This window comes from Sphingopyxis sp. TUF1, from assembly GCF_036687315.1.
Classification (GTDB): Bacteria; Pseudomonadota; Alphaproteobacteria; order Sphingomonadales; family Sphingomonadaceae; genus Sphingopyxis; species Sphingopyxis kveilinensis.
On the sequence record NZ_CP144683.1, the window covers coordinates 3,124,566 to 3,181,346 of the forward strand.

At 63.6% G+C, this 56,781-nt stretch carries 53 protein-coding genes (2 of these 53 running past the window's edge); 25 read left to right on the forward strand and 28 right to left on the reverse strand.

All coding sequences use genetic code 11. From position 1 onward, the window contains the following. A protein-coding gene (locus tag VSX77_RS14700; RefSeq protein WP_338425351.1) for a cytochrome c1 crosses the window boundary here: on the forward strand, positions 1-666 show its 3' portion. 144 nt of this gene lie to the left of the window's left edge; only the last 666 of its 810 coding nucleotides appear in the window; its start codon lies beyond the left edge, outside the window; its stop codon occupies positions 664-666. 91 nt (positions 667-757) lie between these two features. Here the strand turns inward: VSX77_RS14700 and VSX77_RS14705 are convergent, their stop codons facing one another. After that, a complete protein-coding gene (locus tag VSX77_RS14705) occupies positions 758-1,834 on the reverse strand; it encodes an MBL fold metallo-hydrolase (RefSeq protein WP_338425352.1) in 1,077 nt (358 codons plus the stop codon). A 159-nt stretch (positions 1,835-1,993) separates the two neighbouring features. On the opposite strand from VSX77_RS14705, the gene VSX77_RS14710 reads away from it, so the two are divergent. Then, entirely contained in the window at positions 1,994-3,187 is a 1,194-nt protein-coding gene (locus VSX77_RS14710) for an acyl-CoA dehydrogenase family protein (protein ID WP_338425353.1), read from the forward strand. 106 nt (positions 3,188-3,293) lie between these two features. Then, the gene (locus tag VSX77_RS14715; protein WP_338425354.1) at positions 3,294-4,433 is read left to right on the forward strand and encodes an acyl-CoA dehydrogenase family protein; all 1,140 of its coding nucleotides are present in this window, start codon (positions 3,294-3,296) and stop codon (positions 4,431-4,433) included. A 109-nt stretch (positions 4,434-4,542) separates the two neighbouring features. On the opposite strand, the gene VSX77_RS14720 is transcribed toward VSX77_RS14715, so the two are convergent. The 4 genes from VSX77_RS14720 to VSX77_RS14735 form a co-directional block, all read right to left on the reverse strand. After that, positions 4,543-7,032 (reverse strand): TonB-dependent receptor domain-containing protein, encoded by a 2,490-nt coding sequence (locus tag VSX77_RS14720; protein ID WP_338425355.1) that lies wholly within the window; start codon positions 7,030-7,032, stop codon positions 4,543-4,545. Positions 7,033-7,034: 2 nt separating this feature from the next. Further along, the gene (locus VSX77_RS14725; protein ID WP_338425356.1) at positions 7,035-7,970 is read right to left on the reverse strand and encodes a FecR family protein; all 936 of its coding nucleotides are present in this window, start codon (positions 7,968-7,970) and stop codon (positions 7,035-7,037) included. Further along, a complete protein-coding gene (locus tag VSX77_RS14730) occupies positions 7,960-8,628 on the reverse strand; it encodes an RNA polymerase sigma factor (protein ID WP_338425357.1) in 669 nt (222 codons plus the stop codon). Before VSX77_RS14730 ends, VSX77_RS14725 begins: the two co-directional genes overlap by 11 nt. 92 nt (positions 8,629-8,720) lie before the next feature. Then, positions 8,721-11,936, reverse strand: a complete 3,216-nt coding sequence (locus VSX77_RS14735) for an autotransporter outer membrane beta-barrel domain-containing protein (protein WP_338425358.1) — start codon at positions 11,934-11,936, stop codon at positions 8,721-8,723. Between the two features lie 195 nt (positions 11,937-12,131). Here VSX77_RS14735 and VSX77_RS14740 point away from each other — a divergent pair, with 195 nt between their 5' ends. The 4 genes from VSX77_RS14740 to VSX77_RS14755 all read left to right on the forward strand — a co-directional run bounded on the left by VSX77_RS14740 (position 12,132) and on the right by VSX77_RS14755 (position 16,969). Further along, the gene (locus VSX77_RS14740; RefSeq protein ID WP_338425359.1) at positions 12,132-13,106 is read left to right on the forward strand and encodes a glucokinase; all 975 of its coding nucleotides are present in this window, start codon (positions 12,132-12,134) and stop codon (positions 13,104-13,106) included. Between the two features lie 482 nt (positions 13,107-13,588). Further along, a complete protein-coding gene (locus tag VSX77_RS14745; protein WP_338425360.1) occupies positions 13,589-14,329 on the forward strand; it encodes a gamma-glutamyl-gamma-aminobutyrate hydrolase family protein in 741 nt (246 codons plus the stop codon). Positions 14,330-14,511: 182 nt separating this feature from the next. Continuing rightward, on the forward strand, positions 14,512-15,885 hold the full coding sequence (locus VSX77_RS14750) for an aspartate aminotransferase family protein (protein WP_338425361.1): 1,374 nt from the start codon (positions 14,512-14,514) through the stop codon (positions 15,883-15,885). Between the two features lie 142 nt (positions 15,886-16,027). Next, positions 16,028-16,969 (forward strand): DUF808 domain-containing protein, encoded by a 942-nt coding sequence (locus tag VSX77_RS14755; RefSeq protein WP_338425362.1) that lies wholly within the window; start codon positions 16,028-16,030, stop codon positions 16,967-16,969. A 95-nt stretch (positions 16,970-17,064) separates the two neighbouring features. On the opposite strand, the gene VSX77_RS14760 is transcribed toward VSX77_RS14755, so the two are convergent. From VSX77_RS14760 to VSX77_RS14790, 7 genes are all read right to left on the reverse strand, one after another. Further along, complete coding sequence (locus tag VSX77_RS14760) at positions 17,065-18,195, reverse strand: ABC transporter ATP-binding protein (RefSeq protein WP_338425363.1); 1,131 nt, start codon at positions 18,193-18,195, stop codon at positions 17,065-17,067. 2 nt (positions 18,196-18,197) lie between these two features. Then, a complete protein-coding gene (locus VSX77_RS14765; protein WP_338425364.1) occupies positions 18,198-19,040 on the reverse strand; it encodes an ABC transporter permease in 843 nt (280 codons plus the stop codon). Beyond that, the gene (locus VSX77_RS14770) at positions 19,040-19,945 is read right to left on the reverse strand and encodes an ABC transporter permease (protein WP_338425365.1); all 906 of its coding nucleotides are present in this window, start codon (positions 19,943-19,945) and stop codon (positions 19,040-19,042) included. Before VSX77_RS14770 ends, VSX77_RS14765 begins: the two co-directional genes overlap by 1 nt. A gap of 21 nt (positions 19,946-19,966) precedes the next feature. Next, complete coding sequence (locus tag VSX77_RS14775; protein ID WP_338425366.1) at positions 19,967-21,073, reverse strand: ABC transporter substrate-binding protein; 1,107 nt, start codon at positions 21,071-21,073, stop codon at positions 19,967-19,969. Positions 21,074-21,165: 92 nt separating this feature from the next. Further along, on the reverse strand, positions 21,166-22,557 hold the full coding sequence (locus VSX77_RS14780) for a glutamine synthetase family protein (protein ID WP_338425367.1): 1,392 nt from the start codon (positions 22,555-22,557) through the stop codon (positions 21,166-21,168). Between the two features lie 13 nt (positions 22,558-22,570). Beyond that, positions 22,571-23,842: an NAD(P)/FAD-dependent oxidoreductase gene (locus VSX77_RS14785; RefSeq protein ID WP_338425368.1), complete on the reverse strand. Its 1,272-nt coding sequence runs from the start codon at positions 23,840-23,842 to the stop codon at positions 22,571-22,573. A gap of 13 nt (positions 23,843-23,855) precedes the next feature. Beyond that, positions 23,856-25,202 carry a glutamine synthetase family protein gene (locus tag VSX77_RS14790; protein WP_338425369.1) on the reverse strand — a complete coding sequence of 449 codons (1,347 nt, stop codon included), beginning with the start codon at positions 25,200-25,202 and terminating at the stop codon, positions 23,856-23,858. A gap of 265 nt (positions 25,203-25,467) precedes the next feature. Between VSX77_RS14790 and VSX77_RS14795 the strand changes: the two genes are divergently transcribed. After that, the gene (locus VSX77_RS14795; protein WP_338425370.1) at positions 25,468-26,784 is read left to right on the forward strand and encodes an aspartate aminotransferase family protein; all 1,317 of its coding nucleotides are present in this window, start codon (positions 25,468-25,470) and stop codon (positions 26,782-26,784) included. Here the strand turns inward: VSX77_RS14795 and VSX77_RS14800 are convergent. Further along, entirely contained in the window at positions 26,781-28,013 is a 1,233-nt protein-coding gene (locus VSX77_RS14800; protein WP_338425371.1) for an ATP-binding protein, read from the reverse strand. The two genes, VSX77_RS14795 and VSX77_RS14800, sit on opposite strands and share 4 nt — an antisense overlap. Positions 28,014-28,163: 150 nt before the next feature. Between VSX77_RS14800 and VSX77_RS14805 the strand changes: the two genes are divergently transcribed. Together VSX77_RS14805 and VSX77_RS14810 are read left to right on the forward strand one after the other, a co-directional pair. Beyond that, positions 28,164-28,574, forward strand: a complete 411-nt coding sequence (locus tag VSX77_RS14805; protein WP_338425372.1) for a hypothetical protein — start codon at positions 28,164-28,166, stop codon at positions 28,572-28,574. A 57-nt stretch (positions 28,575-28,631) separates the two neighbouring features. Continuing rightward, positions 28,632-29,636 carry a fumarylacetoacetate hydrolase family protein gene (locus tag VSX77_RS14810; protein WP_338425373.1) on the forward strand — a complete coding sequence of 335 codons (1,005 nt, stop codon included), beginning with the start codon at positions 28,632-28,634 and terminating at the stop codon, positions 29,634-29,636. Between the two features lie 59 nt (positions 29,637-29,695). Here the strand turns inward: VSX77_RS14810 and VSX77_RS14815 are convergent, their stop codons facing one another. The 7 genes from VSX77_RS14815 to VSX77_RS14845 are packed head-to-tail and all read right to left on the reverse strand — an operon-like array spanning position 29,696 to position 36,765. Beyond that, positions 29,696-30,739, reverse strand: coding sequence for a type II secretion system F family protein (locus VSX77_RS14815; RefSeq protein WP_338425374.1), 1,044 nt, complete (start codon positions 30,737-30,739; stop codon positions 29,696-29,698). 11 nt (positions 30,740-30,750) lie between these two features. Beyond that, positions 30,751-31,722, reverse strand: coding sequence for a type II secretion system F family protein (locus VSX77_RS14820; protein WP_338425375.1), 972 nt, complete (start codon positions 31,720-31,722; stop codon positions 30,751-30,753). A gap of 57 nt (positions 31,723-31,779) precedes the next feature. Continuing rightward, positions 31,780-33,051 (reverse strand): pilus assembly protein CpaE, encoded by a 1,272-nt coding sequence (locus VSX77_RS14825; RefSeq protein WP_338425376.1) that lies wholly within the window; start codon positions 33,049-33,051, stop codon positions 31,780-31,782. Continuing rightward, positions 33,048-33,689 (reverse strand): CpaD family pilus assembly protein, encoded by a 642-nt coding sequence (locus VSX77_RS14830; protein WP_338425377.1) that lies wholly within the window; start codon positions 33,687-33,689, stop codon positions 33,048-33,050. The genes VSX77_RS14825 and VSX77_RS14830 overlap by 4 nt, the downstream gene beginning before the upstream one ends. A 25-nt stretch (positions 33,690-33,714) precedes the next feature. After that, the gene (locus VSX77_RS14835) at positions 33,715-35,190 is read right to left on the reverse strand and encodes a type II and III secretion system protein family protein (RefSeq protein WP_338425378.1); all 1,476 of its coding nucleotides are present in this window, start codon (positions 35,188-35,190) and stop codon (positions 33,715-33,717) included. Between the two features lies 1 nt (position 35,191). After that, complete coding sequence (gene cpaB / locus VSX77_RS14840; protein WP_338425379.1) at positions 35,192-36,229, reverse strand: Flp pilus assembly protein CpaB; 1,038 nt, start codon at positions 36,227-36,229, stop codon at positions 35,192-35,194. 47 nt (positions 36,230-36,276) lie between these two features. Next, the gene (locus VSX77_RS14845; protein WP_338425380.1) at positions 36,277-36,765 is read right to left on the reverse strand and encodes an A24 family peptidase; all 489 of its coding nucleotides are present in this window, start codon (positions 36,763-36,765) and stop codon (positions 36,277-36,279) included. A 93-nt stretch (positions 36,766-36,858) separates the two neighbouring features. Here VSX77_RS14845 and VSX77_RS14850 point away from each other — a divergent pair, with 93 nt between their 5' ends. Together VSX77_RS14850 and VSX77_RS14855 are read left to right on the forward strand one after the other, a co-directional pair. Then, on the forward strand, positions 36,859-37,989 hold the full coding sequence (locus tag VSX77_RS14850; RefSeq protein WP_338425381.1) for an NAD(P)/FAD-dependent oxidoreductase: 1,131 nt from the start codon (positions 36,859-36,861) through the stop codon (positions 37,987-37,989). A gap of 87 nt (positions 37,990-38,076) precedes the next feature. Next, a complete protein-coding gene (locus VSX77_RS14855) occupies positions 38,077-38,253 on the forward strand; it encodes a YegP family protein (protein WP_338425382.1) in 177 nt (58 codons plus the stop codon). Positions 38,254-38,272: 19 nt separating this feature from the next. On the opposite strand, the gene rnhA is transcribed toward VSX77_RS14855, so the two are convergent. From rnhA to ispH, 3 genes are read right to left on the reverse strand one after another with little or no spacing between them, the layout of a single operon-like run. Continuing rightward, positions 38,273-38,725, reverse strand: a complete 453-nt coding sequence (gene rnhA / locus VSX77_RS14860; RefSeq protein WP_338425383.1) for a ribonuclease HI — start codon at positions 38,723-38,725, stop codon at positions 38,273-38,275. After that, entirely contained in the window at positions 38,722-39,684 is a 963-nt protein-coding gene (thrB, locus tag VSX77_RS14865) for a homoserine kinase (protein WP_338425384.1), read from the reverse strand. The genes rnhA and thrB overlap by 4 nt, the downstream gene beginning before the upstream one ends. Beyond that, positions 39,684-40,664: a 4-hydroxy-3-methylbut-2-enyl diphosphate reductase gene (ispH, locus tag VSX77_RS14870; RefSeq protein ID WP_338425386.1), complete on the reverse strand. Its 981-nt coding sequence runs from the start codon at positions 40,662-40,664 to the stop codon at positions 39,684-39,686. The genes thrB and ispH overlap by 1 nt, the downstream gene beginning before the upstream one ends. Positions 40,665-40,884: 220 nt before the next feature. Here ispH and VSX77_RS14875 point away from each other — a divergent pair, with 220 nt between their 5' ends. The 9 genes from VSX77_RS14875 (at position 40,885) to tatC (ending at position 48,075) form a co-directional block, all read left to right on the forward strand. Beyond that, entirely contained in the window at positions 40,885-41,496 is a 612-nt protein-coding gene (locus VSX77_RS14875; protein WP_338425387.1) for a hypothetical protein, read from the forward strand. Between the two features lie 132 nt (positions 41,497-41,628). Continuing rightward, a complete protein-coding gene (argS, locus tag VSX77_RS14880; RefSeq protein WP_338425388.1) occupies positions 41,629-43,356 on the forward strand; it encodes an arginine--tRNA ligase in 1,728 nt (575 codons plus the stop codon). Then, entirely contained in the window at positions 43,356-44,072 is a 717-nt protein-coding gene (locus VSX77_RS14885) for an SPOR domain-containing protein (RefSeq protein ID WP_338425389.1), read from the forward strand. Before argS ends, VSX77_RS14885 begins: the two co-directional genes overlap by 1 nt. Before the next feature lie 107 nt (positions 44,073-44,179). After that, a complete protein-coding gene (nagZ, locus tag VSX77_RS14890; protein ID WP_338425390.1) occupies positions 44,180-45,187 on the forward strand; it encodes a beta-N-acetylhexosaminidase in 1,008 nt (335 codons plus the stop codon). A 7-nt stretch (positions 45,188-45,194) separates the two neighbouring features. Next, the gene (locus VSX77_RS14895) at positions 45,195-45,980 is read left to right on the forward strand and encodes a segregation and condensation protein A (protein WP_338425391.1); all 786 of its coding nucleotides are present in this window, start codon (positions 45,195-45,197) and stop codon (positions 45,978-45,980) included. Then, complete coding sequence (gene scpB / locus VSX77_RS14900; RefSeq protein ID WP_338425392.1) at positions 45,977-46,570, forward strand: SMC-Scp complex subunit ScpB; 594 nt, start codon at positions 45,977-45,979, stop codon at positions 46,568-46,570. Before VSX77_RS14895 ends, scpB begins: the two co-directional genes overlap by 4 nt. A gap of 25 nt (positions 46,571-46,595) precedes the next feature. Next, entirely contained in the window at positions 46,596-46,829 is a 234-nt protein-coding gene (locus VSX77_RS14905) for a twin-arginine translocase TatA/TatE family subunit (RefSeq protein WP_422397233.1), read from the forward strand. A 32-nt stretch (positions 46,830-46,861) separates the two neighbouring features. After that, positions 46,862-47,269 (forward strand): Sec-independent protein translocase protein TatB, encoded by a 408-nt coding sequence (tatB, locus tag VSX77_RS14910; protein WP_338425393.1) that lies wholly within the window; start codon positions 46,862-46,864, stop codon positions 47,267-47,269. Beyond that, on the forward strand, positions 47,266-48,075 hold the full coding sequence (gene tatC / locus VSX77_RS14915; RefSeq protein ID WP_338425394.1) for a twin-arginine translocase subunit TatC: 810 nt from the start codon (positions 47,266-47,268) through the stop codon (positions 48,073-48,075). The genes tatB and tatC overlap by 4 nt, the downstream gene beginning before the upstream one ends. Before the next feature lie 18 nt (positions 48,076-48,093). Here tatC and VSX77_RS14920 read toward each other — a convergent pair whose 3' ends face one another. Continuing rightward, entirely contained in the window at positions 48,094-48,219 is a 126-nt protein-coding gene (locus tag VSX77_RS14920; RefSeq protein WP_041383123.1) for an entericidin A/B family lipoprotein, read from the reverse strand. A 224-nt stretch (positions 48,220-48,443) separates the two neighbouring features. Continuing rightward, positions 48,444-49,877 (reverse strand): magnesium transporter, encoded by a 1,434-nt coding sequence (gene mgtE, locus VSX77_RS14925; RefSeq protein ID WP_338427285.1) that lies wholly within the window; start codon positions 49,875-49,877, stop codon positions 48,444-48,446. Between the two features lie 157 nt (positions 49,878-50,034). Here mgtE and VSX77_RS14930 point away from each other — a divergent pair, with 157 nt between their 5' ends. Then, on the forward strand, positions 50,035-50,481 hold the full coding sequence (locus tag VSX77_RS14930; RefSeq protein WP_338425395.1) for a peptidylprolyl isomerase: 447 nt from the start codon (positions 50,035-50,037) through the stop codon (positions 50,479-50,481). A 159-nt stretch (positions 50,482-50,640) separates the two neighbouring features. Here VSX77_RS14930 and VSX77_RS14935 read toward each other — a convergent pair whose 3' ends face one another. Then, positions 50,641-51,777 (reverse strand): NAD(P)H-dependent flavin oxidoreductase, encoded by a 1,137-nt coding sequence (locus tag VSX77_RS14935; RefSeq protein WP_338425396.1) that lies wholly within the window; start codon positions 51,775-51,777, stop codon positions 50,641-50,643. Positions 51,778-51,870: 93 nt separating this feature from the next. On the opposite strand from VSX77_RS14935, the gene nadC reads away from it, so the two are divergent. From nadC to VSX77_RS14950, 3 genes are all read left to right on the forward strand, one after another. Next, positions 51,871-52,719 (forward strand): carboxylating nicotinate-nucleotide diphosphorylase, encoded by an 849-nt coding sequence (gene nadC, locus VSX77_RS14940; protein ID WP_338425397.1) that lies wholly within the window; start codon positions 51,871-51,873, stop codon positions 52,717-52,719. Beyond that, positions 52,706-53,422 (forward strand): ribonuclease T2 family protein, encoded by a 717-nt coding sequence (locus VSX77_RS14945; RefSeq protein WP_338425398.1) that lies wholly within the window; start codon positions 52,706-52,708, stop codon positions 53,420-53,422. Before nadC ends, VSX77_RS14945 begins: the two co-directional genes overlap by 14 nt. A gap of 87 nt (positions 53,423-53,509) precedes the next feature. After that, positions 53,510-53,734 (forward strand): hypothetical protein, encoded by a 225-nt coding sequence (locus VSX77_RS14950; protein ID WP_338425399.1) that lies wholly within the window; start codon positions 53,510-53,512, stop codon positions 53,732-53,734. Positions 53,735-54,055: 321 nt separating this feature from the next. On the opposite strand, the gene VSX77_RS14955 is transcribed toward VSX77_RS14950, so the two are convergent. Beyond that, positions 54,056-54,367 carry a DUF952 domain-containing protein gene (locus VSX77_RS14955; RefSeq protein WP_338425400.1) on the reverse strand — a complete coding sequence of 104 codons (312 nt, stop codon included), beginning with the start codon at positions 54,365-54,367 and terminating at the stop codon, positions 54,056-54,058. Beyond that, positions 54,364-56,781, reverse strand: partial view of a DNA gyrase subunit A gene (gene gyrA / locus VSX77_RS14960; RefSeq protein WP_422397234.1) — the 3' portion only. 315 nt of this gene lie beyond the right edge of the window; only the last 2,418 of its 2,733 coding nucleotides appear in the window; its start codon lies beyond the right edge, outside the window — the gene reads right to left on this strand; it ends in the stop codon at positions 54,364-54,366. The genes VSX77_RS14955 and gyrA overlap by 4 nt, the downstream gene beginning before the upstream one ends.

Sequence of the window (56,781 nt, forward strand, 5' to 3'; positions counted from 1 at the left end):
GGCCTGATGCCGCATTGGGATCAGGCGCAGTTGCAGCGCGGGATGCAGGTGTACAAGGAGGTCTGCTCGGCCTGTCACAGCCTGAACCTCGTCGCGTTCCGCAACATTCAGGACCTGGGTTATACCGAAGGCCAGGTGAAGAGCTTCGCCAAGGGCTTCCAGGTGCCGTCGATCAACCCCGACACCGGCGAAGCCGCGACGCGCGACGGCCTGCCGTCGGATCATTTCCCGGCTCCCTATGCCAATGACGTTGCCGCGCGTGCAGCGAACAACAATGCGATCCCGCCCGACCTGTCGCTGATCACCAAGGCGCGCGAAGGCGGCAAGGATTATGTCTATTCGCTGCTGACCGGCTATCAGAACCCGCCGGCGAACCTTCCGGCGGAGCTGAAGCCGGGGACGGGGCTGCATTACAACCCCTATTTCCCCAACCTGAACCTGGCGATGGCGAAACCGCTGTCGGACGGACAGGTGACCTATGCCGACGGCACCAAGGCCACGGTCGATCAGATGGCGAAGGACGTCGCTGCCTTCCTCGTCTGGACCGCCGAGCCCAAGCTGGTGAAGCGCGTGCAGGTGGGCTGGGCCGTGTTCGGCTTCCTGCTGATCTTCACCGTGCTGACCTATCTGTCGTACCGCAACATCTGGGCCGACAAGAAGCATTGAGGACAGGGGAGGGCGACCGATCGATCGCCCTCCTTCCGTTCATCCGAACGCGGTCGACTTTTCAGGTCGGGCGTCCAGTTTTTCGGGCGGCCTAGAACCAGCTGCCGCGTTCGATCTCTTCGCTGTTTGCAGGCAGCGAGAAATATTGCCCGTCTTCGCCGACGATGACCGGCCCGTCGAAGCGATCCTCGGCTCCATCGAGAAACGCCGCATTCAGGTAAGGCGAGGGCATCGACGGCACCACATGACTGAGCACCAGCATCCTGACCCCCGCGGCGCGCGCACTGTCGGCCGCCTGCGCGGGGCTGGTATGGTAATCGAGGATGTCGCGCATGATCTGGGCGGTCTGTTTCCGTCCGGCCTTGTCGAGCTTGGCCGCGAGCGTGCGGACCATTGCTGGGTTCAGCGCCTCGTGGATCAGCAGATCAGCGCCTTTCGACGCCGCCTCGAGCGACTTTGACGGCGCGGTGTCTCCGCTGATGACAAGGCTGCGTCCCTTGTAATCAAAGCGATAGCCGACCGAAGGCTGCACCGGACGATGATCGACGGCGAAGGCGGTCACGCGCAGGCCATCCGCGTCATAGACGATAGTCGGTGCCGCCGGCATCGCAAAAGGCATGGCGGTGGCGCCAGCGGCCGCAGGCGGCGTAATATCGGGGCCATGATGCGCCGTGCGATAGCTGTTATCGCGCGCATAGGCGGCATTGAACCCCGATATGACACCCTCGACACCCGTCGGGCCATAGACGGGCAGCGGCGCCCTATTGCCGCTCGCGGTCCAGCGCAGCAGCATCATCGGTCCCATCCCGTCGATATGATCGGAGTGAAAATGCGTCAGGAACATCGCCTTGATGCGGCCGTTGGGCAAGCCCATCAAGGCGATGTTGCGCGCCGCGCCTTCGCCCGCATCGACGACGAACATCGCCTTGCCCGCTATCACGATGGTGCAGGCCGCGGCGCGTTCGCGGTTGGGGAGGGGGGAGCCGGTGCCGCACAGACCCGCGTGCAGGCCGTCGGGCAGGTCGGCGAGCGTGTCGCGGCTGATATTGTGTTCGGCTGCGCGTTCGAACAGCCACATGCCGATCGGGCGCTGAAATAGCCACGCGGCAATCGCCGCGATGCTGACGATTACCGCTGCCCATAGCGCGGCACGGCTTGCCTTGGTCATAGCTTATCCCCCATCCCGTCCCAGGCACCCGCGCCTGCTGGACAACGCGCTTTCATACGCGCAATCTCGGCAGCGCGGAAAGTTGCCAAATGAAACTTGCCGTTTACGTAAAGGTGAGCGGACAGTATAAGCGCGCCATTACCCGATGGGAGATTCGTGATGGACATGGAATTCAGCCCCGAAGATCTGGCCTTCCAACAGGAAGTGCGCGACTTCATTGCCGAAAATTATCCCGCCGAGCTTCGCGGCAAGCAGGAAGAGGGGGAAGAACTGTCCAAGGAGGATTTCCTCGCCTGGCACAAGATCTTGTACAAAAAGGGCTGGATCGCCCCCGCGTGGCCGGTCGAATATGGTGGCACCGGCTGGACCCCGACGCAGCGCTTCATCTGGTCCGAAGAGACGGCGCGCGCCGACTGCATCCGCCTGATGCCCTTCGGCCTCGCGATGGTCGGTCCCGTCATTTACACCTTTGGCACGCCCGAGCAGAAGGCCCATTTCCTTCCCCGCATCCTGTCGGGCGAGGATTGGTGGTGCCAGGGCTATTCGGAGCCCGGTTCGGGGTCCGACCTCGCTTCGCTGCGCACGACGGCGGTGCGCGACGGCGACGATTATATCGTCAACGGGCAGAAAACCTGGACGACGCTTGCGCAGCATGCCGACTGGGGCTTTTTCCTCGTCCGCACCGACAAGGACGCCAAGCAGCAGGAAGGCATCAGCTTCCTCCTCATCGACATGAAGTCGCCCGGCATCACCGTGCGCCCGATCATCACCTTGGGCGGCGAGCATGAAGTCAACGAGGTGTGGCTGGAGGATGTCCGTGTCCCCGTCGCCAACCGTGTTTACGAGGAGAATAAGGGCTGGACCTGCGCCAAGTTCCTGCTTGCGCACGAGCGCACCGGCATCGCCGGCGTCGCCGCGTCGAAACGCGGGATCGAGAAGGTGAAGGCGATCGCACGCACCGAGCTCGACGGTGACAAGCCGCTGCTCGCCAACCCCTTCTTCAAGCGCAAGGTCGCCGAGCTTGAGGTCGATCTGACCGCGCTCGAATTTACCGAGCTGCGCAGCCTGGCTGGCGCCAATGCGGGCAAGGGGCCGGGGCCCGAATCGAGCTTGCTCAAGATCAAGGGCAGCGAGATCCAGCAGCGGCTGACCGAGCTGACGCTGGAAGCTGTCGGCCATTATGGCGCGCCCTATTTCCGCGGTTTCGGCGAAGGCGACAACGAGCATCCGATCGGGCCCGATTATGCCCACCGCGCCGCGCCGACCTATTTCAACATGCGCAAGACGACGATCTATGGCGGGTCGAACGAGATTCAGCGCAACATCATCGCGAAGATGGTCTTGGGTCTTTGAGTAACGCGTCGCCCCCGCGAAGGCGGGGGCCGCAACCGGCCGGACTCAGCGCCGCAGTATAAACCTATAGCGGCCTCCGCCTTCGCGGGGGCGACGGGGATGTAAAATGGATTTCACCTACACCGAAACGCAGGACATGATCCGCGAAACACTGTCGCGCTTTCTGGCCGACACCTATGATTTCGAAACGCGTCAGAAGTTCATCAATTCGGACAGCGGGCGCGACCCGGCGATCTGGACTGCGCTGGCGCAGGAACTGGGGATGCTCGGCGCGGCCTTTGCCGAGGAGCATGGCGGCCTTGGCGGCGGCGCGCTCGAAAATGCGATCGTGATGGAGGAACTGGGCAAGGTCATCGGGATCGAGCCGTATCTGCCGACCGTCGTCATCGCGGGTGGCGCCCTCAAAGCCGTCGGCGGCGCGCAGGCGGATGCAATGATTCCCGAGATCATCGCCGGCAATGCGATTATCGCCTTTGCCTATGCCGAGCCGCAGGGTCGTTACGATCTCGCCAACCTCAAGACGAACGCGAAGAAGGACGGCAGCGGTTATGTCCTGAACGGTCACAAGAGCGTAGTCTATGCCGCGCCCTGGGCGACGCACCTGCTCGTCACCGCCCGGACCGGCGGCGGACAGCGCGACAAGGATGGCGTTTCACTGTTCCTGATCGACGCCAAGCTGCCGGGCATCATCCGCCGCGATTATCCGACGGTCGACGGTAGCCGCGCGTCGGAAATCTATTTCGAAAATGTCGCGATCCCCGGCGATGCGCTGCTCGGCGGCGAGGGAGCGGCGCTGCCGCTGATCGAACAGATTGTCGACGAGGCCACCGTAGCAACCTGCGCCGAAGCGACCGGCGTGATGCAGAAACTGCACGAAGGCACGCTCGAATATACGCAGCAGCGCAAGCAGTTCGGGGTGCCGATCGCCAAGTTCCAGGTGCTTCAGCATCGCATGGTCGACATGTTTATGGAGGTCGAACAGGCGCGCTCGATGACGATCATGGCGACGCTGAAGCTGGGCTTGCCGGCGAACGAACGCATGGCGGCGGTTTCGGCGGCGAAGAACAAGGTCGCGCGCGGCGCCAAGTTCGTCGGGCAGAATGCGATCCAGACGCATGGCGGCATCGGCATTACGCAGGAATTGGCCATCGGCCATTATTTCAAGCGTGCGACGATGATCGAGGGGCAGTTCGGCAGCGCCGACTATCATATGGACCGCTACGAGCAGCTCGCGCTGGCGGATTGACCGGGTCGACTGGACGCCCGAAGCTGACCATTATTTCAATCGTCATCCCGGCCTTCGCCGGGATGACGAATAAGGTGCGGGCGGCTTTTCACCCCGAAACGGACATTCGCTAATAAGCGACGTCGACCGCGATCCGTAAGGTACGGGGACGAAGCGGCGTCATAAACCCTTCGTTTCCTTCGACATAGGGCGTGCCGAGTGCGAAGCGGTTGCCGCGCGTATCGAACAGGTTGGTAAGCGTCAGCGACAGGCCGCGGCGCTCGTTGCCAATCCGCATTGCCAGGCCGGTATCGACATAATCGCCCTGGCTTTCTCCCAAAACCGGACCGATGCCAAGCCGCGACGGGCCGACATAGTTTGCCCAGCCATTGATTCGAAAATCCTCGTCACCGATAAAGGTCGCGTAATTGACCGATCCGCGGACGGCATGGCTGGCGACGTTGGGAATGCGTCCGAGCCGTTCGGGGGCGGCGACGAAAATGGGCAGGATCTGCGGCGACAGGTCGTCGACGCGGCTGTGGTTATAGATGGCGCCAAGCTCGAACGTCAGCGTATCGCTCGGCCGCATCGCGATGGCGCCCGACAGGCTGGTAATGCGGCCGTCGCCGATATTGGCCGTCGTCGGAAAGCCGTTGCTGTCGATGAAATCGGCCTGAATGTTTCGCCAGCGGCTGTAAGAGAGCGCCAGCGTCGCGTCGAGAAGCGTCCGGCTGCGGTCGCCGAAACGTACGCCCGCTTCCCATGTCTGGACCTGATCGTTCATGAAACGGCGCACGAAATTTCCGTTGATCGCGAGACCGCCGGGCCGGAATCCCTCCTGATAGCGCGCATAGACGCGCAGATTGGCGAGCGGCATTGCGAGCAGCGAGAAAGACGGCAGCAGGTCGGTTTCATTGCGCGATGCGGTCGTCTCGCGCCCGGCCTCCGCTAACGCGAAGGATACGCCTTCCGCCGTGCCGCCGAGGCGCGCGTGCGAGAGACGCAGGCCGCCTGTGGCGATAAGCCCCGGCATCAGTTCCTTCGTCACTTCGGCATAGCCGGTCCATTCGGTGATGCGATTGGTCACGCCCGGCAAGACGGTGGTGAGCGGCCCATAGGCATATTCGCGGTCCTGGCGTGCGCGATTTGCGACGACGCTGGCGCCCACGACCCAGCCGAGCCCATCGTAATAGGGTCGCCACAGACGGTTTTCGCTGGCGAGCATCCGCGTGGCGTTATGCTGGTTCAGCGCGCGTGGCACGCTTCGTGACAATTTGATCTCGATCGGGGCAAAGAGACGTTCGACATCGACGTTGCCGACGGCGATGCCCGACCCTCCGCCGCCGATCACGTCGCCCGCCGGCAGGCTGGCGTCGAAGCGTTCGGACAAGCCGTGGTCGATGAACGCGTTCGACGATTGAAAGCGCAGGTCGCCCCAATCCTTCATCAACACCAGCGTGCCAAGCGCGTAATGCGCCTTGGCCGGCTGTTCGATCATCGAATAGCGCGTCAGCGGCGGCGCATCCTTGTCGGCATATTGCGCGTCGTCGGAAGTGATCGCCTGATAGACGCCGCCGATGTCGATCGTCCAACCTTCGCCAGCCTCGACCCGAAAGGTGCCGCGTCCGCCGCGGATGTGGACGCGATTGATGTCGTTCTGCCCGCGCAGGGGATTGTCGATATAACCGCCGTCGGTAATCATATAGCCGACCAGACGCAGCGCGTGACCATCTTCGCCGACCGGAAGGTTGACGATCCCGGCGATGTCGCCGCCGGGGTCGCCATGCTGGGTCAGCGAAAGCCCCGCGATCGTCTGAACCGTCATGGCGCGCGGATCGGGGGCTTTGGGGATGACGCGGATGATGCCGCCGAGCGCTCCCGCGCCATAGAGCGTGCCCTGCGGTCCTTCGAGGATTTCGACATTGTCGATGTCATAGAGGCGCAGGTCGGGATCGGGTGCATTATAGCTGAGGCGGATGTCGCCCAGATATTGTCCGACGGTCGCCTGCGTCGGTCCGGTGAAGCTGGAATCGGCGATCCCGCGGATGAACAGCTTGTTGCGCCCCGAACCCAGATGGGTCGAGGAAACCGTGGCGGTTCGCGACAGGATTGAATCCATTCCGCGTTCGCCGCCAAACGCCAATTCGCCGCCATCCAATTGGGTGACGACGCCGGCGAAATGCGAATAGGGAAGATCGGTCTTCGACGCGGTGACGATGATCTCGTCATCCGGGGCGGCGACAAGGTCATTTGCCGGCGCGCGCGCGCGCGGTTGCGGCGGATGATCCGGCGCCGGGACGGCGCGCGCGCGCTGAATCGGCGGGCGCCTCTCGATCCGCCAGCTTGTCGCGCTGACGCGGACGGCGCGGGCATCGGTGCCCGCGAGCAGGCGGCGGATCGCCTCGTCGACTTGCATCGTTCCGCGCACCGGGCGGACACGCGCTTTCCACAAACGGGCGTCGGTCACGCTGATGCTGACGCCGCCCTGCTGGCTGATGATCGGTACCACCGCCGAAAGGCTGCCTTTCGGAATGTCGAACGCACGATCCTCGGCTGCCTCGGCGGCGGCAGGCAGGCTCAGCGCAATGGCGGCCGCGGCAAGGACAAGGCGCGCATCCATCGTCAACGGGTCAGTAGCCAGCCTTCGCCCTGTCGCTCGGCGCGGGTTCCCGACAGCGCGGCAAGATCGGCGATTGTGCGGCTTCGATCCTTGTCGATGACCAGCGCGCCGCGGAACGAAAGCGTCGATGCATCGGGGGCGATGCTCAGCTGTATCCCGGCGGTCCGCCGCAGATCCTCTGCGACGATCGACAGCGGGGCGCCGTTGTAGACGAGCAGGCCGCGGCGCCAGCCCCCGATGTTGGCGATCTCAACATCCTTGGCGGCGGGCGGGGCGCTGTCCCCGTCGCGCGCGTCGAGACCCTTGCCCGCCGCCAGCCGGACATTGTCGCGATCGGGATTATAGACGACGAGGCCTTCCGAAACCGCGACCGAGGTCACACGATCGCGCCGCACGACGTTGAATGCGGTGCCAAGATCGACAATTCGCGCATCGCCGGTTTCGACGATAAAGGGGTCGCCGTCGCGATGCACGACGCGGAACATCGCTTCGCCTGTTTCCAGGCGCGCAAAGCGCGGGCGTTCTTCGTCGATCTCGATCACCGACCCGCCGTTGACATCGATCGTCGAGCCGTCGGCCAGCGTGATCGTGCGATGCTCGCCGGCGGCGGTTTCGATACGGCCGTCGCTGCCCCAGAGACCGGGGAGCGAAAGACCGATGGCACCCACCAGCGCAGCGGCGACGGCGCCGCCGAACCAGCGTCGCCGCGAAAGGCGGCGCGGCGCGGGCGTATCGACGACCGTCACGCCCCTCGGCGCGGCAGGCAGTGCGTCGAGATCGCGGTCGAGGCTCGCGATCGCGTCATAAATCGCCGGATGGGCCGCATCTTCCGCCAGCCAATCGGCAAAGCCGTCCCATTCGTCGAAGGCGGGGTCGCGCTGGCGGACGAGCCAGTCGATCGCGCGCGCTTCGGCAGCGTTCCCGGGTTCAACTGGCATCGAACTGCCTCCTCAGAACCGCGAGCGACGCGTAGACTTTGCGCAGATCGGCCTCCACCGTGCTCAGGCTCACGCCCATTTCGCCCGCAATGTCGCGCTGGGTGACCCCATCGACACGAAAGCGACGAAAAATGCGCGCCGCGCGCTCGCCATTGGCGGCAATCGCGGCTTCAACAAGTCCAAGCTGCTCGCGCGAGATTAGCGATGCCTCGGTCGACGGGCTTTGCGTTGCCGCCGTCTCGCCCCACGCTTTGTCACGCAGATCGCGTTGCCGGACCGAGCGATAACGGTCGAGCATCAGATTGTTCGCCGCGCGCATGATATAGGACAGCGGATCGGCAACGGGGCCGATGCGGCGGTCGGTCAGGCGCATCCACAGATCTTGGAACAGGTCCTCGGCGGCATCGCCCGCGCCGCGCACCTCGAGAAAACGCACGATGCGGTCGCGATTGGCGAGCAATACGCCTTCAATGCCTTGGGCGGCGTCGGTCAGATCGCGCGGCTCGGTCATGAATATTTTGCTTTGGAACGCCATCTTTTGCTGGGATAGGCCGTGTCGCCCTGCAGGAAACATCCCGAGGATGACGCCGTCATATAGCGTCCGGATGCGACCGTGCAACTCTGGCGCGGGACATGCGGGGGACAAGGCTTCGAGCATCTGCGTTATAACTTCTTTGAGCCGGGGGGTGGCAAGGGGGAAGCAGGGTAGGGGTTCTGCTTCCCCCTTGCGCGCGGGCCGGCCAAGGGGGGCTAGAGGCCGACCCGCAGACTCGCACGGAACGCCCAGCCAATATGGCTTTGCTGTTCTTCCGCGGACACTTCACCGGCGACCTGAAAGGCCGAATTGCCGGCGATTCCGCGGAGGCGGCCGACCCAGCCGCTCGTGCGATCATCGGGGATCAGGGTAAAAGGCGTACCGTCCTTGAACGACGCGGTCGTCGCGCCGAGCATCCCACTGACGATCTGGCGGCGGCCGCCTTCGAGTTCGAAGCGTGTCCAGCCGTCATATTCGTCGGCACCGCCGAATTCGAGGCCGAGCGTCATCGTGCCGGTGACTGCCAGTTCGTCGCTGTCGCGGCTGAGGACGGTGAGGTCGAGCGCATCGCCGCCGCCCGTTTCCTGATAGCCATCTTCCTTGAGCTTGTAATAGTCGACCGCGACCATCGGGCGCAGCGTCAGGCCCCCGACGCGCGTGTCGTAGGCGACCGAACCCGATGCCGACCACAGGGTCGCGTCCCATTTGCCCTTCATCGTTTCTTCGATGTCTTCGGCGCCCGCTTCGGCACGGAAAATTCGCGTGCCCTTCAGCTTCACCGGCGCACCCGACACGCGGGCGTTCGCCATGAAGCCATTCGAACGCAGGCGCCAGTGCAGCGCGCCTTCGAACTGGCTCGTGCTTACCTCGTTGGCGTTGCTGCCATTGCCGTCCTTGCCGCTGAGAAAAGCAATCGATCCGCCGAAATTGCCGACATCGCTCTCGATTTCGGCGCCGAGCGAAATGCCCCAGCCGCTGACGTCATAGCTTGCGGTGTTGCCGACGCTCTTCGACGTGCCCCAGACGGCCTGGTTGATCCAATACCCCCATTTGCCTTCATCCTGATAAGGCGCATTGGGGTCGAGCAGGTAGCGCGCGAGCGCGCGCGAACCCGAGGTGACGGTTTCAAACACCCCGCCTTCATGCTCGGGCAACATCTGCTGCAACTGGTTGCGGAACTCGTCGCCATCGGTGATGGCGAGGAATGCATCCTCGATCGCTTCCTCGGCGACCACGGCGTCGATGACCGCGTTGAATGCGCCCGCTTCCGACCGGTTGAGGCCAAGCTCGTCGATGCTCTTGCGCTCGACATCAACGATCAGCTGATTGGTCGTGGAGGTGAGTGTGCCCTTGTACAGGAATGGCAGCAGCGTTTCCGAAGCGGTCAGATTGCTCGCACCGGTCAGTGATCCGGCCGTCAGCACGATGTGCTCGCCTTCGGCATTCTCGATGCTCGACAGCTGGAGTGCAAGTGTCGAGTCGGCGCCAAAGCTGGCGTTGCCCGTCACCTGGAGTGCGGTACCCGTGCTGCTGGTATCGAGCATCACGCCCAGCACACCCTCGTCGGTGACCGAAAGCGAAGCGATCGTCGCCGCGCCGCGCACGTCGAACGCGCCGCCGCTGACCGAAACTGCCAGCCCCGACGAATTGGCGAGCGTACCGGAAAAGACCGAGGTGCCGCCGATCGTCAGCGTATCGGCGCCGCCGCCAAAGTCCGCCAGGCCCTGGAACTTGGCTGTGCCGGCCAGCGTCATCGTATCGTTGCCGGCACCGAAACGCGCATCACCCTCATAGGTGGCGTCGCCCGACAGCGCGAGGCGGTTGTTGCCCGCGCCGAAAAAGCTGTCGCCCTTCACCGATCCGTCGGCGATGTCGAACACGTCGTTTCCTCCGCCGAAGCGGACATCGCCGACGATGCTCGGAGCCGTTTTGTCGGACGCGACGGCCGTCTGCTTGACGGTCGCGCCGGTGCCGTTCGCCGACAGGTCGATGGCGATGTTGCGGTCGGAATCGGCAAGCGCGCCGGTTGCGCTGATCGCGCCGCTGTTCTCGACCATATCGACGTTGCCCGACAGGTCGACGATTGCGCGTGCGGTGCCGTTATCGCCCCCGGTCTTGGCGGTAATCGTGCCGCTGTTGCGGATCAGCGGAACATCGGCGCCGGCTTCGACGATCACGGCCGTTGCAATCGCGCCCGCTGCGTTGCCGCCGGTTGTCGCTTCGATCTTGCCCGCGTTGCGCAGTTCGGGGGTCGACGCGCCGCTGCCGAACCGGATCGCGGTTGCCGCCGCATCCTTCGACACCGCGCCGACGCTACCGTTCGTGCCGATACCAATGCCGCCGGCGATCGTCACTGCACCGCCGAGCCCGCCGATCTGCATCGCGTTGCCGTCGATACCGGTATAGAGCCCGCTGCCAAGCACCGCGCCGTCGATGATGAAACCAAGGCCGGTGCCGGTGCCGGCGACGGGACCGATAGTTACCGCGCGATCCGCCGAGCCGATACGGATGGCCGCTGCGGAACCATAGGACCGCACGACCGCGGAGCCTTCCTCGTCGTCGTCGATGCCGTCGTCATCTTCATCGTCGTCGGTTGTGCTCGCATCCTTGGGCGGCACGGCCAGGACGACGCCACCGGACACGTTGCCCTCGATCGACAGAGCGGGGCCGCCGATAAGCAGATCATCGGCATCGAGCTTTGCGGGATCGGACGGCGGCGTCGTGAAGCGATAGCCGGTTGCCGTGAGATTGCCCTGGACGACGAGCGCCCCCGTGATGTCGCCGCCAAGGCGCGCGCCGACCGCACCGACACCCGTCGCGGTGATCGTTCCGGCGATACGGACATTGCCCGTGACGTTCTGAAGCCCCACGCCAAGCGCGCGGTCGCCGAGCACGCTGATCGTGCCGTTGTTGGTGAAATTGCCGGTGAGCGGGCCGCCAAGGCGAATGCCCGCCGAGTCGTTGCCTTCGATCGCGATTGCACCCGCATTGAGGATGTTGCCGTTAAAGGCGCCTGCGGTCGCAATGCCGACGCGGTTGCTGCCGATCGCGAACGGGCCGTCGATGTCGCCGTCATTGTCAATATCGGTCGGTGCGTAGGTTTCGCCGATCGTGATCTTGCCCGATGAACTGACGGTAATTTCGCCAGTCGTCCCCGCGTTTGCCAGGATGCCCGTGGCGCCGTCGATATTGCTGAACTCGATCGTGCCTTCGTTGACGACCTTGTGATTGCTGTCGATCGTCACGGCGGGACCGGCGACGGTCGGCTTGATCGAACCGGCGGACGTGATCTTGATGTCGTCGGGGGTGCCCGACTTGATCGTCGACGTTCGCACCGGCGTAGTCGTCGCGGTCGTGATCGTCGTTTCGGCGTGGGCGACGGTCGAGATAAGGGTGGCCAGGCAGGTGGAGGCCAACAGGGTCTTGCGCATCGGGTTCCTCTTATATTTGGGCCGGGTGTTTCCCCGGCGACAATCACAAGACGGAACCGTGCCCCGCGCGCCTTGGAAAAAAATGCCGCGGACGGTACGGCGGCCGGCGCGCGCATAGCTATGCCCTGTTGCATCGTCCGCGCCGGTCGGACATGCCGCGATCGGGGAACCGGCGAGGATCGGCAAGGGAGAGCGATGAGCGAACAGATTGTCACGGTCGACATCGGCGGCACCCATGCGCGCTTTGCCATGGCCGAGGTCGAGGGCGGCCGCGTCCGCACGCTCGGCGAGGCCACGACGCTCCACACCAGGGACCACGCAAGCTTTCAGACCGCGTGGCAGGATTTTGAACGCCAGCAGGGCGGCACGCTGCCGCGGGCGGTCGCGATCGCGATCGCCGGGCCAACGCGCGGTGAGATCATCCGATTCACCAACAATCCGTGGATCATCCGTCCCGCGCTGATCGGCGAGAAGCTGAATGTCGACGCTCATGTTCTCGTCAATGATTTCGAGGCGGTCGGCCACGCCGTCGCGCAGGCCGACGAAAGCTATTTCGAGCGGCTGACCGGGCCCGCCGAACCCTTGCCGCCTACCGGCACGATCAGCGTCATCGGCCCCGGCACCGGCCTGGGCGTCGCGCATGTCTGGCGTGACGAAAGCGGATACCGCGTGCAGGCGACCGAGGGCGGGCATATCGATTTCGCGCCGCTCGACAGCATCGAGGATGCGATCCTTGCGCGGCTGCGCAAGCGGCATCGGCGCGTGTCGGTCGAGCGCATCGTGTCGGGGCCGGGGATCGTCGACATCTATGAGACGCTGGCGATGCTCGAAGGGCGCGCGGTGACGCCGCTCGACGACAAGGCGATCTGGACGGCGGCGCTTGGCGGCGAGGACGCGCTTGCCGCGGCCGCGGTCGATCGCTTCTGTCTTTCGCTGGGCAGCGTCGCGGGCGACCTCGCACTGGCGCAGGGAGCAAGCGCGGTCGTCATCGCCGGCGGGCTGGGGCTGCGCATCCGCGACAGCCTGGTCCGATCGGGCTTTCCCGAACGCTTTATCGAAAAGGGGCGGTTCGAAGGGTTCATGGCGGCGCTGCCGGTGAAGCTCATCACCCATCCGCAGCCCGGCCTGTTCGGCGCCGCCGCGGCCTTCGCGCGGCAGTTCGCGGGGTAGGTTTGGCGGGGGGTTAGCGACCAAAGTAAGACGTCGCCCCCGCGAAGGCGGGGGCCGCTGTCGGTTTACATGGCGACGTAGGAAAAGGCCGACGGCGGCCCCCGCCTTCGCGGGGGCGACGTTCTAAGGCAACGTCCGCTAACCACCTCATAGCGGATCCAAAAAACGCTGTCCTACATGGTCTGACTGTGCCAGCCTTCATTCCGGCTCTTTCAATATGTGGACAAATGCGATGGCTGCCCCGCCGGTGGGCGCGTTCAGCAACTCGGTGTGGCATGTCCGCCCCGAACAACAGACCGGCCGCCGCACAAGGCTGACTTTTACTGACCTTTGAAGCTATTCTGCGGCCCCTGCGCCGTTTGGGACCGCGGACTCCACCCGCCATCATGGAAATCGACAGATAGCTTTCCGTTCCGGAGCGGCTATCGCACACGCCGTACATTTCGCTGGCACAGCCCGGCAAAAAACGGCAGCTATGGCGCATGTCCGCGCGCCCTGTTCTTGGCATCATTGCCTGCAACCGCACCGTCGGTGTCGAAACCGCGCAGGCGGTGATGAACCGTTATGCGACCGCGGCGATGCGGTACGCCGATTGCGCCGCGCTCATCATTCCCTCGCTCCCTCAATTCATGCGCGCCGACGAAGTCGTCGGGCGGCTCGACGGCGTGTTGCTGACGGGCACACCGTCGAATGTCGAGCCTGCCCATTATGGCGATGCGGATGCGGGCGAGGGGCCGTTCGACCCCGATCGCGACCGGATGATGATCGACCTGGTTAACGCAGTGATCACGGCGCAGCGGCCGCTGTTCGGGATCTGCCGCGGCTTTCAGGAGATCAATGTCGCACTGGGGGGCACGCTGCGCCGCGATACGTCGGCGAGCGCCGAGCTGTTGCATCATCATGCGCCGGAGGGCGTTTCTTTCGATGCGATGTTCGACCATCGGCACAAGGTCGAACTGGTCGAAGGCGGCCTGCTCGCGTCGGCCTATAACGCGCCGTCGCTGGAGGTGAACTCGGTGCATTATCAGGGTCTTTGTGATCTTGCCGACGGACTGGCGGTCGAGGCGCGGGCGCCCGACGGGCTGATCGAGGCCTATAGCGCGCGCCCGAACGGCGCGCCGCTGCTCGCGGTGCAATGGCACCCCGAATGGGCAACCGACACCAATACGCAGAGCCAGACTTACTTCCACCTGCTTGGCCGCGCGTTAAGAGGCGCATTATGAACCGCCGCGTGACCCGCTACGACCGCTATCTGGCACGCATCAGCTTTTCGCCCTGAATTCAAAACCCGGGTCTCGTTCCGCTCGTGTCGAGCGAAATCGAGACACCCATTGTCGCAGCGCAAGGTTGAGAGGCGTCTCGACTTCGCTCGATGCGAACGGTCTATCGGAATCAGGAGTTTTTCATGCCCCGCAATCACGACATCGCCGAACTACGCCGCCTCGACGTCGCGCATCATCTTCCCGCTCAGGCCGACTGGGCTGAAATCGAAACACTCGGCGGCAGCCGCATCATCACCCATGCCCAGGGTTGCTATATCCACGACGGTGACGGCCACCGCATTCTCGACGGGATGGCGGGGCTGTGGTGCGTCAACGTCGGTTATGGCCGCGAGGAGCTGGTCGAGGCAGCGGCGGCGCAGATGCGCGAGCTGCCCTTTTACAACACCTTCTTCAAGACCGCGACGCCGCCGACGGTGACGCTCGCGGCGAAGATCGCGTCGCTGACCGGTAATCGCCTGCCGCACATCTTCTTCAACGCATCGGGCAGTGAAGCGAACGACACTGTGTTCCGCATGGTGCGCCATTATTGGAAGCTGAAGGGCGAGCCGAAGCGCACCGTCTTTATCAGCCGCTGGAACGCCTATCATGGTTCAACCGTCGCGGGGGTTTCGCTCGGCGGGATGAAGGCGATGCATGTGCAGGGCGATCTGCCGATCTCCGGCGTCGAGCATGTTCGCCAGCCCTATTTCTTCGGCGAAGGTCAGGGGATGACCGAGGAAGAGTTCTGCGACGCCTGCGTCCAGGCGATCGAGGACAAGATACTCGAGGTCGGCCCCGAAAACTGCGCGGCGTTTATCGGCGAACCGGTGCAGGGCGCCGGCGGCGTCATCATTCCGCCCAAAGGCTATTGGCCGAAAGTCGAGGCGGTGGTGCGCAAATACGGCCTGCTCCTCGTCGCCGACGAGGTGATCTGCGGTTTCGGTCGCACGGGGAAAATGTGGGGGCATGAAACAATGGGCTTCTCGCCCGATCTGACGCCAATGGCGAAGGGGCTGTCGTCAGGCTATCTGCCGATTTCCGCCACGGCGGTCGCCGCGCATGTCGTCGAGGTGCTGAAGACCGGCGGCGATTTTGTCCATGGTTTTACCTATTCGGGCCATCCGGTCGCGGCGGCGGTCGCGCTCAAGAATATCGAGATCATCGAGCGCGAGGGACTGGTCGAGCGCACGGGCAGCGTGACCGGGCCACATCTGGCAAAGGGGCTTGCGACCTTGAACGATCATCCGCTGGTCGGCGAGACGCGTTCGATCGGGCTACTCGGCGCGGTGGAAATCGTGGCGGACAACGAAACGCGCGCACGCTTTGGCGGCGCTGAAGGCACGGCAGGGCCGATGGCACGCGACGCGTGCATCGCGAACGGCCTGATGGTGCGCGGCATCCGCGACAGCCTGGTCATGTGTCCGCCACTAATCATCACCACCGAACAGATCGACGAGATGGTTTCCATCATCCGCAAATCGCTCGACGAGGTGCTTCCGAAACTGCGCGCGCTCTGACACATCTTTAATCCCGTTCGTGTCGAGCGAAGTCGAGACATATGAAGTGGAGCACGAACTCAACGTGTCTCGACTTCGCTCGACACGAACGGCTAGAGGGATGTTGAACGCGCTCGCCGAATAGAAGAAAGACCAATAGCTTATGCCCTCCGGCCTTTTTGCCCTGCTCGACGATGTCGCCACAATCGCGAAAGTGGCGGCGGCGAGCATCGACGACATTGGCGCCGCGGCGTCGAAGGCGGGGGTGAAGGCGGCGGGCGTGGTGGTTGACGATGCCGCGGTGACGCCGCGCTATGTCACGGGTTTTCAACCGAACCGCGAGCTGCCGATCATCTGGCGGATCGCCAAAGGGTCGATGTTCAACAAGCTGGTGCTGATCTTGCCTGCGCTGCTCCTGCTATCGGCGGTGGCGCAATGGGCGATCACGCCGTTGCTGATGGTGGGCGGCGCCTATCTGTGTTTCGAGGGCGCCGAGAAGGTCTGGCATAGCTTTGCGGCAAAGAAGCACAGCCTGGCCGAAGACGCTGCCGAGGTCGTCGATGCCAACCATGAGGAGGTAATGGTCAAGGGCGCGATCCGTACCGATTTCATCCTGTCGGCCGAAATCATGGTGATTGCGCTCAACGAGGTGCTCGACGAGGCAATGATGATGCGCGCGGCGACGCTGATTGTAGTGGCAATTGTCATTACCATCGCCGTTTACGGCGTTGTCGGGCTGATCGTGAAAATGGACGACATCGGGCTGCATATGGCGAAGGAAGGGCACAACGCCCGGCGCGCGATCGGGCGTGGACTTGTCGCTTTTATGCCCAAGCTGCTGGCGGCGCTTGCAACGATCGGCACCGCCGCGATGCTGTGGGTCGGCGGTCAGATCATCCTTCACGGCCTCGACGAATATCACATCGGCAATCTGGGTCATGGCCTGCATGATTTCGCGCATAAGGTCGCGGGCGGATTGCCGGGCGCCGGGGTGTGGGAATGGCTGATCAACGCCGGCGGCGCGGGTGTTTTCGGGCTGGTTCTGGGCGGCGTTATCGTGGCCGCGTTGCATCTGGTACCGGGCAAGAAGGCAGCTGCCCATTAAGTTCGTCATCCCGGACTTGATCCGGGATCCATTGCGGCGTCGAAGTCATGGGCCCCGGATCAAGTCCGGGGTGACGATGGCGGACAGACGAGCCGTCAGCCCAGCAACACCACCGGGCTGTCGGCGCGCCAGTGCATCGACACCTTGTCGTCCCAGGTAAAATCTTCCTGATCGTGGCGCGACAGGTTGGGACGGGACACGCGGAGCCGCGCGCCTGATTCCAGTTCGATCTCGAACAGGGTGATGTCGCCGAGGTAGGACATGCCCTTGATGCACCCGCGCGCGAAATTGTGACCGTCGGGGGCATCCTGCGCCGCCGCGGTGACCGCCTTGCCCGCGCCGGGGACGTGGAGGTAGATTTTCTCGGGCCGAAGCGCGACCCACACATCGGCGCCGTGCGGGCCGGTGACACCGTGGTTGAGATAGACTTTGCCGAGACCGGGGCAATCGACCGCCGCCTTGTCGGGTTCGTCGAGGGTCAGCTTGCCTTCGAAGATGTTCACCGACCCGACGAAATCGGCGACGAAACGATTGGCGGGATATTCATAGAGGTCAGACGGCGTCGCGAGCTGCGACACGTCACCCTTGTTGATCACTGCGATCCGGCACGCCATTGAAAGCGCTTCGTCCTGATCGTGGGTAACGGTGACGAAGGTGATGCCGACCTTTTCCTGCAATTCGCTGAGCTCGAACTGCATCTGAGCGCGCAGCTTTGCGTCGAGCGCCGACAGCGGTTCATCGAGCAGCAGTACCTTGGGGCGCATGACCAGGCTGCGTGCGAGCGCGACACGCTGGCGTTGCCCGCCGGACATCTGGTCGGGCATCCGGCCTTCGAACCCGCCAAGCTTGACCAGCTCGAGCGCCTCGGCAACACGATCCCTGACCTCGCCGCCCTTCACGCCTGCGATCTTGAGGCCATAGGCAACATTGTCGGCAACGCTCATGTGCGGAAACACGGCATAGCTTTGAAACACCATGTTCACCGGGCGCTTGTTCGGCGGGATGCCGGCCATGTCCTGACCGTCGATCAGGATGCGCCCCTCGCTCGGCAGTTCGAATCCTGCGATCATGCGGAGCAGCGTCGTCTTGCCGCAACCCGATGGGCCGAGCAGAACGAAAAATTCGCCCGCATTGATGTCGAGACTGACATTGTCGACCGCGGTCACCTTCCCGAAGCGTTTGGAGACATTCTGGATTTGGATGATCGGTTTGGCGAGTTCGGTCATGGTCAGTGGGTTTCCGCAATGGCTTTCACGCCCTGCGCTTTCAGCGCGACAAAGGTCAGGACGACGGTGAGAATGATGAGCAGCGTCGACGCCGCGTTGACCTCGGGCGTCACCGAGAAGCGGACCATCGAATAGACCTTCACGGGGAAGGTGATCGTGTCGGGGCCGCTCGTGAAATAGGTGATGACGAAATCGTCGAGGCTCAAGGTGAAGGACAGCAGTGCCCCGGCGACGAGCGCGGGTTTCATGTGCGGGATCAGCACGTCGCGGAATACCTGCCATTCGCTTGCGCCCAAGTCTTTGGCGGCCTCCTCCTGTTCGCGGTTGAAGCTTGCAAGGCGCGAGCGGACGACCATGGTGACGAAGGGGAAGCAGAAGGTGATGTGCGCGATGGTGATCGCGCCGAGATTGAATGGCCAGACGAGATCGGTGGGCCAGCCGATCGCCGCGAAAAACATCAGGAAAGCAACGCCGAGGCAGATTTCGGGAACGATGATCGGCAGCGAGATCGTGCCGTCGACCACGCCTTTCAGCGAGAAACGGAAGCGCCAGAGCATCACCGCCGCAACGGCCCCGAGAACAAGGCTCGCGATCGTGGCTAGCGCGGCGATGGTAAGCGAGTTGACGAGCGCCTCGACCAGCTGGTCGTTGCCGAGCGCCTTTTCATAGTATTTGGTCGTGAAGCCGCGCCATACGACGTTGCGCTTGCTGTCGTTGAAGCTGAAGATCATCAGCACGACGAGCGGCGCGTACAGAAATACCATCACCGCGCCGACCCACAGCCGCATCCACAGCGTCCGGCTGTATTCGAGTGGCGCGCGCGGGGTGCGGGCAAAGAGCGCCATCAATGCGCTTCCGGCACTTTGCGGCGCATCGATTGCAATGCGATGAGGATGAACATCGCGTAGATGAGCAGAAAGGACAGCGCCGCGCCGAACGGCCAGTCATTCGCTTTCTTGAACTGACGTTCGATCACGTTTGCAATCATCTGGCTGTCGGTGCCGCCCATGAGATCGGGGGTGAGATAGGCGCCGAGCGCGGGGATCAGCGTGATCATTACCCCGGCAATGATGCCCGGCGCCGCGAGCGGGACGACGATGCGCATGATCGTGCGGAAATGACCGGCGCCCAGATCGAGGCTCGCCTCGATCAGGCTCCGGTCGAGCCGGTCGAGTGCCGCATAGAGCGGGAGCACCATGAAGGGCAGGTGGACATAGACCAGCCCGAAGACGACCGCGAAATTGTTGAAGAGCAGCTCGACCGGCTCCCACGTCGGGAGCGGCTGGAGCCCGACGAGCGCCTTCATCCAGCTTGCGCCTTCCCAAAGAACGCCGAGGCCCTTGTTGGCGAAGCCCTGCGTGCCGAGCAGCATCATCAGCGCATAGGTGCGGATAAGCAGGTTGGTCCAGAAGGGCAGCATGATGCCGAGCAGCAGCCATGGGCGCCATTTCTCGCTCGCGAAGGTGATTGCCATCGCGACCGGAAAGCCGACGATCAGGCAGACTAGCGTAACGAGCGCGGCGACCGCGAAACTCTTGCCGAAAATGGTGAGGTAGAGCCATTCGGTCGCGCGCTTGTAATTGTCGAGCGTGCCCGAAATGGCGATTTCGGTCAGCCCCCGGTTCTCGCCAAAGCTGTAGAGCCAGACGATCGCCATGGGGATGACGAAGAAGAGCAGTACCCACAGTAGCGTGGGTAGCGACACCGCCGCGAAAACGCGCTTGTTGGTTTTCCAATCCTGTTCGGCCACCCCCGCCGCCCCTTGATTGCGTCAGGCCGCGCGCACGCGCGTGAATGCTTCTTCGAACAGCGGCTGAAGCTCGGGATTGAAGCGCGCATATTCGCATTTGGCGAGCACATCGGCAGGCGGGAAGATCACCGGATTGTTCTTGTAACTGTCGGGCATCAGCGCCTTTGCCGCGCTGTTGGGCGTCGGATACAGAATCGTCTCGGTGATATGCTTGTCGACGTTCGCGTCGAGGATATAGTTGATAAACGCGTGGGCGTTCTTGGGATGCGGCGCGCCCTTCGGAATGCAGAGATTGTCCGAATTGAGCTGGCTGCCCTCCTTGGGGATGACGAAGTCGATGTCGTCATCCTCGACCATCGCCTGCGCGATGTCGCCATTATATTCGAGCACAACGTCGACATCGCCTTTCAGCAGCAGATCCTGCCCGTCATCCTCGTGGAATTTCTTCACATTGGGCTTTTGCTTGATCATCATCCGCTCGATCGTCGCAATGTCGGCGGGGGTCAGCGAATTTACCGATTTTCCGAGATATTTGCCGTAGAGGCGGAACATGTCGCCTGCCTCCGACAGCCAGGCGATGCGCCCGGCATATTCGGGGCTGTCGAAAAGCACCTTCCAGCTGTCGGGGGTCGCCGACACTTTCGACTTGCGATAACCGATGCCAAGCGCGAGCCAGGTGTAAGGCATCGAAAATTCGCGCTGCAGGTCATATTCGACGTTGATATAGGCCGCATCGATATTCTTCATGTTCGGTATGAGGCTGTGGTCGAGCGGCATCAGCATGTCGGCCTTGCTCATCCGCTCGACGAAGTCGTTCGACGGCACGATGACGTCATAGCCGGGATTGCCGGCCTTGAACTTGGCGAACAGCACGTCGTTGCTGTCGAACAGGTCCATCGTTACCGCGACGCCCGTCGCTTCCTCGAAATCGGCGAGCGTGGTCTCGCCGATATAGGTGTCCCAATTATAGAAGTTGAGCTTCGCCTCTTCGCCGTTCGCGAGCGTCTTGCCGCCTTCCTTGCTGCACGCGGCAAGGCCACCGAAACTGATCCCGACAGCAGCGACGCCGAGCGCCTGAAGGAGCGAGCGGCGCCCGCGGGTCTGCTTGATCAGTTCGTTGAAATCCATGGCCAGCCTCCCTGTTTGAAGAGGCAAGCTGACTCATTAAACGCGGCTTGGAAAGAGGCTTATTTGCGCCGCACCAAGATTTCATGAAACTTTCATGCGTTGCGCAGATACCAATCATAATCGAGTGTGGGTACGACGCTGAAATAATTATCCTGTTCGACGCGCTTGACGATGCTGAACATGTCGACGAACCGCTCGCCCAGATAATTGCGCATCAATTTCGAGGCGTGGAAGCGATCGACCGCGGTGAACCAGTTGGACGGCGGCTTGTCGTCGCCAGAACCGTCGCGGTCATAGCCGTTGCCGACGACCGCGGCGCCGGGGTCGGCTTTGGTCGTCATGCCATGGTGCATCCCGGCAAGCACCGCCGCGACCGCGAGATAGGGATTGGCGTCGGCGCCGCAGGCGCGATGCTCGACATGGCGGCTCGTCGGCGGCCCGGCGGGAATGCGGAAGGAAACGGTCCGGTTGTTGACGCCCCAGGTCGGCGCGACGGGGGCGTAGCTGTTCGCCTTGAAACGCCGATAGCTGTTCGCGTGGGGGGCGAAAAGCGCGAAGGCATCGCCGACGCTGCCGATCATCCCGCCGATGGCGTGGCGCAGCGCGTCGCTACCCTCGGGATCTTCGCTCGCGAAGATATTTTTGCCTTCGGCGTCGTTGACCGAGACATGGATATGCATCCCGCTGCCCGCCTGGTCGCCGAAGGGCTTGGCCATGAAAGTCGCTTCGAGGCCGTGTTGCTGGGCAATCGCCTTGACCAGCCTTTTGTACATGATCGCATCGTCGGCGGCGCGCAGCGCGTCGGGCTTGTGGCGCAAAGTCAGCTCGAACTGGCCGGGGGCAAATTCGCTGATGGCGCTTTCGAGCGGCAGACCCTGAACATCGGTCGCGGCGTAAAGCGCGTCGAAAAAGGGACGGAAATCATCGAGTTCGCGCAGGCCATAAACCTCGACATTGCGCGGCGCGCTGCGGCTGTAGCCGGGGCGCGCGGGGCGAATGCCGCCGTCCCGCGCGCGGCGCGGATCGACGAGATAGAATTCGAGCTCGACCGCGAGCACCGGGCTCAGCCCGTCAGCGGTGAATCGGTCGATCACGCGGCCGAGCACATGGCGCGGATCGAGGTCGTGCGGCGTGCCGTCGAGCTCGTAGAAATCGACGAGAAACTGCGCCGCTCCGTCGCCGCCCCAAGGCGTTCGGACGAGCGTGCCGGGAATCGGCTTCATCGAGCGATCGGCGTCGCCATCTTCCCACACGAGGCCCGTTTCGACCGTATCCTGTCCGGTAATGTCGACGACGGTGATCGATCCGGGAAACATGCGTCCGCTTTCGTAGACCGCCATCACTTCATGCTGGCGTAGCCGCTTGCCGCGGGGAACACCGCCCATGTCGGTATAAATCATCTCGATCGCATCGATGTCGGGGTTCGCCCTGAAAAAGGCCTCGGCTTCCGAGCGCGGCGCGATCACCCCCGATGACTTCGACATTGCGTTTTGCTCCTTACCCCAGCCGGTCGCGTAGCGCATACCAGAGCAACCCCAGCGTAGCGAGGGGGCGCCGCAGCCATTTGCCGCCGGGAAAGGGGCGCGAGGGAAGGGTCGCCAGCACGTCGAACCGCTCCGCCGTTCCCGCCATCGCCTCGGCAATGAGTTCGCCCGCAAGCGTCGTCACCAGCGCGCCGTGCCCCGAAAAGCCGTGCGCGAAAAAGACGTTTCCGCGCCGCCCGATATGCGGCAGCCGGTTCATCGTCACCGCGACCGCACCGCCCCAGCCGTATTCGATCGGCGTATCGGCGATCTGCGGAAACACTTCGGACATGAAAGGCTTCACGAACGCGGCGATGTCACGCGGCGGCGTCTGCGAGTAACGCTCGCCGCCGCCGAAAATGAGGCGCTTGTCGGTCGACAGACGGAAATAATTGAGGACGAAGCGACTGTCAGCAACCGCAGCATCGCTGGGGAGCAGCGCGTCGGCGTTCGCGAGCGGCGCGGTTGCGATGTTATAGTTCATGATCGGCACGGTGTAACGGCCGAGGTCGGGATCAACCTCACCGATCCAGCTGTCGGTGGCGTTGATTACATAACGAGCTTCGATGATGCCCCGTGTTGTGAACAGCGCGCTCGAGCCGTCGCTCAAGTCTATAACTCTTTCCACGCGTTCATCCTCCAGGATGCACACCCCAATTGTCTCCGCCGCCGTTGCTAGACCGAGGACATAGTTCAGCGGATGAAAATGGCCGCCCTGCGGATCATGGACACCTCCATGATAAAGTGGGCTGGCAATGTGCGCGGCCATACCGGCCTTCGCGACAACTTCGGCCTCATAACCGAAGCGCGTTGCCAGAAATTCGGCCTCGCGCCGCATTGCGTCGAAATCCTGTGTCGTCCACGCTGCTTCGAGATGACCGGATTTCAGGTCGCAATCGATGCCGTGTTTGGCAATCCGCGCCTTCACACGATTGTCGCGCCAGCACAGGTCGAACAGTGCGTTGGCGCAGTCGCGGCCGAATTCAAACTCCAGTTCCGACCCCGACCAGCGGAGGCCCGGAATAAGCTGTCCGCCATTACGGCCCGATGCACCGAAGCCGATCTGTTTGGTCTCGACGAGGACTACCGAAAAACCACGCTCCGCACAGGCCAAAGCGGCCGAAAGGCCCGTAAAGCCGCCGCCGATCACAGCGACGTCGCATTCCAGATCGTCCGTCGCTAAAAAACGCGAGCGCCAAGGATGCGCGGTCGCGACATAATAGCTGTTGTTCAGCGGATCGGTCATAGCCGCGCCCGGTTCAGACCCGCATCAGCAGATGTTCACGCTCCCAGCTCGACACCACCGACTGATAGTTGAACAGCTCATAATCCTTCACGGCATAGAAGATCTCGAAGAAATCGTCGCCGAGCAGATTGCGCACTTTCTTGCACGAGCTGAAACGGTCGAGCGCGGCTTCGAGTGTGCGCGGCAATGTGCGCGCGCGGTTATAGGCGCTGCCGGTGATCGGTTTGGGCGGGACCATGCGGTCGACGATGCCGATATAACCGCACACCAGCGACGCGGCGATCGCCAGATAAGGATTGCTGTCGGCGCCCGGTAGGCGGTTTTCGACGCGGCGGTTATTCTTGTCCGACACCGGGATGCGGAAACCGCACGAGCGATTGTCGACGCCCCACTGGACATTGATCGGTGCAGCGCTGTCGGGGCGCATCCGGCGAAAACTGTTCACATTGGGCGCCCACATCGGCGAGATTTGCGGCATGAAGCGGATCAGCCCCGCGACATAGGACCGAAAGGCCGCACTGTCGCGGCCGTTGGCGGTGGCGAACAGGTTGCGCCCCGTGTCGGCATCGACGACCGACTGGTGGATGTGCATCGCGCTGCCGGGCTGGCCCGCCATCGGGTTCGCCATGAAGGTTGCATAGACGCCGTGCGTCTTGGCCACATTGCGCACGGCGCGCTTGAACAGGAAGACTTCGTCGGCAAGGCGCAGCGGGTCGCCGTGGTTAAAGTTCACCTCCAGCTGCGCGGCACCCATTTCATGGATCATCGTGTCGATCGTGAGGCCCATCAGCTCGCAATCGTCATAGATATGGTCGATGATATCCTCATATTCGTTCATCGCCTCCAGCCCATAGGGCTGGCTCGCGGTCTCGGCGCGGCCCGACTGGCCGGTGGGCGGGGTCAGCGGGAAATCGGGGTCGGTATTCTGCGACACGAGATAGAATTCGACCTCGGGTGCGATGATCGGTTTCCAGCCTTTTTCGGCGTAGAGCCCGAGCACTTTTTTGAGGATCGTGCGCGGCGCGATGTCGACTTCGGTCCCGTCGCCGTTGAAGGCGTCGGCGATGACGAAGGCGGTCGGCGAGGTAAAGCCCGGCGCGACGCAGATCGTGTCGGGATCGGCGATCAGATATTTGTCCGGATCCTTGTCCCAGATGTCGTCGATGTCTTCGGGATAATGGCCGTCGATCGTGCAGATGAAGACGCTGCCCGGAATGCGCAGCGACTTGTCCTTGACCGAGGTCAGGAATTTGCGCGCAGGCAACACCTTGCCGCGCTGAACCCCGTTGATGTCGGGCACGATGCATTCGACTTCGTCGATATTATGGTCGCTGATCCATTGTTCGAGATTGACTGACATGCGCCCCCGATTGGGCCGAGGAGCCGGCCCCTTTGTGGACCGTCAGCCTATCGCAAGGCGCCGTCAAGCGCCAGAGGTCCCTTGTATTGGCCATTTTCGCTGTTGCCAGTTGGGCGATCGCTGGCCAGATTGCGGATCAAACCAACCCTCGTCATTGCGAGCGAAGCGAAGCAATCTCCTGTCTTCGGCCCCGCACAGTACCGATGGCTGGAGATTGCTTCGTCGCTGCGCTCCTTGCAACGACGATATTCGGAGATATGCGGCGATGAGGGGCGACAACGACCAGCTGGCAAGTTTCTGGATGCCCTTTACCGCGAACCGCGCGTTCAAGGCAAACCCGCGCCAACTCGTCGCGGCGAGCGGTATGTATTACCGGTCGAGCGACGGGCGCGACATACTCGATGGCACCGCCGGCCTGTGGTGCAGCAACGCCGGCCATTGCCGTCCGGAGATCGCCGAGGCGATCGCGAGGACCGCGGCGACGCTCGACTTCGCGCCGACGTTTCAGCTGGGGCACCCACTGCCCTTTGAACTGGCGCAGCGTCTCGCCGATTTGATGCCCGACGGTCTCGATCGCATATTCTTTACCAACAGCGGGTCGGAATCGGTGGATACGGCGCTGAAAATCGCGCTCGCAATCCAGCGCGCAAAGGGGCAGGGGACGCGCACCCGGCTGATCGGGCGCGAGCGCGGCTATCATGGCACGGGTTTCGGCGGGATCAGCGTTGGCGGGCTGGTGAACAATCGCCGCGCTTTTGGCGGCGGCCTGCCCGGCGTCGATCATCTTCGCCATACGCATGACTTGCAACGCAATGCGTTTACGCGCGGCTTTCCCCAGCATGGCGCCGAGCTTGCGGATGATCTGCAGCGCCTGGTCGACCTGCACGGCGCCGAGACGATCGCGGCGGTGATCGTCGAACCGATGGCGGGGTCGACCGGCGTCCTCGTGCCCCCGCTCGGCTATCTTCAGCGGCTGCGCGAGATTTGCGACCGGCACGGGATCATTCTGATCTTCGACGAGGTCATCACCGCCTTTGGCCGCGTCGGCGGCGCGACCGCTGCGGGGACATGGGGTGTGATTCCCGACATCATGACGATGGCCAAGGGGCTCACCAACGCCGCCGTGCCGATGGGGGCGGTGGCGGTGAAACGCGAGTTGCACGACGTGGTGATTGACAACGCGCCGGGCGGGATCGAACTGTTCCACGGCTACACCTATTCGGGGCATCCCCTGGCGAGCGCCGCGGGGCTAGCGACACTCGACCTTTATGCGCGCGACGGACTGTTCGACCGTGCGAGTGAGCTTGGCGCCTATTGGGAGGATGCCGCGCATAGCCTGAAAGGGCGGCGGCACGTCATCGACATCCGTACGATCGGGCTGGTAGCAGGCATCGAACTCGAACCCCGCCCCGGCGCACCGACCGCGCGCGCGATGGAGCTGTTCCACGCTTGTTTCGACAACGGCCTGCTCGTCCGCGCGACGGGCGACATCATCGCGCTGTCGCCCCCTCTGATCGTCGAGAAGGATCAGATCGACGCGATGTTCGGGAAGATTGCCGAGCTGCTCGACCGGATCGATTAGGCGTCGGCGGCGAGGGGAAAGGTCACCGACACCGTAGTGCCTTTGCCCAGCTCGCTTTCGATGTCGAGCTGACCCTGATGGCGCTCGCTGATGTGTTTTACGATGGCGAGGCCGAGCCCGGTGCCGCCGACCGAGCGGCTGCGCGCTTCGTCGACGCGATAGAAGCGCTCGGTCAGGCGCGGCAGATGATCGGGGGCGATACCGTCGCCCTCGTCGCGGACTGACAAACGCGCGCGTTGGCCTTCGCGTAGCAGTTCGACTGTCACCGGCGTGCCGGGGCGGCCATATTTCATCGCGTTGGAAACGATATTGTGCGCGAGCTGTCCGAGTTGCGCTTCGTCGCCGAGCATCGGCAGCGGCTCGTCCCCGAATTTCGCGACAATATCCTTTGCGCGCGCATTTTCGCTGTCTCGCAATTGGAAGATTGTGTGCCGGACGATGGCGGCAAGGTCGACCTGTGCGGTCGGGCGGCGGAAGCGGTCGGCCTCGACCCGCGAGATCGAAAGCAGGTCGATCACGAGCTGCTGCATCCGTCGCGCCTCGCGCTCGATGATCGACAGGAAACGATTCCGCGTCGCGCCATCCGCTTCGCCGTTCATGTCCTGCAGCGTTTCAACATAGCCGAGTATCGCCGCAAGCGGCGTGCGCAGTTCATGGCTGGCGTTGGCGACGAAGTCGGACCGCATCCGGTCGGCGGCGTCGATTGCCGAGCGGTCAGACAGAAAGACGATCCGCTCGCCTTTCGACAGCGCGGCGATGCGCATCGTCCACCGCTGGCCGGCGCGCGGGTAATCGGCGAGACTGATCGTTTCCAGCGGCGCGTCGCCATCGATCTGCGACAGCCATTCGGTAGCGACCGGATGGCGGATCGCGGTCCGGATGTCCGCGCCGACGATATGCCTGCCGAGCAGCCGGATCGCCGCATCGTTGGCGATTGCGACAATATTGTCCGCGACGCCGAGCAGCGGTTCCTTCTCCTGATCCACCCACCGCGCAAAGTCGGGGTGGCGCAAAAAGGAGGGCGGGGGCGTCTCCGCAGGCACAATTTCCCCGGGGCGGCTGTCGGGCGCTGCCGCGGGCATCGCGCCATAGACGGTCATAGCGGCGACGAAGCCCGCGACCCCCATCATCGCGATCGCCAAGAGATCGCCCCCTGCCAATGCTGCAAAGATCGCCGCGATGGCGATGAGCGTCATGGCGATGACAAGGCTGGACAGGCGATCGAACATGCGCCGCCCGGGTGGCATGAAGCAGGGGTTGCACGCAAGCGGCTTTGCGTGCGTTAAGGCTTTCGGACGGCTTGTGCCAAAGCGGGAAGGGTGTCCGCCTGCCGAGGTGTTTTGCTTTTCCTTGGCGCATCATTGCGTTATGCGCCGGCCATGGAAAATAGCGACGATCCCGGGGTTCGGACCGACGATAGCGAAGGCGTGCCATCGCGCCGCCGGATGCTTGCGCTCGGCGCCGCGGGTGTTTCGGCGGCGCTGACGATCCGTCCCGCCTTTGCGCAGACCGCGGTATCGGTGATGAATTGCCAGATTCCCGTGCCGGGTCCCACCGCTGCCGGTCAGTATATCGATGCCGCGGGCAAGCTCGTGCCGCCGGGGACGAAGGGCGCCTTTCCGGGGGCGCCGCGGCCATTCACGGGCGAGGAGGTCAAGCGCGCTTTCCGCGGTCGGACCTTGCCCGGCACGTCTTATGACCAGTCGCAAGCCTATCTTCAATATATCCGGCGCTTGCAGGCGGGGCAGAGCGGCTTTACCTGTTTCGCATCGATCACGACGTCGCGCTGAACTTGGCTCCTTTGACGCGATGGCGGTTCGGCCGCGTCGTCATGCAAAGGAAAATTCGTGAAACTAGCTTCGCTTAAGCAGGGCCGCGACGGCCGTCTTGTCGTCGTTTCGGACGATTTGGCTTGGTATGCCGACGCCGCGGCGATCGCGCCGACGATGCAGGCCGCGCTCGACAATTGGGCCTATGCCGCGCCGCGCCTCGCCGTGCTGGCCGAAGACCTAAATCATGATGCGATCCCGAAGGAACGATTCCACGAACGCGATGCCGCTTCGCCCCTGCCGCGCGCGTATCAATGGGCCGACGGCAGCGCCTATGTGAACCATGTAGCGCTGGTGCGGCAGGCGCGCGGGGCCGAAATGCCCGAAACTTTTTGGCACGATCCGCTGATGTATCAGGGCGGCAGTGACGCTTTCCTGGCCCCGCGCGATCCGATTCCGCTCGGCGATCCCGCGTGGGGCTGCGACATGGAAGCCGAGGTGGTCGTGGTTACGGGCGACGTTCCGGCGGGGATCGATGCCGCCGCAGCGCGCGAGATGATCTTGCTCGTCGGCCTGACCAACGACGTCTCGCTGCGCGGCCTTATCCCCGCCGAACTTGCCAAGGGATTCGGCTTTTTCCAGTCGAAGCCGTCGAGCGCGATGTCGCCAGTGTTCGTGACTCCCGAAACACTGGGTGATCGCTGGAAGGACGGAAAACTGTACGGAACGCTGTGCGTCGATCTGAACGGCCAGCCGCTCGGACGTGCGGATGCGGGCGTCGATATGACTTTCGATTTCGGGCAGCTGATTGCCCATGCCGCGAAGACGCGGAACTTGGGCGCAGGGACCATCATCGGCTCTGGCACCGTATCGAACCGCGATCCCGACGGCGGCCCCGGCAAGCCGGTCAGCGAAGGCGGACTCGGTTACAGCTGTCTTGCCGAGGTGCGGACGGTTGAAACCATCCGACATGGCGAGGCGAAGACGCCCTTTATGAAAATGGGCGATACGGTGCGTATCTGGATGGATGACGAGCGCCACCACAGCATTTTTGGCGCGATCGAGCAGACCGTCGGCGGATAAACGCGAAGGAGGGCGGAATCGCTTCCGCCCTCCTTCCCTGCGTTAGTCGTTTTGGCCGTTCAGCGGCCCCCTAAGCTGCCGCCCGACATGGCGTCGGCGAGCGAACAGGCGGCCGGGCCGAGAATGACGATGAACAGCACCGGCAGGATGAACATGATCAGCGGCACGGTCATGATGGCTGGAAGCCGCGCCGCCTTTTCCTCGGCGCGCATCATGCGTTCGTTGCGGAATTCGGCCGACAGGACGCGCAGCGCGCTGGCGAGCGGGGTGCCGTATTTTTCGGTCTGGATCATCGTCGTGACGACACCCTTCACCGATTCCAGATTGACGCGATAGGCGAGATTTTCGAACGCTTGGCGCCGCTCGGTCAGGAAGCCCAGCTCGATCGACGTCAGCGCAAATTCTTCGCCGAGTTCGGGGTAGGCGCGGCCGAGTTCTTTCGACACGCGCGAGAAGGCGGAGTCGACGGTCAGGCCCGCCTCGGCGCAGATCACGAGCAGGTCGAGCGCGTCGGGAAGTCCCTTGCGGATCGCATCGGTACGCTTCTGGCGCTTGTTATCGACGAAAAGATCGGGCGCCTTATACCCCAGGATGAGCGCGGCCATAGTGAATCCCGACCGCTTGAACGGCGTGAGATCGGGCCACATATCGACGCCGTAGATCAAGAAGGCTGCGATTCCGCCGAAAACGATGGGCAGAACCATCCGCCCGAAAATGACCGCGACGGCCAGGTCCTTCGACCTTATTCCCGCTTGCGCGAGCTTTTGCTGGACTTCCTTGATCTGACTGTCCTGCAGAACCTGCAACCGGCCCAGAAAGGTGCGCATCTTGTCGGCGGTCTGATTCTTGCGGACCAGCCGGGCGCGACGTTTGGCGGTCGAAGCGGTGATGCCAGCTTTCAGCTGTTCGCGACGCTCATTGAGCGCCTTGACGCGCTTCGTCATCGGATTGCGGACGGTCAGCACATTGTAGATGGCGACGAGCACCGCAAAAACGCCGACTGCGGCGAGCAAGGTGCCGGCCCATACGACGTCGATGCCGAGAATCGTCGGCCCGCGCTGAGCACCGGAGAAAGCTGCGGTCACAAGAAGGCTGCTGGTCATCGTTAGGGCCCTTAAATCTCGAAACGGACCATCTTTGCCATGATTCCGGCGCCGATGCTCATCCAGACCAGCCCGCCGATACCGGCAATGATGAGGCGCTCTTCCGAGAAGAAGCCTGCCAGATAGTTTGGGTTCATCATCCACACGACGCCGAACACGAAAAAGGGCAGGGCGCCAACGATATAGGCCGAAGCCTTCGCTTCCGACGACATGGCGCGGATCTTGAGCTTCATTTGCGCGCGCTTGCGCAGCACGTCTGACAGGTTCGCTAGCGTTTCGGCCAGATTGCCGCCCGTCTCGCGCTGAATCTGGATCGTAATGCAGAAAAACTGGAATTCGGGCGTGCCGAGCATGTCGGCCGTTTCCTGCAGCGCAGCTTCCATCGTGTTGCCGATGCGGATGCGCTCGACGACTCCCTTGAACTCTTCACCCACCGGCCCTGGAATTTCCTGGCTGACAACCTGAAACGTCTCGGTCACGGGCAGGCCCGACCGAAGTCCGCGCACGAGCAGGTCGATTGCGTCGGGAAAGCGCGTGTTGAACTTGGCCACACGCTTATTGATCGTCATGCTGACGACTAGATTGGGAATACCGAGGCTCAGCAGAAGTCCGAACAGCGCGGCCATCGGCAAGGGCGCGCGGACGATCAGCATGGCGCCGGTCGCAACGACAAAAAGCCCCATCGATGCGAACATAAATTGGGTAAGCGTCCAGTTCTTGCCCGTCCTGCGGATGCGCTTTTCCAGTTCTTCGCGGCGCGGGAGCAAGTTGGTGAGCGACGAATCGCCTCGATTCCCTGCCGACTGGATCGTCTTGCGCATTTGAGCCGCGACAACGGCTTCGGTCGATGCTGCATGGCGATCCTTCATCATCGCCAGCCGACGCGACTTTGCCTTGCCGGCAGACGGGCCGCCCAGCAGGACCACGAGGACTGCAAAGGCCAGGAAGGCCCCGGCAACGATAAGGATGACTTGCAGGTTCATGGTCAGCTGGTGTCCGCTTCTAATGCTGGATATTGCGTCGGCGCATCGCGTGCGCCGTCACGCCGCCTGTTTCGCACCCTTCTTGTTGAATCCGAGCTTGCCGAGCAGCGATCCGCGCGCCTTGCCCTTTGAGGCGACCGCGGCCATTTCTTCGGCTTCGACGTCGGCACCGTCGAGGATCATCCGCATCAGATTGTTCCAGACCAACGCGGCTTTGGTGCCCTTGCACGTCTCGGCATAAGATTTGCCGAGCTTCGCCGACTGGGCGACTAGCTTGGGATCGAAAGGGATGACGATGTCGATTGGACGCTCGATCGAGGACTCGAACTCCTTGCGCGACAGCTCGCCTATCGCATTCTGGAACTTGTTGGCGACCAGAAGCACGCGCGCACCCGGAACATTCTGTTTGAACCAGGACAGAAGACGGATTGTATCGCGCGCGGCCGCCAGCGTTACATCGGTAACCAGCAATATGGTTCCGGCTTCCGACACAAGATGCGGGAAGGGGATCAGGACCTGACGCGGAATATCGACGATCGTCATTTCGAACGCGTTGCGCAGCTCTTCCTCCAGCTGGAAAAAGGCCGAGCCGTCGGTCATCATCGGCTGGTGGATCGGCGCTTCGGCCGACAACAGGCTGAGCTTGTCCGACGCGCGCACCATCGCGCGTTCGATGAAGAGACCATCGATACGGCTGGGATTGTCGATCGCGTCGATCAGCCCGCGGCCGGGCTCGAGATCCAGCGTCAGCGCGCCGGTGCCGAAGTGGACATCGAGATCGAGCAGCGCCGTTTGGCGATCGGCCTGTTCACTGATTGCCCAGGCGAGCGAGGTCGACACCATCGAAGCGCCGACACCGCCGCGCACGCCGACCACCGCCATCATGTGGTGCGGCCGGTCATCGTGCATGTCGACATGTTTCGGCGCCGACAGCATCGCCTGCGCCATGGTCAGCGATTCGCGAACCTGATCGAGCGACAGTGGTTTCAGAAGATAGTCTTGAATGCCGCTCGACAGCAGGTCGCGATACAGGCGAACATCGTTGACCTGCCCCGCTGCGATTACGACGGTGCCGGGTTCGCACACTTCGGCCAGTGCGTTGATGTCGTTAATCGGATCCCCCGATTCGGACATATCGACGAACAGAATGTTCGGGCTCGCCGACACCGACAGCGATTGCACGGCGTTGCGAAGCCCGCCCTTGTTGCACTTTTCCATCGGCCAACCCATGTCGGTGGCTGCAAGGCGGATCAGCTCCAGCGTCTCGTCGTCGCATACGAAAGCGTTAAATGGGTCGCGCAAAGCTGCTGATTTGAAAGGAGCGTTCACTGGCCGCCTCCGCTGGTGGGTGCCTTGGTCAGCGCTTCGGCACCGGTCTGAGGTTTCGTCCGATAGGTCTGGATCGCGCGCGTTGCGGCGACCGGGTCGTGTCCGGTGTCACGCGTGCCCTTGATCAGATCGTTGGGATCGGCGACCATCGTCGCGAGGTTGCTGTTGATTGCGCAGCCATAGTTGGACGACGTGGCGTTCACCGGGTTCAGCGACGATTTGCTGTCCCAGTTAGGGCAACCCGGAACCGAGGCCGACGCCCTTGTCACGACGACGCGCAAATGACCCTCCGGCACTGTGCCGGTGGTGACCGGGACATCGCGGCTCAACAGTAGCCCGCGGCGCTCGACCATTGCGCGAACGGTCGCTTGTGCCGACGACGCGCCATAGAGCGACGGGTCTTCAACCGCCACGCGGTCGCCGTAGCTGACGCCCATTGCGTCCAGCCAGCCTTGCAGGCGGCCCTGCTCGCTGGGGGGCAGTTCACCGCCGGTCGCGGCGACGTCGAACTGGTAGACGGCGTTGCGCACGACTGGCTGATGCACCGATTCCAGGCTGGCGTTGCTATAGGCGCTGCCCGCACAGCCAGCGAGCGTCGTCGTAAGCGCCAGAATCGTCCAAGTTGCGATATTTTTCATCACTTTGCTCCTGAAATCGGGCGCGTCACTTGATGCTGAAACCAGGCGATGCTTCGGCGCCGCGCGGGCGGTCGGCGTCACCAACATTGGTGTCGAGCCGCGGCTTGGGGCGATCACCGCCGGTCACCCCGTTGCTGGTCTGGTTGAGCAGCAGGCGCTGCAGATCGCTGGAGTCGCGGAAGGCGTCGGTCGGCAGCTTGATGTCGTTTGCCGACACTGGCTGGACCAGATAGGGCGTCACCACGATGACGAGTTCGGTCTCGCCGCGGCGGAAGCTGTCCGATTTGAACAGCATACCAAGCAACGGAACGTCACCGAGGCCGGGCATCTTGTCGATCGCGCCGATCGATCGGTTGTTGAGCAGACCCGCGATCATGAAGCTTTCGCCCGATCCAAGTTCGACCGTCGTTTCGGCGCGGCGGATGGTGAGGGCGGGAACCTGGAAGTTATCGAGTTCGATCGCGCCTTCGGTCGACAGCTCTGATACTTCGGGACGGACGCGCAGGCTGATGCGGCCGTTCGATAGCACCGTCGGCGTATAGGCCAGGCTGACGCCATATTTGCGATATTCGATCGTTGTTCCGGCAAAGTTGCCGGGGATCGGGACCGGGAATTCGCCGCCCGCGAGGAAGTCGGCCGTTTCGCCGGAAATCGCCGTCAGGTTGGGCTGTGCCAGCGTTGCGACGAGCCCCGATCGCTCGCCGATGTCGAGCGACGCGATCAGATCGAGTCCGAACAGGCGCCCCGCGCCCGCAAGACTGCGGGTGCCGGACGGCGTCGTGATCGTGTAGGTCGTGTTTCCGTTGGCGTCGGTTGTGATCGTGCCGGCTTGACGGCCGCCAAAAACACCGCCGAGGAAGCCGTTGCCGAGCGGTCCATCGGTGTCGCGGGTCAATAGGTTGCCGCTAATTTCCTTGACGAGCGAGCGATTCACCTCGGCAATGCGGACCTGAAGATTGACCTGCAGCGGTGTCGCAGTGCGCAGGCGCGACAGCACCTTGGTTTGATCGCCGACAAAAGCCTGTACCAGCCGTTCGGCCTCGGCCGCGTCGTCGGGCGACTGGACGGTGCCCGTCAGCAGCACGAAGCCGTTCATCGTGTTCGCCGCGATACTTGCCTCCGGCATGGCCAGCGACAGCATCTGGTCGATCGTTTCGATATTGTTCCCAACGCGCGCGACGGTCGAAAAGACCACCCGTCCGCTGGCATCGGTCGCATAGATGCTTGTTTCGCCAGGCGCTTTGGCAAAGACATAGAGCTGACGGCTCGAACGGACCTGCACGTCGGCAACCTTGTCGTCGGCGACGAAAACATCGCTCATCGGTGCGGGCAGGCTGACCAGGCGGCCGCGACCGACCGACAAATCAATGCTGCTGCTGGCGTTCTGCACCGCCTGCGCCTTGACCGGCTGCGAAGGCGCCGCCATCAATGTGCTAGCTACCAGGCCGATGGCCAAGGTGCGAGCCAGAGCCGCCGCCTTGAAATTGGCTTTGCTGTTCATCTTACTTACCCCCCACCGGAACTTCGGTCATCTTGTCCCCGCGGGTCACGCGCACGACCGGGCCGGTCGGAACCGACGCGGCACGACCGCTCGTAACCGGCGCATAATTGCCGCTGTTTTCAGCCGGCTGCGGCCGCGGCGCAGTTACGCGACCGCGCACCGGGATCCAGAAGCGCGACACGTCGCCGCCGGTCGTCGCTGACGAGCGGTTGGCGACCGGCCGCGCGGCGGCCTGTGCCAGCATCTTTCTTTCGGCGGCTGTGCCGACCGATGCCGGCACTTCGACTTCGCCCGATGCGATTGCAGCATCGAGTTCGCCGGCGCTTTCGGCCAGCGGGCGCAGCGCAAGCGAAATGCGCCCCATGCCCTGCGCGACGGCAATCTTCTCGGCGATCTCCGGCGTCGCTTCCAGCGTCACCGAACCAAAGGTGCGAACCGGGGTCTTGCCCGTTTCGTCCTCGGCGTCATAGCGCTGGTCGGTGGCCAGAACACGAATATTGCGAACGATCGTCTCGGCGGTAAATATCTGCTTGTCGGGATAGGCGCTGCCTTCTTCGACATCGATCGTCTGCGTGAGCATCACATCGACGCGGTCGCCCGGAAAAACGAAACCCGCGACGCCCTGTTCCTGCGACACCTTGACCGTGACCGCGCGCATTCCCGGGCCCAGCGCCGCAGCGAGGAAGCCGCGATCGTCCGGATGAACCAGCGCGCCCTGCGTGAGCGGCTGTCCTGCCGTGATCGGATGGCGCACGACGGTGCCGACCAACGTGTTCACGTCGGTCTTTTCCTTGACGAAATAGGCGTTTTCGACCAGTTCCTTCGGCCACGGCTGGAACCGGAAGCTGTCGGGGCCGATGATCGTGCCGACGGGCAGCTGCCGCGTCGCAACGAGGATCATCGGGCCGGTGATATCCGCCGCCGCTGCTGCACGCGCCGAGGGAGCTCCCGCTCCGCGCATCATGTAGTTGACCCCGAATGCTGCGCTGATGGCAATCACCAGCGCGCCGACGATCAGCATAATCTTTCGCGTATCCATGACGATTTTTCGCCTCCTGCACCCACCGGAAACGGCAGCGCTTGCCCTCAGGTTGAACCGATAGCCTGAAACTGGTTAAGATAGTGTTGGTGAAGCGCCCAAAGTCCCGCGGCGGCGATGGCGACCCCATAGGGCACGTCGGCTGCTTTGTCGGAAGCGCGCAATTTCATATAGATAAGCATGAATGCTGACAGGATTCCGCCGCCGATGGCCATGATCATGAGCATCGGCAGGAACAGCGGAAGCGGGATCCACAGCATCACACCGCCGATCATTTTGACGTCGCCGCCGCCCATCGCGCCGATGGCGAACAGACCGGCGAAGATCAGAAAGACCAGCAGGGCGGCGCCGAACTGGATCGGTATGTCGGGCCAGAGCGCCAAGCCCGAAACGATCCAGAAGGGTATGGCCAGCACAGCGATGGCGGCGTTGAGTTCGTTGGAAATGGTGCGCGAGCGGATGTCGCTGATCGCCGCGGCAACCATCATCAATCCGAGGAGAGCCATCAGGCCAAGCGCGATCGTGCCGTTTTCCATCGACCCGCTCCTACGCTTCATGGCTTACCAAAGAGTAACCATGATCGCGCGGCGACCGCTTGCATTCCGCAAGGCAGCCGATATGCGGCCCGCATGACCGACACCGCCCCTTTTGCAACCGATGTCTTGATCGTGGGCGCGGGCATTGCCGGTGCCAGCTTGGCGGCGGCGCTGGCACCGTGGCGGCGTGTGACGCTGGTGGAGGCGGAGGATGCGCCGGGCTACCACGCCACCGGACGCTCCGCCGCTTTCTGGCACGAAAGCTATGGCGGCGCGCAAGTGCAGCCGCTGACGCGCGCATCTTTCGATATGCTCGATCGGCCGCCGCCCGCCTTTTCCGATCCAGGGTTTCTGACGGTGCGGCGTGCATTGACGCTGGGCAGGGCAGGGGACGTCGCAGCAATAGATGCCTTTGCGGCCGAGTTTGCCGCGAAAGGCGTGGCGGTCGAGCGCATCTCAGGCGCGGCACTGGCCCGACATATACCCGGACTTCGGCCCGAATGGAGCGAAGCGGCCTATGAGCCTGCGTGCCGTGACATCGACGTGGGCAGGCTCCACGCCGCTTATCTGCGCGAAGCAAAACGCGCGGGCGCGGCGCTGATCACGCGTGCGCCGCTTCACGGCGCGCGCCGCGTTGCAGACGGGTGGGAGGTTGAGACAGGCAAGGGCGTCATCCATGCCGGGCTGCTCGTTAACGCTGCAGGCGCTTGGGCCGATCAGGTCGCCGCGCTTTGCGGCATCGCGGCGGTGGGTATTCAACCCTATCGCCGCACGATGCTGCAACTGCGGCTGGACGTGCCTGTGCCGGCCGAACTACCGCTCGTGATCGACATCGGCGGTACCTTCTATTTCAAGGGCGAGAGCGTCGGGCGAGTTTGGCTCACGCCGCACGACGAGACCCCGGTGAATCCGCACGACGTGGTTCCCGAAGACATCGATATCGCGCTGGCAATCGATCGATTGCAATCGGTCGTCGATTGGCCGGTCGCCGCGGTCGAGCGCAAATGGGCTGGCCTGCGAAGCTTTGCGCCCGACCGGCTTCCTGTGTTCGGACCCGACCGGCACGACAATCGCTTCATATGGTGCGCGGGCCAGGGAGGCGTTGGCATCCAGACGGCCCCGGCGATCGCCGCGTTGCTTGCAGTGCAACTGGGGGCGCCTGAACCCGATGGTGCGATCGGGCGAGTCGATCCCTCGCCGTTCGCGCCGTCGCGATTTGGCTGACCCCATCTTCGCTTGCATGACGGAGGCAGCCGATTAGCATAAGCTTTGCTCGCCATCATCGGTGCGGCGCGATCTGTGGAGGACGGCATGGCCCATTATTTCGAGATCAATAAGAACAAGGCCGGCGAATTTGTCGCCTATTTCAAATATAATAGCGAAACGATCTTTTGGACCGAGGGATATAGCAGCAAGGCGTCGGCAAAGAATGCCATCGAGTCGATCCAGAAGAACGGCCCCGGCGCAGAAATCCGCGAAACCGAATAGGGGACAAGGCGGCGGGTGTTTAGCGCGCCCGCGCCATCTTCAGCGCAGCATCGCTGGCTAGCTGGTCGGCGAGTTCATTGTCGCCGTGCCCTGCGTGACCTTTCACCCAGATCCACTCGACCTTGTGCCGCGCGTTTTCCTTCACCAGCCGCTGCCAGAGGTCGGCATTGGCAACGGGCTTTTTCGCGGCGGTCTTCCAGCCATTTTTCTGCCAGCCGAAGATCCATTTGGTGATCCCGTCGCGGACATAGACGCTGTCGGTCGACAATTCGACATTGCACGAACGCTTGAGCGCGGCGAGCGCCTCGATCGCCGCCATCAACTCCATACGGTTGTTTGTCGTGTCCGCCTCGCCCCCGGACAGCGTCTTGACGACGTCGCCCCAGCGCAGGACCGCGCCCCAGCCGCCGGGACCGGGATTGCCCTTGCACGCGCCGTCGGTCGCGACGATGACGGTTCGGCCTTCGCTCATGCCGCGACGAAGAGGGCGTCGGCGTCGGCCGCCTGATAGCGACGGAGCCGCGCAAGAAACGGCGCGGGGTCCTTGCGCGTGACAAGCGCGCCCGGCGGCGTGTGAATCCAGTCATGCGCGCGCGTCAACAAAAACCGAAGCGCTGCGCCGCGCGCCAGAAGGGGCAACGCGGCCTTCTCATCGTCGGTCAGCGTGATTTCGGACGCATAGCCGCGCATCAGGGCCGCGGCGCGCGCATCATCGCAGCGGCGTCCATCCGCAGAGAAAGTCCAGGAGGCGTGCGTAACCGCCAGATCATAGGCGCGAAAATCGCTCGCCGCGAAATAAAAGTCGATCAGGCCGGTGACGCGTTCGCCGAGCATCAGAACATTGTCCGGGAACAGGTCGGCGTGGATAACATGCACCGGCAGGTCGCGCGGCCAGTGCGCATCGAGATGGGCAAGTTCGTCGTCGACGATCGCCTGAAGCCCCGGAATCACGGCGTCGAGATCGCCCGCGCCACCGGCAATCGTCCGCCAGTGACGATGCCCCATGCTGTTTTCGCGCGTGCCCACGAAATCGGCGACCGCCCGGTGCATCGCACCCAGTGCCGCACCGGCGGCTTCGCACTGGCCTGGGGTGGGGTGCGTTAGCGAAATGCCGGGCAGGAATTGGATAACGCACGCCGCGCGGCCCGATACCTTTTGGATTGCGACGCCTTCGCGGTCGCGGATCATCGCCGGAACAGGGCAGTCGTGCGTTGCGAGATGGTCGAGCAGATCGACGAAAAAGGGCAGGTCGCCCTCGCTGACGCGTTTTTCGTAAAGCGTCAGGATGAAGCGACCGTGCGTTGTTTCGAGCAGGAAATTGCTGTTCTCGACGCCTTCGGCGATCCCCTTGCACGACACGACCGTGCCGATGTCGTAGCGGGCGACCAGCGCGGCGAGGTCGTCGGGCTCAACGTGCGTGTAGACGGCCATCAGGCGGCTTCGAGGCCGCGCGGCAGCTTGAAAACCATATTCTCTTCGGCGGTCACGACGACTTCTTCGACGATCGGCCGCACCGAGGCGACAGCGTCGATTACCTCGCGAACCAGCGTTTCAGGGGCGCTGGCACCCGCGGTGATGCCGAGCGTGCCGATTGCATCCAGCCAGGTCGGATCGACATCATGGCCGCGCTGAACCAGATGCGCCGGAGTACCAAGCCGCTCGGCCACTTCTACAAGGCGTAGGCTGTTCGAACTGTTCGGCGCGCCGATCACGATCATCCGGTCGCACCGCGTCGCGATGGCCTTGACCGCTTCCTGTCGGTTGGATGTCGCATAGCAAATATCCTCGCCGCGCGGTCCGGCGATGGCGGGGAAGCGATGCTGGAGCGCGGCGACGATGTCGCGGGTGTCGTCGACCGAGAGGGTCGTCTGGGTCAGGAAAGAAAGCTGGTCGGCATCTGCCGGCGTCAGCGCAGCGACATCATCGACCGATTCGACCAGCGTCATTGCGCCATCGGGCAATTGTCCGAGCGTGCCGACGACCTCGGGGTGTCCGGCATGGCCGATGAAGATGATGTGACGGCCGGCTTCATAGGCGCGCTCGGCCTGCCGATGGACTTTCGAAACCAGCGGACACGTCGCGTCAATATAGTCGAGCCCCCGCATTTCGGCCTTCGCGGGTACGGCTTTCGGCACGCCATGGGCACTGAAAACCACAGGGACGCCGTCGGGAACCTGATCGAGCGATTCGACGAAAATTGCTCCCTTGGCCTTCAGCGATTCGACGACATAGCGGTTGTGGACGATTTCGTGCCGCACATAGACAGGGGCGCCGAACCGCTCGAGCGCCAGTTCGACGATGCGGATCGCGCGATCGACGCCCGCGCAAAAGCCGCGCGGCGCTGCGATCAGAACCGTGAGCGCGGCATCATCGCGGGCCGCAGCGGGCATCGGCGGGTGGGGAGCGTTCATGATGCGCGCGCTCTAGCGCAGCAAGTCGTTCGCGGTAAAGCGGCTTCGTCCATCTTGTCCGGTTGCGCCGCGTTCATCGCACCGATAAGAAGCGGCGCGCATGACGCGGGACCGATCGCCTTTCGCCCGTCAACATGCCTGTATGGAAAGCCAGTGTATCATGACCCTCATTTCGTGTCCGTCCCGCAAAAATTTGGCTCTGCTGTGCGGAGTAGCGGCGATGGCGAGCGTCGCCGGCTGTGCGAAGGACAATGAAATCGAAGTGGCGGGTGGGGTCGGCATCACCGCAACGCGGTCCGCCTGCCCGGCGGTAGCCGTGCCGCTGCACACCGGGGACATCACGTTGTTCGACCCCGCAACAAGCCGCGATGCACGCGCCATCGACGTCGTCGCCGCAATCACCAATGTGACGCCGCAGTGCAACGAGGCGGGCGACAAAGTCTATCAGCTCGCCGATTTCGAAGTCGTTGCGACGCGACGCGACGCCGGCCCGGCTCGCACGGTGACGCTGCCATATTATGCAACGGTGCTGCAGGGCGGCACCGCCGTGGTGGCCAAGCGCCTTGGCAATGTCGCGGTGACCTTTGCCGATGGGCAGACGCGCGGCACCGGCCGAGCGCAGGCGTCGGCCTATGTCGATCGCGCCGCCGCGACGCTGCCCGCAGACATTCAGGAGCGTATCACGCGCCGCCGCAAGGCGGGTGATCAGGATGCCGCGATCGATCCGCTCAGCCTGCCCGAAGTGCGCGCAGCGGTGCAGCGCGCAAGCTTCGAACTGCTCGTCGGCTTTCAGCTGACGCAGGAACAGCTCGAATATAATGTCCGACGATAGATAATGCGGCGGCGCGCGGCGCCGTTCGCACCGTCACGCCCCGCTCCGCCGACCGGCGATGCGGGGCTTTTCGCGCCCGTATAGCTGTTATAGGGCGCTCCAGTTCTTTCGATCGAAGATAGGCCCCGCCCTATGACCCTGTTTCGCCGCTTTTCCGACCATATCGGGTCCGCACTCGACGCGCTTGCCGCACGCGGTGCTATTCCCGCCGATCTTGATCGTTCGGCGGTCAGTGTCGAGCCGCCGCGCGATGCGGCACATGGCGATGTGGCAACGAACGCCGCGATGGTGCTTGCGAAGCCCGCGGGCATGAACCCGCGCGCGCTTGCCGAACTGCTTGCCGCCGAACTGGGCGCGCTCGACGAAGTGGTCGAGGCGAGCGTCGCCGGACCGGGCTTTATCAACCTGCGTCTTGCCGACGACAGCTGGCGCGACGAACTGGCGCTCGTTCACGATCTTGGCCCCGATTACGGCCGCTCGAAAATGGGGCAGGGGCGGCGCGTCAACGTGGAGTATGTCTCGGCCAATCCGACGGGGCCGATGCACGTCGGCCATTGCCGCGGCGCGGTCGTCGGCGATGCGCTCGCCGCCTTGCTCGAATATGCAGGGCACGACGTCATCCGCGAATATTATGTCAACGACGCGGGCGCACAGGTGGATGTCCTCGCACGGTCGGTGCACATGCGGTATCGCGAGGCGCTGGGTGAAGCGGTCGGTGCCATTCCCGAAGGCCTTTATCCGGGCGATTATCTGATTCCTGTGGGCGAGAAGCTGGCCGCGGAACATGGCGATCGCTTCGTCGATGCGCCCGAAAGCGCGTGGCTGGGCCTGTTCCGCGCCGAAGCCGTCAGCGCGATGATGGACATGATCCGCGCCGATCTTGCGAAGCTTGGCATTCACCACGACCTTTTCTCGTCCGAGGCCGAGCTTCAGGCGGCGGGCAAACCCGCAGCGGCCGAGAAATGGCTGCGCGAACAGGGTCTCGTCTATGACGGCCTTCTCGAAGCGCCGAAAGGCGAAACGCCCGAGGATTGGGAACCGGTCGAACTGCCGCTGTTCCGCTCGACGCAGTTCGGCGATGATCAGGATCGCCCGATCCGGAAATCGGACGGCAGCTGGACCTATTTCGGCGCCGACCTCGCCTATCATTTTCAGAAAAGCCAAAACGCAGACGAGTTGATCGACATCTGGGGCGCGGACCATGCGGGGACGGTCAAGCGGATCAAGGCTGCGGTCGCGGCGCTGACGGGCGGCAAGACGCGCTTCGATGTCAAGCTTGTGCAAATGGTGCGGCTGCTCAAAAATGGCGAGCCGTTCAAGATGTCGAAACGCGCTGGCAATTTCGTGACGCTCGCCGATGTCGTCGACGAAGTCGGCAAGGATGCGGTGCGCTTCACCATGCTGACGCGCAAGGCCGACGCGCAGATGGATTTCGATTTTGCAAAGGTGGTCGAAGCGTCGCGCGACAACCCCGTCTGGTATCTGCAATATGCCAATGCGCGGATTTCGCGGTTGCGCAAGAAGGCGGCGGACGCGGATATTGTGCTGCCTGCCCCGGCGCCCGAGCGGCTGGGTGCGCAAGAGTTGGGGCTGGTAAAGTTGCTGGCACAGTTCCCCCGGATCGTCGAGGCGGCGGCCTTTGCGCGCGAACCGCACCGGATTGCCTTTTACCTCGCCGACGTCGCGGCGGCCTTTCACGCATGGTATAATCTGGGCAATGACGATCCGGCGGCGCGCATTGTCCTTGATAATGACCCGGAATTGACCGCGACGCGCCTTTATTTGGCCGACGGAATCGGGCAGGTTATCCGCAACGGGCTGCAACTCATGGGAGTCGAGGCGCTCGAGGAGATGAACTGATGGCCGGGGGCAATATGGCGTTGCAGGATAGCGAAGGTCTCGGACTCGACGGTGAGGATCGGCTGCCCTGGCTCGAGGCGGCCGAGGGCTTCGATGAGGATGGCGAGGTGTCACCCGCGCGCTTGCTGATCATGGTGCTCGGCGGACTATTGCTGATCGGCGCAGTACTTGGCGGTCTCTGGTGGATTCAGAATGGCGGCGCGCGAGGCAAGGGCGAACTTATCGTTGCCGAAAAGGGCGATTACAAGATCGCGCCCGCAAGCGACGGGGCGAAGACCTTCGAGGGCGAGGGTGACGCCAGCTTCTCCGCCAGCGAAGGCGCCGCGCCGGCGGGCAAGGTCGATCCGTCGCGGATGCCCGAAGAACCCGCGGTGACTCCGACCGAGCGCGAAGCTGCGGCGAAACCGCCCGCTGCGGCGTCCAAGTCGGCACCCAAGGCGCCCGCAAAGGTTGCCACTGCGCCCGAACCGGCAGCGCCGGGTGGCGCGATGATCCAGCTCGGCGCGTTCAGCAGTGAAAGCGCCGCAGCAAAGGCCTGGACGAATCTGTCCAAGCGTTTCGCCTATCTGGCCGAACTCAATCGGGTGATTTCGCCGGCCACGGTGGGATCGGGAACCGTCTACCGTTTGCGCGTGCCCGCAGGAACCGCGGCTAACGCGTCGGATTTGTGCGGAAAACTCCGCGTTGCTGGCGAAAATTGCGTCGTCGTCCGCTGATCGGCCCGCTTGGCCGCAGACTCCGTTGGTGCAATCAACCTGCTGTGGCATGGTGTAGGTCAACGATGCCGTATGAGGGGGCGGCGGCCGATGGAGGTTGACGCACGATGATTCCCGCAATTTTCGGCCTGTCGGGCCTGACCCTGACCGATGACGAGAGCGCCTTTTTTCGCGATTGCGAGCCGGCCGGCTACATATTGTTCGGACGGAATATCGAGAACCGCGATCAGCTACGCCGCCTGACCGACGATCTGCGCAGCCTCGACGGACGCAGCAACCTGCCGATCCTGATCGACCAGGAAGGCGGCCGCGTCGCACGCATGAAGGAACCCGAATGGCCCGCCTTTCCCAGCGGTGCTGCCTTTGATGCGCTTTATGAGCGTGCGCCCGCCAGCGCAATCGAGGCGGCGCGGCTCAACGCGATGGCGCTCGCGGCAATGCTTGCCGAGGTGGGGATCACCGTCGACTGCCTGCCGCTGCTCGACGTGCGCCAGCCGGGCGCGAGCGATGTCATTGGCGACCGTGCGCTCGGCAGCGAACCGATGCGCGTCGCCGCGTTGGGCCGCGCGATCCTGAGCGGATTGCAGGCGGGCGGCGTTGTCGGAATCGTCAAACATATTCCCGGCCACGGCCGCGCGCTGCTCGACACGCACGAGGCGCTGCCGACGGTCACGGCCTCCGACCATGAGCTTCAGACCGATCTGGCTCCCTTCGCTGCGCTTCGTGATGCGGCGATGGCGATGACTTGCCATGTTGTTTTCGCGACGTGGGATCCGGATCGCCCCGCCACGCTGTCGCCGACCGTCATCGACAGCGTGATCCGCCAGCGGATCGGTTTTCACGGGCTGTTGATGACCGACGACCTCGACATGAAGGCGCTGTCGGGCGACGTTCCCTCGCGCGCGGCTGATGCGATCGCGGCGGGGTGCGACATCGCACTCAATTGCTGGGCGCGAATGGACGACATGATCGGGATCGCGAATGCGCTCGATCCGATCAGCACCGTGTCGCGCGCGCGCCTCGAAGGCGCGATGGACCGGATCGCCGGTGCCCCCGACAAGGGCGAATTCGCCGCACTCGTCGATCAGCGCGACGCGCTGCTGGCGATGGCCTGACGCGCCGATGGAGGAGCTGGCGCTCGATTTCGATATTGCAGCGCCGGCGTCCGGACGCGACGATGCGCTCCAGCTTTCGTTTGAAAGCTGGGAAGGGCCGCTCGACCTGCTGCTGGCGCTGGCGCGAAACCAGAAGGTCGACCTCAAGCAGATTTCGATCCTGGCCCTCGTCGAACAATATCTGAACTTCATCGCCGAGGCGCGCGAACTGAAGCTCGAGGTTGCTGCCGATTATCTGGTGATGGCCGCTTGGCTTGCCTATCTCAAATCGGCGCTTTTGCTGCCAAAGGATCCGCTGGAGGAGCCGTCGCCCGACGAACTGGCGCTGCGGCTGCAACTCAGGCTCCAGCGGCTCGCGGCGATGCGCGAGGCGGCGGCGCGGCTGCTCGCGCGTGACCGCATCGGCCGCGATGTTTTCCTGCGCCCGCGGCCAGAGGGGCTGCACGATGTCAAACTTCGGCGTTGGGATGCCAGCCTCTACGACATTCTGGCGGCTTACGGACAGGTCAAGCTGCGGTCCGAACCCGTGGTCCATATGGTGTCGCGGCGTCCGGTCATCACGCTCGACGCCGCGCTGCATCACCTTGAACGGATGCTGGGCGTAAAGCTCGACTGGGGCGAGCTGGCCGATTTTTTGCCCGCCGACTATCAAGGTCCGCTGCGCCGCTCGGCGATCGCGTCGAGCTTTGTCGCGGCGCTCGAACTGGCGCGCCAGGGGCGGGTTGACCTGAAGCAAGATGGCGCGTTCGAGCCGCTCTATCTGCGGTCGGCTACAGGGGGACGGGGGGCATGATCGACGATCTGGAGCGTGCGATCGAGGCGATGCTTTTTGCGAGTGACGAGCCGCTCGACGCACGGCAGGTTTCCGGCCGGCTTGGCGATGAAATGACCCCGGGACAGGTGAGGTCGATTATCGAAATGATCGCCGCGCGCCATGCAGGGAGCGGCGTCGAACTCGTCGAGCGCGGCGGCCACTGGCATTTTCAGACTCCGGCGGATCTGGCCCACCTGCTCCGCCGCGAGCGTGACGATCCGCGCAAGCTGTCGCGCGCCGCTGCCGAGGTGCTGGCGATCGTCGCCTATCACGAACCCGTCAGCCGCGCCGAGATCGAGGCGATCCGCGGTGTGCAGACGTCGAAAGGCACGCTTGACGTGCTGATGGAAGCCGAGTGGATTGCGCCCGCCGGACGGCGCGAAGTGCCGGGGCGGCCGCTGATCTACAAGACCACCGACGCATTTTTGCAGCATTTCGGCCTTAGCAGCCGCAAGGATCTGCCGGGGCTCGATGATCTGCGCGCGGCGGGCCTGCTCGATCCGGTCGATCTCGCTTTTGAAGCGGCGATGGGCGAACTGGACCTAGTAAATGACGGCGAAGAGGCTTAGATGAGCCCCTCAAGGAGAATGTGAGATGGGTAGCTTCAGCATCTGGCACTGGCTCGTGGTCGGGATCCTCGTCCTGCTGCTGTTCGGCAAGGGGCGTTTTTCGGACATGATGGGCGATGTCGCCAAGGGCATCAAAAGCTTCAAGAAGGGCATGGCCGACGACGATACGCCGACCCCCGCACCGAAGCAGATCGATGGTCAGCGCGCGCCCGATCTGACCGCGACTCCCACCCCCACCGCGGAAACCGAAAACCGCTGACCGCTTTCCGTTCGCGGGGGACAGGCTGACTCATGTTTGATGTTGCGCCCACCGAGTTGCTGCTCGTCGTGGTGGTGGCCCTGGTCGTTATCGGGCCCAAGGATTTGCCCAAGGCGATGCGCTTTGTCGGCAAATGGATGGGCAAGGCGCGCGGCATGGCGCGCCATTTTCGCGCCGGGCTCGACACGATGATGCGCGAGGCCGAACTCGAAGAACTGGAGAAGCAGTGGCGCGAGCAGAATGAGGCGATCATGCGCGAATTTCCGCGCATCGATGACGCCGACAGCGTCGCGGCCGCGAAGCCGGCCAATCCATCACCGGCGCAGCCACCGGCCGATGCGGATCGCACGGACAAGGCCGACGAAGCGCCGGATTCCGTGGGCGACGCGGGCGGGGGCGAGACACATGTCGTGCCGCCGCGCAGCGGACCGCTTCCATGAGCGACGGCAGCCCGGATATGCGGAGCGACGAAGACGGCGCCGGCGGCAAGATGCCGCTGCTCGACCATCTGATCGAGCTTCGCTCGCGTCTGCTCAAATCGCTGCTCGCCGTCGCGCTCGCCTTCGGAGTCTGCTTCTATTTCGCGCGGCCGATCTTTGCGATCCTCGTCCAGCCGCTGATCGCTGCGGGGCAGGGCAGACTTATCTACACGCAGCTGTTTGAGGCCTTTTTCGTCGAGGTGAAGGTCGCCTTTTTCGCGTCGATGATGATCGCCTTTCCGGTGATCGCGAACCAGCTCTGGAAATTCGTCGCGCCCGGCCTCTATCGTCAGGAAAAGCGCGCGCTGCTGCCCTTTCTTTTCGCGACGCCTGTGCTGTTCGCGGTGGGGGCGTCCTTCGCCTATTTCATCACCATTCCCCTCGCGCTGCGCTTTTTGCTCGGCTTTCAGGGCAATGTCGGCGGGGTGACGCAGGAGGCTTTGCCGTCGGTAGGCAATTATCTCGATTTCACGATGCAGTTCATCATGGCGTTCGGGATCGCGTTCCTGCTGCCGATCCTGCTGATGCTGATCGAGCGCGCCGGACTTGTCAGTCGCGATCAGCTCATCGCGGCGCGGCGCTACATGATCGTCGCGGCCTTTGCCATTTCGGCGGTCGCAACGCCGCCCGATATTTTAAGCCAGTTCCTGCTCGCGGTGCCCCTGATCCTGCTTTACGAATTTTCGATCTTCGCGATCTGGTTCACTCAGCGCCGACGCAAAACAGGCGCCGAAGCGGCGCCTGTCGAACCTCTCGAAGAGGCATAGAATAAGCGACATATCGGATCAGATCGCCCGGTCGCCTGCTTCGCCGACCGATTCGATATCGCGGCCGACGCCCTTCACCGTGTTGCAGCCAGCGACCAGAAAGCTGGCGAGCAGAGCCAGGAGGATCGCACGAAAACCAGTCATCTCTTCTCACCTCAATCAAATCGTGACGCAAAATGGCCCGGCACGCTTCGAGGGGGGGGAGGGAATGCGGGCCGGGCCAATGTTGCTGAGCAGCGCTGCGGGGGGGCGATGACCGCTGCTCGAACGGGAAACGACCGAATTGTTCGAAAAGTTCCAAAAAAGAATCGGAATAGCGAAATTTTTTTGGGCACCGATACTGATCGTTGAAAAGCAATTGCTTAGGTTTAGAGCGTCGTCAGTCCGCTCAGCACCGCGAGGCCCAGGAACGCCAGAAAGCCCATGGAGTCGGTCGTCATCGTGACGAAAATCGAACTGGCGACGGCCGGATCCTGATCGAGCCGGTCGAGCAATAGGGGGATAGCGACCCCGGCTACGCCTGCAACGAAAATATTGACGACCATCGCCGCCGCGATGACGCCGCCCAACGCGGGATTTGCAAACCATAGGGCGGTCGCACCCCCCGCAATCACGGCTATTGTGCCGCCGTTCAGCAAGGCGATCTTCATTTCGCGCCAGATTGCGCGCCAGCTGTTCGAATCGGTGAGCTGGTTCATCGCGAGCGCGCGCACTGTCACCGCCAGCGTTTGCGTGCCGGCGTTACCGCCGACCCCCGCAACGATCGGCATCAGCGCTGCTAGCGCAACCATCTGCTCGATCGCGCCGCCGAAAATGCCCACGATCGTCGAGGCGACGAGCGCGGTGCCGAGGTTGGCGATCAGCCAGCGCACGCGCGCACTGTATGTTTCGCGGATCGGCTCGTTAATGTCGCCATCGCCCGCGCCCGACAGGCGCAATATATCCTCGCCCGCCTCCTCCTGGATGATGTGGACGATGTCGTCGACCGTGATCATGCCGACGAGGCGCCCCGCCTTGTCGACGACCGCGGCCGAGATCAGCGCATATTTTTGGAAGCGCAGCGCAACCTCTTCCTGGTCCATATCGACCGGGATCAACGTCTGTTCGCGCTTCATCACGTCGCTGATCGCAATGTCGCGCGGCGTACGGAGAATCCAGCTCAGCTGGCAGGTGCCGACAGGACGGTGCATCGGATCGACGACGAAGATTTCCCAGAAATCGCTGGTGAGATGGGTATCCTCGCGCAGCCTGTCGATCACGTCGCCGACCGTGACATGCTCGGGCACCGCGACCAGGTCGCGCTGCATCAGGCGGCCGGCCGATTCCTCGGGGAAGGACAGAGCATCTTCGATCGCGGCGCGATCTTCGGGCTCCATTGCGTCGAGCACGGCTTGTTGCTCGTCGGCTTCCATATCCTCGATGATCGCGACCGCGTCGTCGGTATCGAGTTCGGACGCGAGTTCGGCGACTTGCTCGGGCGCGAGCAGGTCGATCAGCTCCTCGCGCACATAGTCGTTCATTTCCGCCAGCACGTCGGCGGACAGCATGTCGCCAAGCACGGCAGCGAGCATCGGGCGCTCATCCGACCGCGCGAGCTCGAACAGGTCGGCGATGTCCGCAGGGTGCAGGCGGCCGATGCGTTCGCGCGCTGCCTCGCCTTCGCCGGCTTCGGCCAGGTCGATCACGTCGCGCACGAAATCGGGCTTCAGCCGGTCGTCCTCGTCGAGTTCGGTCACGATCTCTTCGCGATCGACGGCAATCTTCACGTCTTCTGGCGGCCGGGATTCTTCGCGTTCGTCCATCGCGCGGTCCTCCCTGGTCATTTGCGGCGTCCGCCTTTCCCCTAGTGCGGCGACCGGCCGATGGCAACGCCACGAAGGTCGTTTCGGCAATTAGTGCGTGGCCTTGCGCGCGCAGGGCCGCTATGGCGCTGCCAACCTCGATTACAGGAGCCTAGTTATGTCCGATACCCTCACGCTTTCGCTGTCGACCGGCGATGTCGTCATCCGCCTTCGCCCCGATCTTGCCCCGCTGCATGTCGAGCGCATTTCCACGCTCGCGAAAGAGGGCTTTTATGACGGCGTCGTCTTCCACCGCGTGATCCCGGGCTTCATGGCGCAGGGCGGCGACCCCACGGGTACCGGCATGGGTGGTAGCGAGCTTCCCGACCTGCCGCAGGAATTCAGCAGCGAACCGCATGTCCGCGGCGTCTGTTCGATGGCGCGCGCGCAGAATCCGAACAGCGCGAACAGCCAGTTCTTCATCTGCTTCGAGGATGCGCGCTTTCTCGACAACCAGTACACCGTCTGGGGCGAAGTGATCGAGGGTATGGATAATGTCGACGCGCTGCCCAAGGGCGAGCCGCCGCGTGAGCCGGGCAAGATCGTGAAAGCGACGATTTCTTAAAAGTTCAGGCAATCCTCCCTGTGGCCGAAGGCCATGGGGAGGGGGACCGCTCGCGCAGCGAGTGGTGGAGGGGCCTCGCAACGTCGGCGCAATAGCCCCTCCGTCAGCGCTTCGCGCTGCCACCTCCCCATCGCTGCGCGACAGGGAGGATCAAATTGCTCACTCTCCGATAAACCCGTTCAGCCGCTCGCACGCGGCGATCCAGTCTTCCTTGAACGCCTGCACAACCTGTCCGGCGCCCATCGCTTCGTTCATCAAGCCGACGCCCTGGCCGACCCAATAGGTTGCGAGTGCTTTGGCGCCTTCGTGGCCGCCCTCGGACAATTTATCGACCTTGCGCAGCGCCGGTTCGCTGACCAGTGACTGGAGCGGCATGGGCAGCGGTTTCGGCGCGCCTTCGGCCTCCCACGCGTCGGTCCACGGCGAGCGGAGCTGGCGCGACGGCTTGCCGGTGCGACTTTTCGAGCGCACCGTGTCGCGCGACGAGGCGGCGAGCATCTTTTCCTTCACGACCGGGCTGGTCTCGGCCTCGGCGGTCGTCAGCCACACCGATCCGGTCCACGCGCCGTGCGCACCCATCGCCATCGCTGCTGCCATCTGGCGCCCGGTGACGATGCCGCCCGCGGCTAGGATCGGTGTGGTATCGCCCATCGCGTCGAGTGCCGCCGCGACCTCGGGGACGAGCACCATCGTCGCGACCTCGCCGCAATGCCCGCCCGCTTCGCCACCCGCGACGACCAATATGTCGACGCCTGCGCGCACCTGCGCGAGCGCATGATCGCGCGTGCCGACGAGCGCGGCGACGGGCACATTATGCCGCTTTCCTAGCTCAAGCATCAGCGGCGGCGGGACGCCGAGCGCGTTGGCGATCAGCTTGATCGGGTGGCGGAAAGCGACTTCGAGCAGCCGGGCCGCGCCCTCTTCGTGCATATTGTCGCCAAAGCTCTGCCGCGCTTCCATCGCCGAGTCGAGGCCCGATGCATCGACGTCGAATTTGCCGAGCAGGTCGGCGGCGAAGTTCAGATGCGTCTCGGGAATCTGCGCGGCGCCCGCCGACGGGGCGTCCCCCTTGCCGGCGAAGCTGTTGGGCACGATCAGATCGACGCCGTAGGGGCGGCCGCCGATATGCGCGTCGATCCACGCAAGTTCCTCTTCGAGCCGTTCGGGCGGCAGTGCGGCGGCGCCGAACACCCCCATGCCGCCCGCCTTCGACACCGCCACCACGACGTCGCGGCAGTGCGAGAAAGCGAGCAAGGGAAATTCAATGCCGAGCATCGTCGCAATGGGTGATTGCATGGAAGCCTCTCCGTTTTGTTATGCGATGTATGTCAGCGCCACTTTACGTAAACGTCAAGTTGATTTGCTGCGGGCGCCCATTATCGCGGTTGCATGACCCAATTTTCCCTTCCCGATTTCGACCTCGACGCTTTCGTCCGCGCTACATTCGCCGAAGATTTGGGGGTGGGGGGCGATATTACATCGATGGCGGTGATTCCCGCCGATGCGCGTTTTGGCGGGCTAATGGACAGCCGCGATGCGATCATCGTTGCGGGGCTGCCGATCGCCGAAGCTTTCTTTCGCGCGCTCGATCCTGCCATGGAGATCGAAATCCTGGCCGAAGAGGGCGCCGGCGTCGCCGCGGGCAGCGATTTGATGCGCCTGTCGGGCAATGCGCGCGCGATGTTGACCGCCGAACGGTCGGCGCTCAACACCGTGCAGCATCTGTCGGGCATTGCGACGATGACGTGTCAATATGTCGACGCGATCGCGGGAACCGGCGCGACGTTGCTCGACACGCGTAAGACGATCCCCGGCCTTCGCGTGCTGGAAAAATATGCGACGCGGATGGGCGGCGCGAAGAATCACCGGATGGGGCTGTGGGATGCGGCGATGATCAAGGACAATCACGTCGCCGTCGCGGGGTCGGTCGAGGAGGCGGTGCGGCGTGCGGTCGCGGCGGGAATTGCGGACATCATCGTCGAGGTCGACCGCGTGGCGCAGGTCGAACCGGCGCTGAAGGCCGGGGCGACGCATTTGTTGCTCGACAATATGAGCCTCGAAGAGCTGCGCCAATGCGTCGTGCTGGTGGACGGTGAAGTACCGACCGAAGCGTCGGGCGGGGTGCGGCTCGACACGATCCGCGACATCGCCGAAACGGGCGTTACCTATGTTTCGGTCGGTCGCCTCACCCAATCGGCGCCCGCGGCCGACATCGGGCTCGATTTTGCGCTGGCTTAGCGCCGCCGCACTGGCGCTCGCGCCCGCCGCAGCGCAAGCACAAGCGCTTGCCTGTTCGTTGCCCGACCGGATTCTCGTGCCGCGGATCGAACAGCCGCCGCGGGGCGAGCCGGTTCGGCGGCCACCCATCACCGGCCATCTGCTGGCGATGAGCTGGTCGCCGCAACATTGTGCGGGGGTCCGTGATTCCAAAGGCGCGCGCGACGGCTTTCAATGTTCGGGAGAGAATGGCCGCTTTGGCTGGGTGCTGCACGGGCTTTGGCCCGAAACCGACAATGCGGGCTATCCGCAATGGTGCCGCCCGGCCAAGATCGTGCCGCAGCCGGTGCTGAGAAAGCATTTGTGCATGACGCCGTCGGTGCAGCTGATCCAGCATGAATGGGCGAAGCATGGAACGTGCATGAGCCCGAATCCGGCCGCCTATTTTCGCGCTGCCGAGCTGCTGTTTCGCGCGGTCCGTTTTCCGGAGATGAAGATACTCGCGGCGCGGCGGCAGACCGCGGGCGGCATTCGCTCTGCGTTTGCCGCGGTCAATCGGGGCATCACACCGGCGATGATTGCAGTGACATCCGATCGGGCGGGATGGCTGAAGGAAGTTCGACTGTGTCTGGGGCCCAGAATGCGCCCCGCACCGTGCAAATCGTTCCAGAAGGGGGTGCAGGATGGCCGGCAACTCCGTGTTCGGCCAATGCCGCGTGGTTAGCAGTTAAACGTCCCGCATCGGGACGGCGCTGCCGTTAACGATCTTTTAACCTTACCGACTCGTTAACATGGGCCTAGCCTTGGGTGCATGGATTCGGGCGATCATATCAATATTCGCGGCCGCGTGCGGGAACATGGCGCGCGGCGGCTGACGATCGCGCGGATGAACGCGCCCAAGGATTGGCAGGGCGAACTGCGCACGGCGCTGGCGGCACATCGCGAGCCGGTGACGATCTTTTCGAATAATGACTTCCGATTGTTTCTTCAGAGCTTCGCGATCTTTTTTACGGCGACGATGCTGTTCGTGATGTGAGGCGCAGGGCGTCCGGGTCGTTCAGCGTTGAAGCAATGGATCCCGGATCAAGTCCGGGATGACGGATAGCTCGAAACGATCGATTGGGGACATCTGATCCTCCCTGTCGCGCAGCGATGGGGAGGGGGACCGCCGCGAAGCGGTGGTGGAGGGGCGGCAACGTCGCGTTATTGCCCCTCCGTCAGCGCTTCGCGCTGCCACCTCCCCATGGCTGCGCCACAGGGAGGATTAATGGCAGTCCTCCCAAAAAAAGCCGCTATCGCATTTTGTGACTGCCCGGGTCTCGGAGCCTCAGGCAATCAAAGTACGCCACCCGCGCGGTCAATCGCGCTGTTGCAGGCTAACCACCGCTTCGATGGGCAGGGCGGCGTAGACATGTGGAAAGAGGTCGCCGCCGCGGGCCGGTTCCCAGCGCACTGCATCGCCGAGCTGGACCAGGTCGACCTCGACGATCCTCAGGCAGCCTTGCCCCGCAAAATATTTGGCGATCGTTGCTTCCAGCTGGTCCGCGGTCGACAGGTGGATATAGCCGTCCTCAATGTCCACGGGAGCGCCGCGGAATACGCGTTCACGCTCGAAATCCGTCCATTGCTGGGCGGTCAGCACCTTGAAGGCAGTGGCCGGTCTCATCATTCGGACGGTGCTTCGCTAGTCGGCGCTTCGACCGCCGTTTCCTGAACGCCCTCTGCATCCTCGTCCTCCTCGATCAGCGCGGCCGAGACGACATGTTCGTCTTTGGCGACGTCGAACAGGCGAACGCCCGCACTGCCGCGGCCGATGACGCGCATCGAACCGAGCCCCATGCGGATCAGCTTCGCCTGATCGGTGACGAGCATCAGCTGATGCTCCTTCGTCGCCGGGAAGCTCGCGACAACCGGGCCGTTGCGGGCGATATTGTCGATGTTGGTAATCCCTTGGCCGCCGCGGCCGGTGCGGCGATATTCATAAGCCGAGGACAGCTTGCCATAGCCGTTGGCGCAGACGGTCAGGATGAACTGTTCGCGCGCGGCCAGCTCGGCCATGCGGGCCTCGTCCAAGGTTGGGGCGTTCTCGTTATCTTTCCACGGCGCGGCGCGCAGATAGGCTTCGCGCTCGTCACTGCTGGTGCCGACGCGGTGGAGGATCGACAGCGAGATGACCTCGTCGCCATCGGCAAGGCGCATCCCGCGCACCCCCGTCGAATTGCGGCTCTGGAATTCGCGAACATCATCGCCGGCAAAGCGGATCGCCTTGCCCTGCCGCGTCGCGAGCAGCACATCGTCGCTTTCGTCGAGCAGCGCGACGCCGATCAGCCGGTCGTCCTCGTCCTCGCCCTCGAACTTCATGGCAATCTTGCCGTTCGACGGCACGTTGGTGAAGGCGTCCATGCTGTTGCGGCGTACGCTGCCCTTCGCCGTGGCGAACATGACGTGCAGCTTGCCCCACTCGGCCTCGTCCTCGGGCAGCGGCAGCACGGTCGAGATCGTCTCGCCGGTCGCGAGCGGCAGCAGGTTGACCATCGGCCGCCCGCGCGTCGCGGGCCCGCCTTCGGGCAGGCGCCACACTTTCATGCGATAGACTTTGCCCGCGGTCGAGAAGAAGAGGACGGGCGTGTGCGTCGAGGTGACGAACAATTCCGTGACGACATCCTCGTCCTTCGTCGCCATGCCCGCGCGGCCCTTGCCGCCGCGGCGCTGGGCGCGGAAGGTGTCGAGCGGAGTGCGCTTGATATAGCCGTCCATCGTGACGGTGACGACCATCTCCTCGCGCTCGATGAGATCTTCGTCGTCGATGCCGTCGGCGGCGGGAGCGACGAGCGTCTTGCGCGGGGTTGCAAACTCGTCGCGCACTGCGACCAGTTCCTCGCGCATCACCCCATAGAGTTTTACGCGGTCCGCGAGGATCGAAAGCAGCTCCTCAATTTCGGTCGCCAACTCCTCGAGTTCCTTGCCGATTTCGTCGCGGCCGAGCGCGGTAAGGCGGTGGAGGCGAAGGTCGAGAATTGCCTTAACCTGCACTTCGGACAAGCGATAGATCGCGGCTTCCTCCATCTCGCCTTCGATCGCTTCGACGAGGCGGATATAGGGCGCGATTTCGCCGATCGGCCATTCACGCGCGAGCAGCGCTTCGCGCGCGGCGGCGGGCGAGTTCGAGCCGCGGATGATGCGGACGACTTCGTCGAGGTTGCTTACCGCGACGACGAGGCCGAGCAAGATGTGCGCGCGGTCGCGTGCCTTGGCGAGCTCGAACTTGCAGCGGCGGGTGATGACCTCTTCGCGGAAGGTGATGAAGGCCGAAAGAATATCCTTCAGCCCCATCATTTCGGGGCGGCCGCCGCGGATCGCGAGCATGTTCGCGGGGAAGCTCGACTGCGCGGGGGTGTGACGCCACAGCTGGTTAAGCACAACCTCGGCGGTCGCGTCGCGCTTCAGTTCGATGACGACGCGCACGCCCTCGCGGTTCGATTCGTCGCGGATGTCGGCGACGCCCTCGATCCTCTTGTCGCGTGCCGCCTCGGCGATCTTCTCGACTAGGCCCGACTTGCCGACCTGAAAGGGAATCGACGTCAAAACAATCGACTGGCGGTCGTTCCTGCCTTCCTCGATGATGTGCGTCGCGCGCATCATGATCGAGCCGCGGCCGGTGGCATAGGCGTTGCGCGCGCCGCCCTGACCCAGCATCATCGCGCCGGTCGGGAAGTCGGGACCGGGGACGATCGCCATCAATTCTTCGAGGGTCAGCGGTTCGCCGCCCTCGAGCTGGCGGTCGATCATCGCGAGCGTCGCATCGACGACTTCACCGAGGTTGTGCGGCGGAATGTTGGTCGCCATACCGACCGCGATGCCGCCCGCGCCGTTGACGAGCAAATTGGGGAAGCGCGCGGGAAGCACGGTCGGCTCCTCGCGGCTCGCGTCATAGTTGGGCTGGAAGTCGACCGTATCCTTGTCGAGATCGTTCAGCAGCACCATCGCGGTCTTGGCCAGGCGCGCCTCGGTGTAGCGCATCGACGCCGGCGGATCGGGGTCCATCGAACCGAAATTGCCCTGACCGTCGATCAAGGGCACGCG

Bases quoted from the DNA above. Each gene is read 5' to 3' on its own strand.
- argS (WP_338425388.1), top strand. From the start codon at position 41,629: ATGACCCTGTTTCGCCGCTTTTCCGACCATATCGGGTCCGCACTCGAC.
- VSX77_RS14745 (WP_338425360.1), top strand. From the start codon at position 13,589: ATGTCCGCGCGCCCTGTTCTTGGCATCATTGCCTGCAACCGCACCGTC.
- VSX77_RS14775 (WP_338425366.1), bottom strand. From the start codon at position 21,073: ATGGATTTCAACGAACTGATCAAGCAGACCCGCGGGCGCCGCTCGCTC.
- VSX77_RS14800 (WP_338425371.1), bottom strand. From the start codon at position 28,013: ATGTTCGATCGCCTGTCCAGCCTTGTCATCGCCATGACGCTCATCGCC.
- nadC (WP_338425397.1), top strand. From the start codon at position 51,871: ATGACCCAATTTTCCCTTCCCGATTTCGACCTCGACGCTTTCGTCCGC.
- VSX77_RS14795 (WP_338425370.1), top strand. From the start codon at position 25,468: ATGAGGGGCGACAACGACCAGCTGGCAAGTTTCTGGATGCCCTTTACC.
- ispH (WP_338425386.1), bottom strand. From the start codon at position 40,664: ATGAACGCTCCCCACCCGCCGATGCCCGCTGCGGCCCGCGATGATGCC.
- VSX77_RS14895 (WP_338425391.1), top strand. From the start codon at position 45,195: ATGGAGGAGCTGGCGCTCGATTTCGATATTGCAGCGCCGGCGTCCGGA.
- VSX77_RS14740 (WP_338425359.1), top strand. From the start codon at position 12,132: ATGAGCGAACAGATTGTCACGGTCGACATCGGCGGCACCCATGCGCGC.
- tatC (WP_338425394.1), top strand. From the start codon at position 47,266: ATGAGCGACGGCAGCCCGGATATGCGGAGCGACGAAGACGGCGCCGGC.
- VSX77_RS14935 (WP_338425396.1), bottom strand. From the start codon at position 51,777: ATGCAATCACCCATTGCGACGATGCTCGGCATTGAATTTCCCTTGCTC.
- VSX77_RS14705 (WP_338425352.1), bottom strand. From the start codon at position 1,834: ATGACCAAGGCAAGCCGTGCCGCGCTATGGGCAGCGGTAATCGTCAGC.
- nagZ (WP_338425390.1), top strand. From the start codon at position 44,180: ATGATTCCCGCAATTTTCGGCCTGTCGGGCCTGACCCTGACCGATGAC.
- VSX77_RS14905 (WP_422397233.1), top strand. From the start codon at position 46,596: ATGGGTAGCTTCAGCATCTGGCACTGGCTCGTGGTCGGGATCCTCGTC.
- cpaB (WP_338425379.1), bottom strand. From the start codon at position 36,229: ATGGATACGCGAAAGATTATGCTGATCGTCGGCGCGCTGGTGATTGCC.
- tatB (WP_338425393.1), top strand. From the start codon at position 46,862: ATGTTTGATGTTGCGCCCACCGAGTTGCTGCTCGTCGTGGTGGTGGCC.
- VSX77_RS14785 (WP_338425368.1), bottom strand. From the start codon at position 23,842: ATGACCGATCCGCTGAACAACAGCTATTATGTCGCGACCGCGCATCCT.
- thrB (WP_338425384.1), bottom strand. From the start codon at position 39,684: ATGGCCGTCTACACGCACGTTGAGCCCGACGACCTCGCCGCGCTGGTC.
- VSX77_RS14735 (WP_338425358.1), bottom strand. From the start codon at position 11,936: ATGCGCAAGACCCTGTTGGCCTCCACCTGCCTGGCCACCCTTATCTCG.
- VSX77_RS14815 (WP_338425374.1), bottom strand. From the start codon at position 30,739: ATGACCAGCAGCCTTCTTGTGACCGCAGCTTTCTCCGGTGCTCAGCGC.
- VSX77_RS14725 (WP_338425356.1), bottom strand. From the start codon at position 7,970: ATGCCAGTTGAACCCGGGAACGCTGCCGAAGCGCGCGCGATCGACTGG.
- VSX77_RS14845 (WP_338425380.1), bottom strand. From the start codon at position 36,765: ATGGAAAACGGCACGATCGCGCTTGGCCTGATGGCTCTCCTCGGATTG.
- VSX77_RS14885 (WP_338425389.1), top strand. From the start codon at position 43,356: ATGGCCGGGGGCAATATGGCGTTGCAGGATAGCGAAGGTCTCGGACTC.
- VSX77_RS14830 (WP_338425377.1), bottom strand. From the start codon at position 33,689: ATGAAAAATATCGCAACTTGGACGATTCTGGCGCTTACGACGACGCTC.
- VSX77_RS14790 (WP_338425369.1), bottom strand. From the start codon at position 25,202: ATGTCAGTCAATCTCGAACAATGGATCAGCGACCATAATATCGACGAA.
- scpB (WP_338425392.1), top strand. From the start codon at position 45,977: ATGATCGACGATCTGGAGCGTGCGATCGAGGCGATGCTTTTTGCGAGT.
- VSX77_RS14730 (WP_338425357.1), bottom strand. From the start codon at position 8,628: ATGCTCGAAGCCTTGTCCCCCGCATGTCCCGCGCCAGAGTTGCACGGT.
- VSX77_RS14835 (WP_338425378.1), bottom strand. From the start codon at position 35,190: ATGAACAGCAAAGCCAATTTCAAGGCGGCGGCTCTGGCTCGCACCTTG.
- VSX77_RS14710 (WP_338425353.1), top strand. From the start codon at position 1,994: ATGGACATGGAATTCAGCCCCGAAGATCTGGCCTTCCAACAGGAAGTG.
- VSX77_RS14930 (WP_338425395.1), top strand. From the start codon at position 50,035: ATGTCCGATACCCTCACGCTTTCGCTGTCGACCGGCGATGTCGTCATC.
- VSX77_RS14850 (WP_338425381.1), top strand. From the start codon at position 36,859: ATGACCGACACCGCCCCTTTTGCAACCGATGTCTTGATCGTGGGCGCG.
- mgtE (WP_338427285.1), bottom strand. From the start codon at position 49,877: ATGGACGAACGCGAAGAATCCCGGCCGCCAGAAGACGTGAAGATTGCC.
- VSX77_RS14780 (WP_338425367.1), bottom strand. From the start codon at position 22,557: ATGTCGAAGTCATCGGGGGTGATCGCGCCGCGCTCGGAAGCCGAGGCC.
- VSX77_RS14920 (WP_041383123.1), bottom strand. From the start codon at position 48,219: ATGACTGGTTTTCGTGCGATCCTCCTGGCTCTGCTCGCCAGCTTTCTG.
- VSX77_RS14765 (WP_338425364.1), bottom strand. From the start codon at position 19,040: ATGGCGCTCTTTGCCCGCACCCCGCGCGCGCCACTCGAATACAGCCGG.
- VSX77_RS14755 (WP_338425362.1), top strand. From the start codon at position 16,028: ATGCCCTCCGGCCTTTTTGCCCTGCTCGACGATGTCGCCACAATCGCG.
- VSX77_RS14950 (WP_338425399.1), top strand. From the start codon at position 53,510: ATGGATTCGGGCGATCATATCAATATTCGCGGCCGCGTGCGGGAACAT.
- VSX77_RS14760 (WP_338425363.1), bottom strand. From the start codon at position 18,195: ATGACCGAACTCGCCAAACCGATCATCCAAATCCAGAATGTCTCCAAA.
- VSX77_RS14805 (WP_338425372.1), top strand. From the start codon at position 28,164: ATGGAAAATAGCGACGATCCCGGGGTTCGGACCGACGATAGCGAAGGC.
- VSX77_RS14715 (WP_338425354.1), top strand. From the start codon at position 3,294: ATGGATTTCACCTACACCGAAACGCAGGACATGATCCGCGAAACACTG.
- VSX77_RS14855 (WP_338425382.1), top strand. From the start codon at position 38,077: ATGGCCCATTATTTCGAGATCAATAAGAACAAGGCCGGCGAATTTGTC.
- VSX77_RS14955 (WP_338425400.1), bottom strand. From the start codon at position 54,367: ATGATGAGACCGGCCACTGCCTTCAAGGTGCTGACCGCCCAGCAATGG.
- rnhA (WP_338425383.1), bottom strand. From the start codon at position 38,725: ATGAGCGAAGGCCGAACCGTCATCGTCGCGACCGACGGCGCGTGCAAG.
- VSX77_RS14820 (WP_338425375.1), bottom strand. From the start codon at position 31,722: ATGAACCTGCAAGTCATCCTTATCGTTGCCGGGGCCTTCCTGGCCTTT.
- VSX77_RS14750 (WP_338425361.1), top strand. From the start codon at position 14,512: ATGCCCCGCAATCACGACATCGCCGAACTACGCCGCCTCGACGTCGCG.
- VSX77_RS14720 (WP_338425355.1), bottom strand. From the start codon at position 7,032: ATGGATGCGCGCCTTGTCCTTGCCGCGGCCGCCATTGCGCTGAGCCTG.
- VSX77_RS14875 (WP_338425387.1), top strand. From the start codon at position 40,885: ATGGCGAGCGTCGCCGGCTGTGCGAAGGACAATGAAATCGAAGTGGCG.